Annotated in this window: 53 protein-coding genes (2 of these 53 running past the window's edge); 30 read left to right on the top strand and 23 right to left on the bottom strand. The window is 67.2% G+C overall.

From position 1 onward, the window contains the following. The 5 genes in view from E3O60_RS05895 to E3O60_RS05875 are tightly spaced (at most 56 nt apart) and all read right to left on the bottom strand, a layout consistent with a single transcriptional unit that may run on beyond the window. Positions 1-115: the 5' portion of a DNA cytosine methyltransferase gene (locus E3O60_RS05895; RefSeq protein WP_134497437.1), read on the bottom strand. 983 nt of this gene lie to the left of the window's left edge; 115 of the gene's 1098 nt are visible here — the first part of the coding sequence; it begins with the start codon at positions 113-115; its stop codon lies beyond the left edge, outside the window. Positions 116-171: 56 nt separating this feature from the next. After that, the gene (gene drmB, locus E3O60_RS18755) at positions 172-1986 is read right to left on the bottom strand and encodes a DUF1998 domain-containing protein (protein WP_134497435.1); all 1815 of its coding nucleotides are present in this window, start codon (positions 1984-1986) and stop codon (positions 172-174) included. Continuing rightward, positions 1967-5146: a helicase-related protein gene (locus E3O60_RS05885; RefSeq protein WP_134497433.1), complete on the bottom strand. Its 3180-nt coding sequence runs from the start codon at positions 5144-5146 to the stop codon at positions 1967-1969. Before E3O60_RS05885 ends, drmB begins: the two co-directional genes overlap by 20 nt. Then, on the bottom strand, positions 5143-6660 hold the full coding sequence (locus E3O60_RS05880) for a nuclease-related domain-containing DEAD/DEAH box helicase (protein WP_134497431.1): 1518 nt from the start codon (positions 6658-6660) through the stop codon (positions 5143-5145). The genes E3O60_RS05885 and E3O60_RS05880 overlap by 4 nt, the downstream gene beginning before the upstream one ends. Next, positions 6657-11339, bottom strand: coding sequence for a DEAD/DEAH box helicase (locus E3O60_RS05875; RefSeq protein ID WP_198415691.1), 4683 nt, complete (start codon positions 11337-11339; stop codon positions 6657-6659). The genes E3O60_RS05880 and E3O60_RS05875 overlap by 4 nt, the downstream gene beginning before the upstream one ends. A gap of 100 nt (positions 11340-11439) precedes the next feature. On the opposite strand from E3O60_RS05875, the gene E3O60_RS05870 reads away from it, so the two are divergent. The 4 genes from E3O60_RS05870 to E3O60_RS05855 all read left to right on the top strand — a co-directional run bounded on the left by E3O60_RS05870 (position 11440) and on the right by E3O60_RS05855 (position 14759). Next, positions 11440-11886 (top strand): very short patch repair endonuclease, encoded by a 447-nt coding sequence (locus E3O60_RS05870; protein WP_370448633.1) that lies wholly within the window; start codon positions 11440-11442, stop codon positions 11884-11886. A 352-nt stretch (positions 11887-12238) separates the two neighbouring features. Then, the gene (locus tag E3O60_RS05865) at positions 12239-12586 is read left to right on the top strand and encodes a DUF4234 domain-containing protein (protein ID WP_134497425.1); all 348 of its coding nucleotides are present in this window, start codon (positions 12239-12241) and stop codon (positions 12584-12586) included. Positions 12587-12625: 39 nt separating this feature from the next. Then, positions 12626-13876 (top strand): hypothetical protein, encoded by a 1251-nt coding sequence (locus E3O60_RS05860; protein ID WP_134497423.1) that lies wholly within the window; start codon positions 12626-12628, stop codon positions 13874-13876. Positions 13877-14048: 172 nt separating this feature from the next. Continuing rightward, entirely contained in the window at positions 14049-14759 is a 711-nt protein-coding gene (locus E3O60_RS05855; protein ID WP_134497421.1) for a potassium channel family protein, read from the top strand. 88 nt (positions 14760-14847) lie between these two features. Here the strand turns inward: E3O60_RS05855 and deoC are convergent, their stop codons facing one another. Both deoC and tkt read right to left on the bottom strand, forming a co-directional pair. Then, entirely contained in the window at positions 14848-15543 is a 696-nt protein-coding gene (gene deoC, locus E3O60_RS05850; protein ID WP_134497419.1) for a deoxyribose-phosphate aldolase, read from the bottom strand. 11 nt (positions 15544-15554) lie between these two features. Continuing rightward, the gene (gene tkt, locus E3O60_RS05845; protein ID WP_134497417.1) at positions 15555-17636 is read right to left on the bottom strand and encodes a transketolase; all 2082 of its coding nucleotides are present in this window, start codon (positions 17634-17636) and stop codon (positions 15555-15557) included. Positions 17637-17732: 96 nt separating this feature from the next. On the opposite strand from tkt, the gene E3O60_RS05840 reads away from it, so the two are divergent. The 12 genes from E3O60_RS05840 to E3O60_RS05785 all read left to right on the top strand — a co-directional run bounded on the left by E3O60_RS05840 (position 17733) and on the right by E3O60_RS05785 (position 30395). After that, the gene (locus E3O60_RS05840) at positions 17733-18908 is read left to right on the top strand and encodes an ROK family protein (RefSeq protein ID WP_134497415.1); all 1176 of its coding nucleotides are present in this window, start codon (positions 17733-17735) and stop codon (positions 18906-18908) included. A gap of 139 nt (positions 18909-19047) precedes the next feature. Beyond that, complete coding sequence (locus E3O60_RS05835) at positions 19048-19509, top strand: PTS sugar transporter subunit IIA (protein ID WP_134497413.1); 462 nt, start codon at positions 19048-19050, stop codon at positions 19507-19509. 58 nt (positions 19510-19567) lie between these two features. After that, positions 19568-19840, top strand: coding sequence for a PTS sugar transporter subunit IIB (locus tag E3O60_RS05830; RefSeq protein WP_088456877.1), 273 nt, complete (start codon positions 19568-19570; stop codon positions 19838-19840). 42 nt (positions 19841-19882) lie between these two features. Continuing rightward, on the top strand, positions 19883-21409 hold the full coding sequence (locus E3O60_RS05825) for a PTS ascorbate transporter subunit IIC (protein ID WP_134497411.1): 1527 nt from the start codon (positions 19883-19885) through the stop codon (positions 21407-21409). 505 nt (positions 21410-21914) lie between these two features. Then, positions 21915-22949, top strand: a complete 1035-nt coding sequence (locus E3O60_RS05820; RefSeq protein WP_134497409.1) for an NADPH:quinone reductase — start codon at positions 21915-21917, stop codon at positions 22947-22949. Between the two features lie 38 nt (positions 22950-22987). Next, positions 22988-23389, top strand: a complete 402-nt coding sequence (locus E3O60_RS05815; protein WP_134497407.1) for a DUF2256 and DUF3253 domain-containing protein — start codon at positions 22988-22990, stop codon at positions 23387-23389. A gap of 211 nt (positions 23390-23600) precedes the next feature. Then, a complete protein-coding gene (locus tag E3O60_RS05810; protein ID WP_134497405.1) occupies positions 23601-24392 on the top strand; it encodes a nuclease-related domain-containing protein in 792 nt (263 codons plus the stop codon). A 44-nt stretch (positions 24393-24436) separates the two neighbouring features. Then, positions 24437-25756: a DUF1524 domain-containing protein gene (locus tag E3O60_RS05805; protein WP_134497403.1), complete on the top strand. Its 1320-nt coding sequence runs from the start codon at positions 24437-24439 to the stop codon at positions 25754-25756. 593 nt (positions 25757-26349) lie between these two features. After that, positions 26350-26733, top strand: a complete 384-nt coding sequence (locus tag E3O60_RS05800; RefSeq protein ID WP_088456872.1) for a PH domain-containing protein — start codon at positions 26350-26352, stop codon at positions 26731-26733. A gap of 50 nt (positions 26734-26783) precedes the next feature. Beyond that, entirely contained in the window at positions 26784-28085 is a 1302-nt protein-coding gene (locus E3O60_RS05795) for a glycosyltransferase (RefSeq protein WP_134497401.1), read from the top strand. A gap of 147 nt (positions 28086-28232) precedes the next feature. Beyond that, positions 28233-29744, top strand: coding sequence for a sodium/proline symporter PutP (putP, locus tag E3O60_RS05790; protein ID WP_103430089.1), 1512 nt, complete (start codon positions 28233-28235; stop codon positions 29742-29744). Positions 29745-29819: 75 nt separating this feature from the next. After that, positions 29820-30395: a heme-binding protein gene (locus tag E3O60_RS05785; protein WP_134497399.1), complete on the top strand. Its 576-nt coding sequence runs from the start codon at positions 29820-29822 to the stop codon at positions 30393-30395. Positions 30396-30514: 119 nt separating this feature from the next. Here the strand turns inward: E3O60_RS05785 and E3O60_RS05780 are convergent, their stop codons facing one another. The 3 genes from E3O60_RS05780 to E3O60_RS05770 form a co-directional block, all read right to left on the bottom strand. Further along, a complete protein-coding gene (locus E3O60_RS05780; RefSeq protein WP_134497397.1) occupies positions 30515-30874 on the bottom strand; it encodes a hypothetical protein in 360 nt (119 codons plus the stop codon). 328 nt (positions 30875-31202) lie between these two features. Further along, positions 31203-32492: an MFS transporter gene (locus E3O60_RS05775; RefSeq protein WP_134497395.1), complete on the bottom strand. Its 1290-nt coding sequence runs from the start codon at positions 32490-32492 to the stop codon at positions 31203-31205. Positions 32493-32503: 11 nt separating this feature from the next. Continuing rightward, entirely contained in the window at positions 32504-33091 is a 588-nt protein-coding gene (locus E3O60_RS05770; RefSeq protein ID WP_103461706.1) for a helix-turn-helix domain-containing protein, read from the bottom strand. 485 nt (positions 33092-33576) lie between these two features. Here E3O60_RS05770 and E3O60_RS05765 point away from each other — a divergent pair, with 485 nt between their 5' ends. The 3 genes from E3O60_RS05765 (at position 33577) to E3O60_RS05755 (ending at position 38103) form a co-directional block, all read left to right on the top strand. Then, entirely contained in the window at positions 33577-35748 is a 2172-nt protein-coding gene (locus E3O60_RS05765) for a hypothetical protein (RefSeq protein ID WP_134497393.1), read from the top strand. A gap of 106 nt (positions 35749-35854) precedes the next feature. Continuing rightward, positions 35855-37327 carry a peptide MFS transporter gene (locus E3O60_RS05760; RefSeq protein ID WP_134497391.1) on the top strand — a complete coding sequence of 491 codons (1473 nt, stop codon included), beginning with the start codon at positions 35855-35857 and terminating at the stop codon, positions 37325-37327. A gap of 17 nt (positions 37328-37344) precedes the next feature. After that, a complete protein-coding gene (locus E3O60_RS05755) occupies positions 37345-38103 on the top strand; it encodes an alpha/beta fold hydrolase (RefSeq protein ID WP_134497389.1) in 759 nt (252 codons plus the stop codon). A 16-nt stretch (positions 38104-38119) separates the two neighbouring features. On the opposite strand, the gene E3O60_RS05750 is transcribed toward E3O60_RS05755, so the two are convergent. Together E3O60_RS05750 and E3O60_RS05745 are read right to left on the bottom strand one after the other, a co-directional pair. Beyond that, positions 38120-38767 (bottom strand): cold shock and DUF1294 domain-containing protein, encoded by a 648-nt coding sequence (locus E3O60_RS05750; RefSeq protein ID WP_134480299.1) that lies wholly within the window; start codon positions 38765-38767, stop codon positions 38120-38122. 47 nt (positions 38768-38814) lie between these two features. Further along, a complete protein-coding gene (locus tag E3O60_RS05745) occupies positions 38815-39147 on the bottom strand; it encodes an ATP-dependent DNA ligase (protein ID WP_088456861.1) in 333 nt (110 codons plus the stop codon). Positions 39148-39323: 176 nt separating this feature from the next. Here E3O60_RS05745 and E3O60_RS05740 point away from each other — a divergent pair, with 176 nt between their 5' ends. Together E3O60_RS05740 and E3O60_RS05735 are read left to right on the top strand one after the other, a co-directional pair. Further along, positions 39324-41495 (top strand): elongation factor G-like protein EF-G2, encoded by a 2172-nt coding sequence (locus tag E3O60_RS05740; protein WP_134497387.1) that lies wholly within the window; start codon positions 39324-39326, stop codon positions 41493-41495. Positions 41496-41518: 23 nt separating this feature from the next. Continuing rightward, positions 41519-42109: a dihydrofolate reductase family protein gene (locus E3O60_RS05735; protein WP_134407998.1), complete on the top strand. Its 591-nt coding sequence runs from the start codon at positions 41519-41521 to the stop codon at positions 42107-42109. An 85-nt stretch (positions 42110-42194) separates the two neighbouring features. Here the strand turns inward: E3O60_RS05735 and E3O60_RS05730 are convergent, their stop codons facing one another. Both E3O60_RS05730 and E3O60_RS05725 read right to left on the bottom strand, forming a co-directional pair. Further along, on the bottom strand, positions 42195-42479 hold the full coding sequence (locus E3O60_RS05730; RefSeq protein WP_088456858.1) for a hypothetical protein: 285 nt from the start codon (positions 42477-42479) through the stop codon (positions 42195-42197). An 83-nt stretch (positions 42480-42562) separates the two neighbouring features. Continuing rightward, the gene (locus E3O60_RS05725) at positions 42563-43021 is read right to left on the bottom strand and encodes a VOC family protein (protein ID WP_134407997.1); all 459 of its coding nucleotides are present in this window, start codon (positions 43019-43021) and stop codon (positions 42563-42565) included. A gap of 308 nt (positions 43022-43329) precedes the next feature. Between E3O60_RS05725 and E3O60_RS05720 the strand changes: the two genes are divergently transcribed. After that, positions 43330-43851, top strand: a complete 522-nt coding sequence (locus E3O60_RS05720) for an HD domain-containing protein (protein ID WP_103461697.1) — start codon at positions 43330-43332, stop codon at positions 43849-43851. A 41-nt stretch (positions 43852-43892) separates the two neighbouring features. Here E3O60_RS05720 and E3O60_RS05715 read toward each other — a convergent pair whose 3' ends face one another. Then, positions 43893-44189 (bottom strand): hypothetical protein, encoded by a 297-nt coding sequence (locus E3O60_RS05715; protein ID WP_088456855.1) that lies wholly within the window; start codon positions 44187-44189, stop codon positions 43893-43895. A gap of 27 nt (positions 44190-44216) precedes the next feature. Further along, entirely contained in the window at positions 44217-44423 is a 207-nt protein-coding gene (locus E3O60_RS05710; protein WP_134407996.1) for a hypothetical protein, read from the bottom strand. Between the two features lie 196 nt (positions 44424-44619). Between E3O60_RS05710 and E3O60_RS05705 the strand changes: the two genes are divergently transcribed. Next, on the top strand, positions 44620-45480 hold the full coding sequence (locus E3O60_RS05705; protein ID WP_241993210.1) for a PPK2 family polyphosphate kinase: 861 nt from the start codon (positions 44620-44622) through the stop codon (positions 45478-45480). An 11-nt stretch (positions 45481-45491) separates the two neighbouring features. Then, the gene (locus tag E3O60_RS05700; protein WP_134407994.1) at positions 45492-45977 is read left to right on the top strand and encodes an NUDIX domain-containing protein; all 486 of its coding nucleotides are present in this window, start codon (positions 45492-45494) and stop codon (positions 45975-45977) included. Between the two features lie 442 nt (positions 45978-46419). Here E3O60_RS05700 and E3O60_RS05695 read toward each other — a convergent pair whose 3' ends face one another. Further along, on the bottom strand, positions 46420-46884 hold the full coding sequence (locus E3O60_RS05695; protein ID WP_198415083.1) for a cytidine deaminase: 465 nt from the start codon (positions 46882-46884) through the stop codon (positions 46420-46422). Positions 46885-47062: 178 nt separating this feature from the next. After that, complete coding sequence (locus tag E3O60_RS05690; protein WP_134407993.1) at positions 47063-47494, bottom strand: DUF1801 domain-containing protein; 432 nt, start codon at positions 47492-47494, stop codon at positions 47063-47065. Between the two features lie 273 nt (positions 47495-47767). Here E3O60_RS05690 and E3O60_RS05685 point away from each other — a divergent pair, with 273 nt between their 5' ends. After that, a complete protein-coding gene (locus E3O60_RS05685) occupies positions 47768-48466 on the top strand; it encodes a hemerythrin domain-containing protein (RefSeq protein WP_134407992.1) in 699 nt (232 codons plus the stop codon). 54 nt (positions 48467-48520) lie between these two features. Here the strand turns inward: E3O60_RS05685 and E3O60_RS05680 are convergent, their stop codons facing one another. Beyond that, a complete protein-coding gene (locus tag E3O60_RS05680) occupies positions 48521-48772 on the bottom strand; it encodes a hypothetical protein (RefSeq protein WP_134497383.1) in 252 nt (83 codons plus the stop codon). A gap of 625 nt (positions 48773-49397) precedes the next feature. Here E3O60_RS05680 and E3O60_RS05675 point away from each other — a divergent pair. Beyond that, positions 49398-49880, top strand: coding sequence for a hypothetical protein (locus tag E3O60_RS05675; RefSeq protein ID WP_134497381.1), 483 nt, complete (start codon positions 49398-49400; stop codon positions 49878-49880). A gap of 39 nt (positions 49881-49919) precedes the next feature. On the opposite strand, the gene E3O60_RS05670 is transcribed toward E3O60_RS05675, so the two are convergent. Next, positions 49920-50192, bottom strand: coding sequence for a glutaredoxin domain-containing protein (locus tag E3O60_RS05670; protein WP_088456847.1), 273 nt, complete (start codon positions 50190-50192; stop codon positions 49920-49922). Positions 50193-50338: 146 nt separating this feature from the next. Between E3O60_RS05670 and E3O60_RS05665 the strand changes: the two genes are divergently transcribed. After that, positions 50339-50596 (top strand): hypothetical protein, encoded by a 258-nt coding sequence (locus E3O60_RS05665; RefSeq protein ID WP_103478699.1) that lies wholly within the window; start codon positions 50339-50341, stop codon positions 50594-50596. A 62-nt stretch (positions 50597-50658) separates the two neighbouring features. Here E3O60_RS05665 and E3O60_RS05660 read toward each other — a convergent pair whose 3' ends face one another. Together E3O60_RS05660 and E3O60_RS05655 are read right to left on the bottom strand one after the other, a co-directional pair. Beyond that, the gene (locus tag E3O60_RS05660) at positions 50659-51951 is read right to left on the bottom strand and encodes an MFS transporter (protein ID WP_134497379.1); all 1293 of its coding nucleotides are present in this window, start codon (positions 51949-51951) and stop codon (positions 50659-50661) included. 288 nt (positions 51952-52239) lie between these two features. Beyond that, positions 52240-52794 carry a GNAT family N-acetyltransferase gene (locus tag E3O60_RS05655; protein WP_088456844.1) on the bottom strand — a complete coding sequence of 185 codons (555 nt, stop codon included), beginning with the start codon at positions 52792-52794 and terminating at the stop codon, positions 52240-52242. A 391-nt stretch (positions 52795-53185) separates the two neighbouring features. Between E3O60_RS05655 and E3O60_RS05650 the strand changes: the two genes are divergently transcribed. Next, positions 53186-53785, top strand: coding sequence for a hypothetical protein (locus tag E3O60_RS05650; protein WP_241993209.1), 600 nt, complete (start codon positions 53186-53188; stop codon positions 53783-53785). After that, positions 53782-55458 (top strand): FAD-dependent monooxygenase, encoded by a 1677-nt coding sequence (locus E3O60_RS05645; protein ID WP_134497377.1) that lies wholly within the window; start codon positions 53782-53784, stop codon positions 55456-55458. The genes E3O60_RS05650 and E3O60_RS05645 overlap by 4 nt, the downstream gene beginning before the upstream one ends. A gap of 9 nt (positions 55459-55467) precedes the next feature. On the opposite strand, the gene E3O60_RS18435 is transcribed toward E3O60_RS05645, so the two are convergent. Further along, positions 55468-55896, bottom strand: a complete 429-nt coding sequence (locus tag E3O60_RS18435; RefSeq protein ID WP_103430060.1) for a nitroreductase/quinone reductase family protein — start codon at positions 55894-55896, stop codon at positions 55468-55470. A 280-nt stretch (positions 55897-56176) separates the two neighbouring features. On the opposite strand from E3O60_RS18435, the gene E3O60_RS05635 reads away from it, so the two are divergent. Next, on the top strand, positions 56177-57076 hold the 5' portion of the coding sequence (locus E3O60_RS05635) for a hypothetical protein (RefSeq protein ID WP_166788955.1). It continues 51 nt past the right edge of the window; 900 of the gene's 951 nt are visible here — the first part of the coding sequence; it begins with the start codon at positions 56177-56179; its stop codon lies beyond the right edge, outside the window.

Genomic DNA, 57076 nt, shown 5'->3' with positions numbered 1-57076 from the left:
CTTGGTCCCACTCAACCGCTCCCACGGTGCGAAAGCGATTCGACGCCTCATGGAAACCCGCGGTCAAACCTCCAGCGCCAGCGAATAGATCGAGCACAGGTATGTCACGGGTCATTCCGAAAGCGTACTTCTTTGCGTCGCCTGGCAGCGATTGCCGCGCCGACCAGCCAGTCACAACGCGCTAATTGCACTTCGGACGGCAGGAAGAATTGACTCGAGCAACCCAGGGACCTCGCTTCCACCAAGGACCAGCTGGCGATCAAGCAGACGGTTGCCGGACTCGCAGGACGTCTCGCTGACGAGTGAGCAACCGTGACACGCAGAGAGATTCATTTGCGCCGATCCCTGGCTGTCGCTTTCAATACAGACAGGATCGTTTGAGCAAACGTCCGCGTCGTCGAGCGCGGTAACGACTAACGGGAACAAATGGCGGGGCAGGCCGAGGCGTACTAGACCGCCCAAAGTACCCTGTGCATCGCCCGAGGCCGTGTAGATCAGTATCCCGGCAGTCTTGTCGGCTCTGTCGGAGTTCGCGTAGATTCGCTCCCGCAACGCTGCAGAAGAATATCCGCTGGCGAACGCCAATCGTCGGATTAGAAGGTGCGCCAGCGTGTGAAGCGCGACGAACCTAGGCTCCGGCTCATCGAGACGAGAGGCCCAGGCTGCCTGCGCCCGCCTATCGGCCAGGATTCTCGCACGAGCTTTCACTCCGGGCTGATTCTCCCAAGCGGCGAGTTTGTTCTCATCGAATTGAAGGAAAATACCCTCGCCGAACGTTTCGATTGCAGGGTAAACAGTTCGATGCTTGGGATCCTTGTCCAAGTCAGCGGAGATGAATTCAGATTCAGCACTGTGGCGACGAAACCCTTTGAGCGCCCGCACTTCTCGCACACGACGTACTTGGCCAATGCCTGCGAGGACATTTCGCAATTCAACGGGCCCTTCGGTCAGCGGGCCAACCTTCCAACCATCCACGACGAAATCCCCGCCGGTGTCATCGCGACCGAGATTGATCTTCTTGACGAACGCAGCCCACTCTCCGTCCTTGAGGTCGAGGAGCGGTGAGTCGGTGTCTTCGCCTGCAGATCCGGCTACCGCCATCACTGACTCAACGTCGGTACTCAGCTCCTCTGCAATCCAGGTCGCAATCTGCTCCGACCGTGGTCCGCCGTTGTCAGCAACCAATCGTTCATACAAGTCGTGCGTGCGCACGCTAACGGCGATTTCGAGGGATAGCGGCTGCTCTTCTGGAATATCCAAAGCCGAAACACTATCGGCGAGGTAGTTGCCCGTGGCGCCGCGCTGAACGGCAACAAGTGGCGACTCGCACGGTGAAATAGCGGACCCTTTCGGTTCCCATGGCTGCCGCCCATCGCAACGAATTCCATCCCTTAGTAGAGAATCCGCGCCCACGAGGTCATCGAGTGAACGAGAGCGTTCGCATTTGCCGCAGACAACCCGAAGCGAGGAAAGGCCCTCCCCGTGCTTAGCGGAGCGTTCGAATCGAATTTCCTTGTATGCGCGGCAAAATCTCACTTCCTCGGTCACTCCGGTGTCGTGACCACGATGCGCCCATTTGAACCACGGGACATCCTGAACATGGCTCCCGGTCTTGCAGACTGCGACATACCGCATTGGAACCAGAGCTCCGTGGCAGTCGCACGAGTTCCGCCATTTCCCCTTTTCCGCACGCGTGGACTGCGAGAGTTTGCCACACCGCTCGCAGAACCGCCATGCGGGGAATCGCCAATACGGAAGGCTTGCTGTCTTGGAGCCTGCCTTGCCTGCGTGCGCGGGCGGCTGTCGGAGAATACCGCCGCCGAGTCTTGCCAGCAGACGGTCACAACTGATCTCGGGCGCGGTGCGGCGGTCCCACCAAGATGTGTCAGGAGCGATTAAGGACTCACCCCGTACATCGAGAATCGCTCCAACGCCAAACGGCGAGATCGTCTCCGAGAGTCGGAGATCATGACGGATGTTCTGCACGTTGCACCTCCTGAAACGGCTCCTGTACTTCAACTGCAACGTTTGGCTCAACGGAACGCATCGAGTCGCCGACTAGCCACCCCTGTCCCTTTTGGCCGAAACGCTTGACAAGGGCTTCTTCTACCTTCGGACGACGCTCGTACCGAAGGGTCTCGCCTCCCTCACGCGCCCTCCGTGCCTCACGGTCCCATTCCCGCAGTAGGAGCCAAACGTGGTCAGTGGTTTCTGAGGCTTCATCGGGCTCGGCGGACGCCACCAGAGAGAGAAACCGGCCAATGAGAGGTTCGAGTTGCGCGCGAAAGGTTGAATCGTTCAGGTCGAACACTCCTGCAGCCGTGTCCTCTGCCAGTGACGGGAATGACTGACGAACGAGTGCAACGAGTGCACCGGCAAGCGTTCTGGCACGCGAGGACAGCGACCAAGGCGTTACACTCGTCGGCTCGACGCTTCGATAGAGTGCGTCGTGATAGCTGCGGAACGTTTCGAAGTGAGATCGATCTCGCGCTCGATTCGACCGGAAAAGCGTGACGACGATTCCACTTACAGCACCGCGACCAACCCGACTGGTCGCTTGTATGTACTCAGCGGTTGTTTTCGGCTGACCAACCATGAGCATTAGCGCTAGTCGCTGCACATCGATCCCTACAGAAAGCATGTTCGATGAGAGAACGACGTCGACCGCTGAATCGGTTACATCTACACTCGCGCGGAGCTGGCGTAGGTCGTTCGGCAATTCTTCAGGGCCACGGCGGCTTGTTAGCTCGAGCACTGAGTCAGCTCGGACACGTCTCAAGTTCGTGCTGAGGCGTTCTGCGCGAGTCTCGAGCCGGCCGTTAATGTCATCGAGGACCAGTGCCCCGCTCCGCCCCAGTTCCCGAAGACTGTTGTGATACATGACGAGCGTCCAGTATGGATCGAGCCGGCCCCGAACGAGGTCTGTTCCTGAGACAACATTTGGAATCTCGAGCATCGGCGATGCTGCACCTATCAGCGCAGTGGCTTGGGACACGCTTTGAGGCATCAGCCCGACATAGAGCCGACCTTCGCCATTGTCGACAGGCCGAGCGAAAAAGGTCGAGTCGCCGTCAAGCCCTGCAGGCGGATATAGAGCGACCTTCCTTCCATATAGCCCCTGGATCTGTTCCCCGGAAGCCCTGATGGTGGCTGTTGATGCGATGATCTTGGGGCTGGAACCGGCACGGCTGAGAAGTAGCTTGATGACCGCATCGAACACAGCAACCGTCGTTCCAAGAGGGCCCGACAGCAAGTGCAACTCATCTTGAATAATCAGGGCAGGCTGCTGAAAAGCAGTACCGACGCCAAGTAGGCGGCCAGCACGTTCGTTGAACTGCAGACGTGCAAACTTGTCTACCGTCGCGAGCAAGATCGTGGGCGGATCGTCGTACAGGACTTCGTCGACTACCGCTATCGGTAACTCCCGCTCAAAAAACGGGCACTCGCTGTCGATGCAACGAAAGACAACTTCATTTCCGACTTGCCGCGCACCATATGTCTTGTGGCTGTCGTCCTTTTGGGCGGGCACAAGCTCGGTGAGGCACCATGGACATTCCGTGATTTGGAACTCATTGGCGTCGCGGGGATTCTGGGCCTTGTAGAGCCGTTCGAGTGAGTGACGCGCATCCGCCCGGGTCCCCGGGGTCGCTTCGTTGCCGACCCAGAGCCCGATAGAGAATCGAGCCATTCCTCTGGTGCGTACATCTGTTTCGCGTAGGCGCTCCATCGCGCAGATCAATGATGCTGCGCGCTGAAACTGCTGTGAAGTCAGCAGCCGCAAGGTATAACGCGTAATGACAGCGGTTCCAGCCCCAGACGCGCCGGCAGTCAGTCTTCGGAGAAAGATCAGCACTGCGGCCAATCCGAGGTACGCCTCGGTCTTCCCTCCACCTGTGGGAAACCAAATGAGGTCAACTAGATCGCGCTCAGCATCGGAATCGTCGACTGTCGATGCCAACGCGACCAGGATGAAGCCCAGTTGAAACGGTCGCCATGTGGGGTCGGATTCCTTGTGGCCTTGACTACGAGCTGCCTGTTGCATTTGGAGGCGCATGGCGGCCATGCCGAGCGCGAAGGCTGACCGTAGTGATTTCTGATCCGGGTCGCCGAGCCGCGCAACTCCGTTTCGCATCCTTTCAACCGCTCGGCCAGTGCGAAGGACAATGGCTCCGGCGGCATCTCCCAGCTCAGCAGCATTTCGCTCCTGCTCATGCGCCCAGACCTCAAACTCGTCGACGAAAGCGCGAAGGGATTCGACGACCGGGGAAGTGTCCGTGTCGATTTTTTCCAAAAAAGCAAGGTTGAGCGACGGCGATGCAGGACTGCTCGTTCCAAAATTTGTCTGAGCAATCGCGGGTACGACGAATGCCGGAACCGGGTCCAGAAATACGCTTGAACACTCCTGTGAAGGCCCGGTTTGCCATCCAGCAGCCATTCCGTGCCCGATCGCAAATACCTTCCGGTCGCGATAGCGAAGCCGGAGCTCGCGGGACTCCGGGTCCGCGTCAATCGCGCTTGAGACGTCATACTCGAGGATCCTGCCGCCGATTTCCGGTCGAACCTCCAGGCCGACCTGAAATAGCATCAGTGGAATATCGTCACGGTCGTTACCGGTTGACGGAGAGCGGAGTCGAACGTGAACCGTGACGAGGTACGCATCGCCATAGTTTCGCCATCTCGAACCAATCTCGATAGACACTTCACCGACAATTGCGGTGCGAGTCGTTGAGGAGCGCGCAAGATCCAAGTTGAGGATCTCGTGCCCCTGACGCTGCCAACGTAATGGCCCTTCGTCAGTAATCGGTGAGTAGGTCGCCGTCCTGAAGTCGCAGATGACCGCTTGCGAGTCAGTAACAAAGGAAATCGCGGCCGATGAGGGCCTCCAATCCTCAGCCAGCGGCGCGGTAGCGCCATCCTCCTCCACGTCCCCCTCTTCCACGTCGGCTTCAACGAATTCCTCGGCATCGGTCGGACCCGGGACTGTGGTGCCGGTGCCTGGCAAGCCGCCTCCTGCCGGAAACAGCATTCCGACTGAATACTGCAGCGACGGCCGGTTGAAGATGACCTCAGCATCACCTTGCTCTGGGCCCAGGTACGCTTTGCGCAGGTGGTTCAGGGCAACGGACTGGGCAGATGTCAACTTCATGCTCGAATACCGTCCGGTCGCGTCAGCGTTTGAAGTCGTTTCTTGTCCGCGCTTGACGCGACGATGTGTAACGCTACGCGGGCTCGCGTGGCCGCAACGTAAAAGTTGGCCATTCCCTGACTGTCGTACACACCGGGGAGGTCGCAAACAATGACATGTTCCGCTTCGAGACCCTTGGCCATTCGCGGACTCAGCACTCTTATCCCACCTTCCAGAACGTCTGCGCTAGGGTGCGAGCCAACAGGGATTACCCAGATGTCAGCCGCGGGCACGCCTGCCTCGACCAACCCATTCGCCAGGGCAAGCGCCGCCTCAAGACATGCTTCGTCTCGGATCCAGTGCCAGTGGATCTTCTCACCGTTTACGATCCCTGGATCTCCGATGTCGGCGCCGAGGTACTCCTGGACCATGTGCACCATGCCCCTCGTATTCCTCACATTCAAGCTGAGGTCATAGGAGAATGACTCCAACGCAACAAGCTCGAAGACATCTTCGTCGAACCTACCGTCCACCTGGGCCTGGTTGTTGTGGTCCAGGAAATAGCGCCAGCGCCCAGCGGCCCGACCGCCCGCGGTCACTTTATCGAGCAGGTCCATCGCCTCCGGGAACATGAGATCCTGCGCTTCGTCCACCAATACAACGTCATACTTGCTGTCGACGGTCAGCATGTCGAAAGAGACCACGTCAATTGCTCGACCGACGACTCGCGGCTGGAAGAACTCAAATAGCCCGGGGGAGCGGAATGTGATCAACACCGTTCGTCCCGCAGCGGCTTCTTGTTTAGCCGCCTCAGCGAGTACTAGGGACTTCCCCGTGCCGGCACCGCCGCGGACAAGAATCCGGGGGTTGCGTGCTAGTCCGGCCAGGACTCTGGCCTGCCCGTCAGTGGCGCGATTCTGTTCGTCCACCACGGCGCCTCGCTGTGCATCGACGATTGGCATACGCGTGAACTCGCCAAAGAGCCGGGAACGAAGTGTGTCGATGCGAGCGATGGGCTGTCCTTTCGGCGGAATCGGCGCCCCCCGGGCGATCGTATCGAGAGCCGCTGACAACGCCAGGGGCGTCATGGTGCCGTTCGCAAGCCAGTGGCTTTCCTTCCACTCATTCGATGATGGCGGCGCGGCTATGTCGGGCGTTACGACGAGGGCGTCCTTGGCGAACCAGCCGACGCCGTCTTCACGAAATATGTCTTGAAGAGCAAACATCGCAGACCGCGCCTGTTCCATAGGCGAGGTGGAGAGCCTGTGTGAATCACCGTGCCGATCCACCGTGTACCAGACGCCCTCGAATCGCTTAACGCCGCCCCCCTTGACCTCGACGACAATCACAACGCCCTTCCAGAGAACAACGAAATCTGCCTCGGCCATTTGCTTGTATGCGTGGGAGCGGAGTTTCACAGAATAGAAGGCGACTGCGTCCGCACTTGGGATTTGGTCGAGTAAGTGTGCCAGCCTTCGTTCGGCATCGCTCTGAGCTGTCTTCAAAATATCCTGCAAGTCGGGGCTGAGGATCACGCGCCCTGCTCCTTCCAGAATTCTTCATACTCCCTGAATCCAAGAAGATCATTGAGGTCATTGCTGCCGAAGTTGTCGACTAGGTCAACGATTAGACACTCTTCCTTGCCACCATTCCGCGGCCCGCGTAGGCCGCGCCCCGCCATCTGTATGTATGCATTTGGGCTGAAAGTGGGCCGGGCGATGTAGAGCGCGCGCACTCCTGGGGCGTCAAAGCCCTGAGTCAGGAGGTCGCAGTTCGCCAAGACCTTGGTCTCTCCCCGCTTGAACCTGTCGATCGCGTCACGCCGCTCTTGACGACCGGTTTGGCCGCTAACCGATGCTGCCGCAACGCCACGGTACCTGAGCGTTGCGGCGAGGACTTGCGCGGATAGGACGTTCGGGGTGAACACGAGAACTGGCCAGTCGTCGTCGAGCCCCATGATGCTCTTGACAAGTGTTCCCATCCTTGCGTGGCTCGCAGCGAGTCGATCAAGGACGGTGGCGTCGATCCTATTGAATCTCTTTGCCTGTGCGGCTTCTTCTACCGACAGATCAACGTCGGCACCTTGGAGGGTTTCGTGGCGGACTCGTGCGAGTACCCCGCGCGAGACGAGCTCTCCATAGGCGTTCTCTTCGAACGCTGCAAGCTTTCGTCGCCCGAATCGCGCTGCGAGCGCATCCGTCGCCAGCGTCGATGTTCCCTTGAACGGCGTCGCCGAGAGCCCGACCAGTGGGCGCTCCCACCTGCGGCCATCAATCCCGAGCCAGGCAAGGATCCTTGTGTACCGGGTCGACGTCCCGGCAACGTGACCCTCGTCAATGAGAACTGCACTTGCACTGCTTAGCCACTCGTAATCCGACTCACCCAGTACAACGTCGAGTTTGGCATCGGTGGCGACGACCACACTGAACTTCGTGTCCGGCTTGTGAACGTCGTTGCCCTCCCAAAGGCGTCCAATGGTCAATGATCGTTCGTCCCCGAGCCCGCGCCATACTTCGCTAAAGGTCTGTACGGCCTGCTCGCAGAGCTCCTGCGATTGCGCGATCCAAAGTACTGGGCCTTCAAGACGGTCATCGATGAAGAGCTGGAGTATCGTCTGCGTGGCAACCCTCGTTTTGCCTGCGCCCGTTGGAAGCTCGACCATAACCTTCGCCCGACGCCTATCTTGGCCGACTTCGACGAGAACCTCTCGCAGCTCCTGGCTCAGGCGTCGTTGGTAATCGTGAAGTTCAGGGAGAATCGTCGCACCTGGCACCACGAATTCTGCATCCTGGCGCTGGACCCGCTGTCCTGCGAACTCGGCACCGAAACCCATTTTGCGCAGCCAAGAGATGGTCGCGCCTCCGCCTGCCCACTGCGTTGGCACATCGGGGAAGCCCTCACGTCGGAAGAGCTCCGCGAGCTCCTTGATAGTGTCCTTGCCATAGGCGGACAAACACAACTCCGCTACCGATGTTGACGACGACACGAGCCCCTGCCCTTCGAGCCCCTGCCAAAGCCCTGTGGGTAGTTTCTCGCGCAAATCGTCACGACCGAAATAGGCGTCCAGACGGTCAGCCTCGGTGGCCGCCGCGAGTGCCTCTTGGCGGATTATCTCCAGGTGATGAGTGAGCCCGACCTGGAGAGCCCGTGTGATGTCCGCGTTAGAAAGCGCGAGGCCGAACGCCTCGCTGATAATAGCCATCGTCCTTCGCTCATCTACTCCACCGCGCAGAACCAAAGAAAGCCCATCGCGGTGCCACTCGAGTGACTGCGTCTCCACGCCATCCTCTGTTGTGACCCATTTGGCGATGGCCGCCGAACGCGCCATCGTCGCATTCAACAGGTCCTCGCCGTTCACCACGCTGCGAAGACCGGTGAAAACGTCGAGTATGCGCTCAGCATCCTGTTGGCCGTCGATTCGAACTGAGAATTCGAAGCTGTCCTCGAATCGCAGGCAACCAACCGTCTCGACGAGGGCTCTTGCCTGTTCCTCTGTTGCACGGAGGTGCGGGCGCTGATGCTGTGTGAGGTATTCACGTTGCTCTTCGGTGACCGCAACGTACACGGTTCGTGTGGCACACGACTCGATTGTCCGCCCGACACGTGCGGGAATGCGAGGTGGCTGCCCCGTTCCGTAGGCGATCGCCGTCGCCTCGATGACGAAGTCCGCTAGGAATGCATCGTTGAACATCGGCGGCAGGAGGTCGACGGCTAATGCCTTTTCGAGGATCTCAGCTGACACATCTGTGAACTCATCTGGAAGTCGCAGCGTTTCAACGATGTTTCGAGGGCCTTCAAAAAGGGGTAAGAGATCTCGGTACTGGACGAGGGATGGCGCTACGACACCGGACGGGGCCCTATAGCCGAGAGATGTGCGAAGCAGCCCTGCTTGATCAACGGCCCATCTCACTGGCGAGGTGATGCGATAAGTGATCCCGGTCGCCGTATCCTCGCAGACCCAGGGAGCATCGCCGAACTCTAGGAGACCACGTGTCCAAGCCTCGCGAATTCGATCGGAAGCGCTCGCATCCCGAAGAAGAAGCAAGACCGAGAACGGCCCCTGGGAGAGCCCGCCGCTGGGATACAACGAAACTTTTTCGACCGGACGATCACCAGGGGTCAACCTTGAGTTGACCTCTTGTAATGCCCAATCCTCGTAAGCGCCGCCAGCGACTTCATCTTCAAATGAGAACTCCTCACTAGGGCTCGTCACGACGCCCAGAGAGTGCGCAAGGGCGGGGACGCAACGCTGGCGGTCGAGGCTAACCCGGTTGGCGGCTTCAGGTAGAGACTCATCAAGGTCGACGACTTTCTGTGGCCAGGACCAGCCTCCGTCGCGCGTAGGAACGAGAACCGCCGCATGGGGATGATTCCGAATAACGTCAAGTGCTTCGCGCTGACTTACTCCGATTGCAGCGTCCCAGAATTTGGCCTGGAGATCCACATCGGAGGCGGGCGTTAGCCGGGCGACACGCGCGTTGAGAATCGCGGCTGGATCCAAGTCCCGAAATCCTGCACCACGAAGGAGCTTCTCGGTCCCGGGATAAGCAAGAAAAGCCGGCGTAACGAAGACCGCTCCCTCGATCTCGAGGTCCTCCGCCTGCTTCAGGAATACAAGGTTCTTCTCACTCAGCGAACGGAATCCTTCGCTCGTCGGAACGACCTTCGCCTGGTCGATACCAGGCTTGCCGAGACCATGAACTGCGAACTTGAGGGCGTTCGCCGCGGACTCTACATCGTCACCTTCCGCCCACTCTCGAAGCCATGAAACGATTCCTCGCTTCGGGACCCTCTCCAGGGCACGTTTGAGGTCGCGGCCGTTCTCTTCGAACCGGTCGGGATCTGCGCTCACCGCGAATAGCTGGCGCAACCGCGCAAGACGCTGGTCGGAGCTATAGCAGCGCCAATGGGGTACGTCGTTCTTGGTATTAGGAGACGCAATCCAAGCCTCGTGCGCGATTTCTGGGGCGTTCCAATCGAAATCAAGTGGCCTCATATCAGCCGCGGTGTGTAGCACGCCATCGCCGTCAGGTATCAGGGCCGTATCGACAGCGAGTCTGGGCACGCGTGCGCAGAGGACCTCGTCGCCGAAGTACGTCGCTTCTCGTCCGCGTGCTGGAAGGTAATCCAAGAGCGCCGCGGGGTCGGCCTGCGTGCTGACGCGTGGGAGTAACTCCACGAAGATATCTGCGAGTGTCGCGAGAATCTCGCGGTTGTAATCGTTCCGAAGCAGGGTCGTGCGATCATCATTCACGCTCCAAGGTGCGTTGAACAGTCCAGTCGCGGAAGTCTCATCGTGAAGGGGGAAATACGACCAAAATTTGCCGATCCGTTGCTGCGAGTACCGAGAGGGGATCGCCACGCTGACCTTGATCTCATTCCGGGAGACCGCCTCACCCACCTCGCGCCTGGCATTTGTTGACGGCGCATGCATTTTCTGACCAACCAACCATTCGTCTCCGCTTCCATCCGGGCGCTCGATCTTGTATTTTCCGTTACCGAGGTCGCGTGAGACGTGACTGGTATTCAGCCCGTGATCGCCCACAACACGTAGACGAACTTCTCGGACGGCACCGACAAAAAGCAGAAACTCGGAGGAGAAATTCTCCATTTCGATGCGAAGCTTTTCCATATTGGAAATGTCCGGCAACCTCACGATCGTCGTTGCCCAGTCCGCCAATTCACTGGCGATCGAATCCTCAGCCAGGATGCGTTCTGAATCGAGAAGCGTTGCGGTGCGGAGCACGGGGAGTCTCCGGGCTGCTGACTCAACCGCACGGATCGCTTGGTTTGCCTCGGACGAGTTGAACTCGAATGAGACGGACCGGCTTATGACCTGGGGTGATTCCGTGACGGCGAGCACGGACTTGAATCCGAGACCGAAGCGGCCGATCTCATCACCGCGCTTCCCGCTTAGGTGCGCGTGGGTAATCGCGATCAATCCGTTTCGGGAGAAGGGGCGCCCGGAGTTGGCGCAGTAGAGCGTTCGAGATGAGAGGTCCAGGACAATCTCCACCCGACCGATATTCGGAGTGTCGCCATCGGCCGCTCCGGCCATTGCATCGGCCGCGTTCTGGACCAGTTCGAGGAGTGTCCGATTTGAGTATCCGCCCACACGAATCGACTCTTCGTGATTCGCATGTTCGCTAATGAGGTTCGGATTCGCTTTGTACGAGGCCATTGCTCGAGAGAACTGTTCGTTGACCTCCCGCACGAGAGTAGGATCTTGCGTCCATTTATGGGTCGTGTTCAACATAAGCTCTGTCCCCCGCATCGTTGCCTAAGGCGAGACTATCGATAGCTGCGCCGTGTGCATGACACTGCTGTCGTGTAGATACAATCCAGGTATGTCGTGGGCTTCCTCACCCGGTACGCGCAGGTCGATGCAGTCAAATCGCCGGCGCGATACCTCGCCTGAGGTCGCAGTGCGCAGGATTTTGCACCGTGAAGGGATGCGGTATCGAGTCGACTACGCACCTCTTGGCGGGCGGCGCCGCGCTGACATCGTTTTCACCAGGCAACACATTGCAGTCTTCATCGATGGGTGCTTTTGGCACGGCTGCCCTGCACATGCGACGCTCCCCAGCACAAATATTGGCTACTGGATACCGAAACTCCAGCGCAACATAGTACGCGACCGCGAGACCGATGCGATGCTTCGGGAGGCAGGGTGGATCGCGCTGCGATTTTGGGAGCATGAGGCGGCCGAAGAAGTGGCACGCCGCATTCGCACTGAACTCGAGTGCTCAAGGCGACAATAGCCGCCGCGGTTACTGGACGGCCGCAGAATCAAGCTTGCTGTCTTGAGCCGCGGCGGTGAGAGTCTCAGATCCACTGAGCCACTTGCCACAACCGGGGTCTGGTTGGGCGTCGGCCATCCGGTGCTCCTCGTGAGTCGGTACCGGTGGCGCGCACGCGCCTCCGCTGGTCAGTCTCTCGGTTGGGGTGCGGCCGCGCAACTTGGGTGATGCAGCGAAGTCCGGGCGCGGGCACTGGATCGTGCTCGGCTAGCTGTGGCGGGCGTTGGAGCCCGTACTGGGGGTGCGAATTGGCCATGACGCTCGTTCCCGGGGTGTCACGCTGATTATTGATCGCCAAATCCGGGGAAAGTTCATGAAACGTCGTAGTCCTGCAGCGCCGCTGCTTCTCCCATTCGTAACCTTCGGCATTTATACGTTGGTCTGGTTCGTGAAGACCAAGAACGAAATCAATCTCGTGGCGCACAGCAAAATCCCCACCGCTTGGCTACTCATCCTGCCTATTGCCAGCATCTGGTGGGAGTGGAAGTACGCAGTCGGAGTCGAAGAAGCCACCAACGGTGGGCTCGGCCGGCACGCCGCGTTTTGGATCCTCTTCCTGCTCGGCCCGCTCGGGGCGTTGTTCGTGCAGATCGCGCTCAATACGGCAATTGACTCGCCTGCCTCGCGCACTGGAGCACGTCGGGATCCGGTCCTCGCCTAAGTGGCGTTGATCGAGCCGATTGTTAGAGAGGAACCCCGAATGACCGACATCGTGCCCTTCACACTGGAGGCGGAGATCGTTGAGGAAGATGCCGCGCGTGACATCGCGAAAGCGGTGAGCGCCCGGCATTCAATCGCTCGCAAGTACGTGATGCGGCTTCGGCGCCGGCATCCAGAGGCGACGCCCGCCGAGGTGATCCAGATGCTCGAGCGTCACTATGGCACCTCGATCAGCACCGCGGGTGCCGTCATCGCCGCCGGAGCGATCGCTGCGGATGTCGGCATTGCTCTGATCCCCGTCGTCGGGGCCGCGGCGGCCGGCGCCAAGAGCGCGGGGCAACAGGCCGCCAAGAAGGCCACCAAAGAAGTAACGAAGGTAGCGGCCAAGTCGGCTGCGAAGATGGCCGCCAAGAGCATGGCGCTGGGCGTGGCGAAGACCGGTGCCCAGCGAGCAGCAGCGCTCCTCCCGGCGGGCGATCAACAGCTGCAGTTTGAGATCACCGCGATCTTCGCACTCGCCGTAGCCGACATTCACGGAATGGACCTCGACCAGGACCAGGCGCACGCCCTTGTCTACGGCCTGTCGAACGGTCGTGTCAGCCCGCAGCAGATCGCGACGATGGCGGCGGACCTCGCGGACGTCTCGTCAGAGGGCGTCGCCGGCGTCGGGCGCCAGATCGCAGCTGGCCGCACGGACTGGTCGCACTGGGCGAACACGCTCGCGGACACGCTCCCGGAAGGCGCGGCGCAGAGTCTTGTCCAGACCATCCAAACGGGCCAGCTCGACACCGTGCGAGACACCTTGAGCGGGAAGCAACAGGCCACCATCGAATACGGCGTCGGAGCCTTGGCGGGCGGCGTCACGCGCTTCCTGTTCGGGCGTGAGGTTGTCGAAGCGTCCCGGTCCGCGTTTGCTGCTGCCCCCGACGAGTTCCCTGCGCATCTGAGCATTCCCGCGACGCCTGACGCCGACGACCGCGAGACCGAGCCCAACCGAGCTCTCGCCGCTCTGGATGATGCGGCGAAGGCAACGGGGACCTGGATCGCTGACGCTGCCAACACTGTAGGTGGCGGCGTCGCGACAAGCGCCGTCGTGGTGGGCTCCGGCGTAGCCGCCGCAGCAAGCACGGCGACTCGGGTGTTCCGAAGCGTGGACATCGACGGGGACGGGATACCGGATGAGGCGCAGGCGCTCACTGCAGTGAAGGGCGTCGGCGGCGCCATTGCCGGTGCGGCGGACTCGGTGGGCGGCAGCATCGCGGGTCTCTTCAAGTCGAAGAAGCGCGTGTAACGCTGCTGAGGTGGCACCAAGTCTCGGCGACTCCGCTAGAGCCTGATTTGCTGCGAGCCGCCTGGGCGATCTGCCCCGGCGGTTTCACCCCGATAGGACGGTTCGCTCCGGTCTGGTTCGAGGAAATAGGTCGGTCATGCCGTGGGCGAGATGGAACCCTTAGAGTGCACCTATGACTCAAGAGCGCTGGCAGAAGATCACCGGGATTCCACTCACAATCGCCGCTGTCCTTTTCCTCATCGCATACGCCTGGCAAGTCATCGGTGACTTGTCCGGGCCGGAAAACGCGGTCGCGGAGGCCGTGATCACTGCCACGTGGGCGGCCTTTGTGCTGGACTACGCAGTTAACCTGGCCCTTGCACCGCAGCGCTGGAAATGGTTCCGCGCTCACATCTTCGACCTTCTTGTTGTTGTCCTTCCACTTCTTCGACCGCTACGACTTCTTCGCCTGGTCACCCTGCTGAGTGTGTTGCAGCGCACCGCGGGGGCGGCATTTCGCGAGCGGGTCGTGATGTACGTCGCCGGGGCAGCCGCGCTGCTCGTGTTTGTGGCTTCGCTCGCGGTCTTGGACGCCGAGCGGTCGGTGGAAGGAGGCACGATCACCAACTTCGGGGATGCCCTGTGGTGGGCCTTTGTTACCATCACCACAGTCGGGTACGGCGACTTCGCTCCCGTCACCGCGTTGGGGCGGCTGATCGCGGGAGGCCTGATGCTTGGGGGAGTAGCGCTCCTGGGTGTGGTGACAGCGACCCTTGCTTCGTGGATCATCGAACAAGTCGCCAAGCAGGAGGAGGACGCACAAGTCGCCACCCGCGGCGAGATCCGTTCCTTGGCTCGACAGGTGGAGCAGTTGCAGGCAACCCTCGACCGCAAAGCAGGCTGAGGGATTCGGCTCGCACCACGGCGAGACTACAACGAACGCACCTAAAGTCAGGCGAGCGAGGACACCGTTCGGCTGGCGGGTGGTCTGTCTAATAGCTGCTTGACTCGCCTTCCGAGGTAGCGCCGGAGAGTAGTGCCGCGCTGCCCGAGACGCCTAACCGGGTCGCACCCGCGTCAATCATGGCGGCGGCATCCGCAAAGCTACGCACGCCACCAGACGCCTTGACCTGGGCGCGCTCGGCCACAGTCTGCTTCATCAGGCGCACGGCGTGCACGGTGGCACCGCCGGCGGGGTGGAAGCCCGTAGAGGTCTTGACGAAGTCGGCGCCCGCGGCCACGGCGGCCTGGCAGACGACGACGATCTCGGCATCCGTCAGCGCTGCGGATTCGATGATCACCTTGAGCACTTTCGGGGCGGGGACGCTCGCGCGCACGGCCGCAATATCTGCCCTCACGTCGGCGAAGCGGCCGGCCTTGGCGGCGCCGATGTCGATGACCATGTCGATTTCGTCGGCGCCCTGGTCGATGGCGAGGGCGGCCTCGGTGGCCTTGATCGAGCTGTGGTGCTTGCCGCTGGGGAAGCCGCAGACGACCGCGACCTTGAGGTCGGCGCCGGCGGGAATGGTGAGCGGCAGCATCGAGGGGGAGACGCAGACCGAGTAGGTGCCCAGCTCGATGGCCTCGGCGATGAGGGCGGTCACGTCGGCAGCGGTGGCCTCGGGCTTGAGCAGGGTGTGGTCGATCATACGGGCCACGGTGGCGGCGTCGGGGGAGAGTGAAGTCATGGGGTGCGTCCTTAGTTGGTGACGAGTTCGGGCGTGCCGTGCGGCGTGGCGGGGACGCCGGCTGCGGCGGCGAGGGTGGCGTGCGCGGCGGCGAGGACCACGTCGAGGTGGATGCCGCGCAGGCGGAGCACCTCGGGGCCGCTGCCCGACTCGCCGAACTGCTCGACCGAGACCACCCGGCCGTCCAGGCCCACCCAGCGGTACCAGGCGTCGCCGCGGCCGGCCTCGACGGCGACCCGGGCGCGCAGGGCGGCCGGCAGCACCTGCTCGCGGTAGTCGGCGGTCTGCTCGGCGAACCACTCGACGCAGGGCATCGAGACTACGCGGGCGTTGACGCCCTGCTCGGCGAGCCGGGTGGCGGCATCGATGGCGAGGTGCACCTCGCTGCCGGTGGCGATAATTGCCAGGTCGTGGCCGTCGCCGTGCTGCCAGCGCACGTAGCCGCCGGCGGTCACCCCGACGGGGGTGAGCTCGGTGCTGGCCAGCACGGGCAGGTCTTGCCGGCTGAGGATGAGCGCGACCGGGCGGTCGGGGGAGGCGAGGATGCGGCGCCAGGCGGCGACGACCTCCACGGAGTCGGCGGGGCGCACGACGTCCAGGCCCGGCACGGTGCGGAGTGACGCGATCTGTTCGACTGGCTGGTGGGTGGGGCCGTCTTCGCCGACGGCGACGGAGTCGTGGGTGTACACGTAGACCGCGCCGAGGCCCATCAGGGCGGCCAGGCGGATGCTCGGGCGCATGTAGTCGCTGAACACCAGGTAGGTGGAGGCGAACGGGCGCCACGGACCCTGCAGGGCGATGCCGCTGAGGATGGCGGCCATGGCGTGCTCGCGGATGCCGAACCTGATGAACTCGCCGGCCGGGTTGGCGGCGGAGAACCTGTCGCCGTCGACCTCCACGGTGGTGGAGCCGGCGAGATCGGCCGAGCCGCCCCAGAGTGGGGCCTGGCCCTGCAGGGCGCGGAGCACGGCGCCGTTGGTCTTGCGGGTGGCGATCTTGTCGCCGGGCTCGCCGAGCGTCACGGTGTCGAGGGCGGCGGTGGAGAATTCGCCGCCGCGGAAGGCGCGCCAGCGGGCTGCGGCCTCGGGCTCGCGGGTGGCCCAGGCGGCGAGGTCGGCCTCCCAGGCGGTGTGCATCCGCTCGCCGCGGGCGACGGCGCCGCGGGTGTGCGCGAGGGTCTCGGGGGCCACGAGGTCGCCGAGGGGCGCGTCGGGGGCGAAGCCCAGCGTGGTCTTCACTAGGGCGAGCTCGTCGGCGCCGAAGCCGCCGGAGTGCGCGGCGGAGGTTCCGCCGAACTTGGCCGACGGAGCGCCGATCACGGTGCGGAGGGCCACCAGGGTTGGCTTGCCGGTTCGCTCGGCGGCCTCGCGCAGGGTGGCCTCGAGGGCGTCGAGGTCGTTGGGGGTGTCGATCTCGAGCACCCGCCATCCGTAGGCCCGGTACCGGGCGCGCACGTCTTCGGTGAAGGTCGCGTCGGTGCCGGAGTCGATGGTGATGCCGTTGTCGTCCCAGATCAGCACCAGGTTGTCGAGGCCGAGGGTGCCGGCCAGGCTGGAGGCCTCACCGGAGACGCCCTCCTGCAGGCAGCCGTCGCCGGCGAGCACCCAGGTGGTGTGGTCGAGCAGCGCGGAGCCGGGGGTGAACACGGCGCTCTCGTGCCGGGCAGCCATGGCCATGCCCACGGCGGAGGCGACGCCCTGGCCGAGCGGGCCGGTGCTCATCTCCACGCCCACGGTGTGGTGCACCTCGGGGTGGCCCGGGGTCTTGGAGCCCAGGGTGCGGCTCTTGGCGAGGTCGTCGAGGGTGAGCCCGTAGCCGGTGAGGAACAGCTGGGTGTAGAGCAAAAGACTGGCGTGACCGGCGGAAAGAACGAACCGGTCTCGGGCGGGCCAGTCGGGCTGGGCGGGGGAGTGGCGCAGGACCCGGGAGAACAACACGTGGGACACTGGTGCCAATGCCATGGCGGTGCCGCCGTGTCCGTGACCTTTGGCCTGCACCACGTGGGCGGCCAGGGCTTGGGCGCTCGCCACGGCTCGGGCGTCGAGCTCGGTGTGCGTCGTCGTTGACGGGGATTTCTTCGTTTCGGTAGCCATGCGAGACACTTTGGTATACAAATGTACTTAAGTCAACAAGGGGTTTGGCTGCCGTGTCAGCGCGCAGTCCGGTTCTTCGGAAGGAACGGGAATTCGATGGCGCACACTCTCTCCACCGGTTCGGGTGTGGTGCTGGGCTTGATCCGCTCCGGCCGGGCCACCACCCGCAGCGACCTGATCGATCAGCTCGGCTGGTCGCGCATCACCCTGGCCCGGCGGCTCGACGAGTTGTTGCTCGCCGAGATCGTGGTGAGCGTGGGGCAGCTCGATTCCCGCGGCGGCCGCCCGCCGGAGGAGTTCGCGGTGAACCCGAATGCCGGGCTGCTGCTGGCCGTGGACATCGGTGGCTCGCACACCCGCCTGGCTATCACTGACCTGGTCTCCACCATCCTCAGCGAGGACGAGGCCGACATCGGGCTGAGCGAAGGCCCGGCGGAAATCTTCGAGTGGGCCGGCCAGGTTTTCGACCACATGCTCGACAGGCTCGGCAAGACCCGCGCCGACGTGGTGGGCATCGGCGTGGGCGTGCCCGGCCCAGTCGACTTCGTCACCGGCAAGCTCGCCACCCCGCAGGTCTACGCCCAGTGGGAGGGCGTGCTGGTGAAGGACTACTTCGCCGGCCGGTACGAACACGCCGTCTTTGCGGTGGACCGCGACGTGAACATCATGGCGCTCGCCGAGGTGCGGCGCGCGTGGAGCACCTACCGCGACGTGGCGGTGCTCAAGGCCGGCATCGGCGTGGGGCTCGCGTTTGTGCTCGACGGCTCGATTTACCACGGCTCGCGCGGGGGCGCCGGCGATCTGAGCGCGGTGGGCGCCGGCGGCGCACGGATGCAGCGCCTCGAGACTATCGCCAGCGGCGCGGTGATGCGCCAGGAGCTGCTGGCCCGGGGTCGGAGCGTGCGCACCAGCAATGACATCGTGGGACTCGCGCTGGCCGGCGACGCCGAGGTGCTGCGGCTGCTCGGCGAGACCGGCACCGCCATCGGGCGGAGCCTGGCCCACGTGGTGGGGCTGCTCAACCCGCAAGCCGTGGTGATCGGCGGCAACCTGGCCCAGGCCGGTGAGCCATTCCTCGGGCCCATCCGGGAGGCCATCTTCGCCGGTGCCCGGGACTTCGCTCTGCAGGGCCTGGTGGTGGAGAAGACCCGGCTCGGGCACATTGCCGGGGTCACCGGGGCCTCTCTCATCGCGCAGGACGCCCTCTTCGAAGCCGACCGCATCAGCCGGCTCACCCGCGCCGGCGGCAGCGGCGTGTCGCTGCGCGCGTAGGCGCTGACTCCCGAGGGTCGATGACGGCATCTCAATAAACTTTGGTGCACTTGTAGACAAAAGGTCGCCTAGGCTTATACAGTCATCCCAGTCGCTCTCGCAGGTTGAGACGGCTCGCACCCAACAAAGGAGTTCACCCGTGGCATTCAACCTCGCCGAAGCGCTGTCGTCGATTCAGACCCAGGCGGATGCCTCCGACTGGCGCGACGCGATTCGTCTGGCGGGCGCGGGTCTGGTCTCCGGTGGTGCCACCACGGCTGCCTACACCGACGAGATGATCGACGCCGTCGAGAAGCACGGCCCCTACATCGTCATCGCCCCGGGCATCGCCCTGGCGCACTCCCGGCCGTCGCCCGCGGTGCTCACCGGCGGACTCAGCTGGGTGAACCTGGCCGCCCCGGTGGAATTCGGCAACAAGGCCAACGACCCCGTCACCGTCGTGATCGGCCTGGCCGCCGTTGACCACGACGCTCACCTCCAGGTGATGCGCGCCCTGGCCGGGGTGCTCTCCGACGGGCCGGCCATGGAACGGCTGCGCACCGCCACCTCCTCCGACGAGGTGCGCGCCGTGCTCGGCGAACTCGCCGCCGCTGCTGCGTAACGCGGCCCCCACGCATCCCCTTTTCACTCTCTCGTCTCACCCAATCGAAAGGCACCCCATGAAGATCGTCGCCGTCTGTGGAATGGGCATTGGAACGTCAGTGCTCCTGAAAATGAACGCCGAGAAGGTTCTCGCCAAGCTCGGTATCGATGCGGATGTTGAGGCCGCCGACATGGGTGTGGCTCGCGGCGCCGCGCAGACGGCCGAGATCGTGCTCACCTCGGAGGAGCTGGCCGAGGAGCTCGGCGATGTGCCCGCCGAGGTCATCATCATCAAGAACTTCTTCGATCTCGAGGAGATCACCGAGAAGCTCACCGCCGCCGTCGAGTAATCCCCTTCACCTTCCCTTCTCACAGAATATGGAGCTCCCACAATGGAGTGGCTCGTCGTCGTACTGAACTTCATCGGACAGCAGATCCTCAACGTGCCTGCGTACCTGATCGGCATCATCACCGCCATCGGGCTCATGGCGCTCAAGCGCAACTCCGGGCAGGTGATCGGCGGCGCACTCAAGGCGGCCCTCGGCTTCCTGATCCTCGGTGCCGGCGCCAACGTCGTGGTGGGCTCCCTCGACCCGCTGGGCACCCTGATCCTCGCGGTGACCGGCGCACAGGGCGTCATCCCCACCAACGAGGTCATCACTGCGATCGCGCAGGACGAGTTCGGTGCGCAGAGCGCCTACGTGCTCACCCTCGGGTTCCTGGTGATGCTGGTCCTGGCCCGGTTCACTCCTCTTAAGTACGTGTTCCTCACCGGGCATCACATGGTCTTCATGGCCACCATGCTCACCGTGGTGCTCTCCGTCGGCTTCGGCAACGGGGCCAGCTGGCTCGTCGTTCTCATCGGTGCGCTGCTGCTCGGCGTGATCATGGTGGTCATGCCCGCGTTCGTGCACCCGTGGACCAAGAAGATCACCGGCAACGACACCATCGCCATCGGCCACTTCGGCACCCTCGGCTACATCGCCGCCGGTGCCGCCGGTCAGGCCGTGGGCCGCCGCAGCAAGTCCACCGAAGACATCAAGTTCCCGCAGGGCCTCAAGTTCCTGCGCGACTCGATGGTCGCCACCTCACTGTCGATGGTGCTCATCTACATGGTCTTCGCCATCTGGGGCCTCATCGCCCTGCCGCTGCAGGAAGCCCTGGACATCTTCGGCTCCGCTGACGCGGGTGCGTTCATCATGGCCGCCTTCGCGCAGGCCCTCCAGTTCGGTGTCGGCGTCGCGATCATCCTCTACGGTGTGCGCACCGTCCTGGGCGAACTGGTTCCCGCGTTCCAGGGCATCGCCGAGAAAGTCGTCCCCGGCGCACGTCCGGCGCTCGACATCCCGATCGTGTTCCCGTTCGGCGCCAACGCCGTGCTGATCGGCTTCCTGAGCTCCTTCGCCGGTGGCCTCCTCGCACTCGGCGTGCTGGCGGTATGGCTGAACCCGGTCTTCGGCCTCGCGCTGATCCTGCCCGGCATGGTGCCGCACTTCTTCACCGGTGGTGGAGCCGGTGTCTACGGCAACGCGACCGGCGGACGCCTCGGCGCGATGATCGGTGGTTTCGTCAACGGCGTGATCATCACCATCCTGCCCGCCATTCTGCTGCTGGTGCTCGGCGACTTCGGCTTCGCCAACAGCACCTTCGGTGACGCCGACTTCGGCTGGTTCGGCACCCTCGTGGGCGTCAGCGTCGGCGTGGGCGGCGGTCTCGCAGTGATTCTCGCGATCCTCATCGCCGTAGTGCTGGTCAGCGTCGCGATCGTCTACCAGATCCGCGTTGTGGACAAGGGCTGGGTGCCCGGGGCCAAGCGTGACGTCTGGATCGCGGAGGAGAAGGCGGCCGAGAAGGCCGTGCTCGACGCCGAGAAGGCTCGTCGCAAGGTGGAGAAGGAGGCGGCGGCCGACGCCGTGTAGCTGCTTGAGTTTGTTGTATCGCCAGAGGGCGGCTCCGCGGTGCGGGGTCGCCCTCTGGCGTTGCATCCGTGATGGCCGCCTCAGGCTGGGGCCAGGCGAGCCGGTCGATACCGTGCAGCGCGCACAGGGTAGGGTCGATCTCTTCGGCAGGACCGAAGTCCCGAAACCAGGCCGCATGCGCAACTTCACCGTCACGACAACCTTTGATGGAACATGGTGGTTGTTTCTCATTGAGGAACTCGGCATTCTCGGGCAGATGCCCCATCGGCAAGACGTGCGCCCGGAGGCGCGCCTGCTCGCCGCGCTTTGGCTAGACGTGCAGCCCAACGCGGTGAACATCGGCCGGGTACGGTACGCGCGGATGCACTGGAGCCGGCTTGACCCTCGCGACCGGCAGTCCCCTTCTATCGACGACTGGTGGCCGCGAGGGCGAGGCAGACATTCCGGCGGCGACCTCGACCCGGCGCGAGGGAACCTTTCCGCTCCCGACAGCGTTGCCCCTGATATGAAAGCTATTGTGTACAGCCAGACCGGTGACCCGTCCGTGCTTCAGCTTGTGGATCGGCCGGTGACCGAACCCGGCGCGGGCGAGATGCGGGTGCGAATGGTGGTCAGCGGGGTGAACCCCACCGACTGGAAATCGCGTCGCGGCTCGGCAGCAGGCGAGAAGCTGGCATTCGACGATGTCGTGCCCGGCCAGGACGGTGCCGGCATCGTGGACGCGGTCGGCGCCGGCGTGCAGCATGTCGCGGTGGGCGACCGGGTCTGGCTGGCGCTCGCCGCGTACCAGCGGGCGAACAGCGGCTCGGCCCAGGAATACGCCGTGCTCCCCGCGGAACGCGTCTTCGGGCTGCCGGCGAACGCGAGCTTCGACCAGGGCGCAAGCCTCGGGGTGCCGGCGATCACGGCGCATCGCGCGTTGACGGTGGCCGAAGACGGTCCGCGCCGGCTGCAGCCGGGGGCGCTGGCCGGCGAGGTGGTGCTCGTGGCGGGCGGCGCCGGGGCGGTCGGGCATGCCGCGATCCAGTTGGCCCGGTGGGCCGGGGCATCCGTCATCACCACCGTGAGCTCACCGGAGAAGGCGGCACTGGCCACCGCCGCCGGCGCTCAGCACGTGCTCACCTACACCGACCCGGATGTCGTCGCCCAGATCCGGGCGATCGCACCGGAGGGGGTGGACCTGATCGTGGAGGTCGCACCCGCCCAGAATGCGAAGCTCGACCTGGCGGTCATCCGCAATCGTGGGTCGATCGCGGTCTACGCCAACAACGGCGGCGACCAGATGACCCTCGACGTGCGCCAGCACTTCAGCCTCAACGTGCGCTACCAGTTCGTGCTGCTCTACACGGTGGGGATGGACGTGATTCGGGCCGCTGCCGAGGACATCACCGCCGCCCTCGTCGACGGCGCGCTCGCCGTGGGGGAGGAGGCCGGGCTCCCGCTGCACCGCACCGATCTCGCGCACACGGCGGATGCTCACGCGCTGGTGGAGAGCGACGTGGTGGGGAAGGTGCTGATCGACGTGGCGGCCGGCCAGTAGGCGAGCGCTCAGGGCAGGAATCCCGCAGGATAGAAGGCATGGCCCACCGTCAACGCACCCCCGCCTCTCCCGATGATCGGGCAGACAAGACCTGCGCCTCGTGTGGACGGCGCATCGAGTGGCGCGCCAAGTGGGCTGACAACTGGGATGCGGTGAAATACTGCTCCGCCGCGTGCCGCTCACACGGCGTCAACTCGACCGACCTCCGGCTGGAGGAGACCATCGTGACCCTGCTGAATGCGCGGGCGCAGGAAGCCACGATCTGTCCGTCCGACGCGGCGCGGGCAATCGGCGGCGAGGAGTGGCGCGACCTCATGGAGCCGGCCCGACGAGCCGCCCGGCGGATGGTCGCCCGCGAGGAACTGCAGATCACGCAGGGTGGTTCCGTGGTGGATCCGTCGACCGCGAAGGGGCCGATCCGGTTGCGGCGACCGCGGTGAGGCTCAGTCTCCGGGGCTCCTGAGACACAGGTCCTGATTCCGCCGTCCACACCGCCCCGACACCGTTCAGACACGCAGCCCGGCCCCGGCGGCGCTTGTCTGCCGCGTGAGCGACGGCGGCGACACGCGTGTGAACAGGTAAATGTCCTGTTCTGGGGGCTTTAAGCCGATGCGTACCAGCCGCTAGGTTGGGTTCCGTACTGGGGGATTCATGTCAAATGTGGGAACAACCGTGCGCCATCAGGTGGCCGCGCAATCCGTGATAGAGACGCTGCTGCGGCAGCAAGAGGGCGTGCCGCAGCGCAACTGGCTCGGCCGCCTCCTCGGCGATTCCCCGTTGTCGCCCGACAGCGTCGCTTGGTACCGCGGAGCGCTGGGGGAGATCGCGGTGGGCCGGATGCTGGCCACCCTGCCCAGCGACTGGGCCGTGTTCCACGCCCTGCCGATCGGCAAGAAGGGCGCGGATATCGATCACCTCGTGGTCGGCCCCGGCGGCATCATCACGATCAACACCAAGAACCACTCCGGCAAGAACGTGTGGGTGGGCGGTCAGACCCTGATGGTGTCTGGGCACAAGCAGCCCCACATCCGCAATGCCGACTTCGAAGCCAAACGCGTGACCACCCTGTTGCGACAACGGATGCCGGAGCTGCCGGCCGCGCTGCCCGTGGTGGCGATCCTGGACCCCCGACAGCTGAGGATCAAGACGAAGCCACAACAGACCACGGTGCTCAGCGCCCGGCAGCTGATCCTGTGGCTGCAGAAACGCCCGCCGGTGCTGACCGGGCTGCAGGTGGCCGCGCTCACCGCGATCATCCAGGAACCGGGCACCTGGCCGACGCCGCCGCTGCCGCCGATCGACAACCCGATGGCGAGGTTCACCGAGCTGGACGGCGCCGTTCGGGCGGCGGACCTGCGGCGGCGTCTGATGGCGGGGCTGCGCTGGCTGGCGGGCTCCGCCGTGGTCATCGCCTTCCTCACCGCGATGACGAATCGCACCTGACACCCCCCTCACTCTTGGCCAGATCGGCCACTCGAAAGGACGCCATGCCCGCACCAACACGACCCGCCAAGCCGCCGCGACGGCGCGGCGGGTTAACGCCCACCGTCAGCACCTGGATTGTCGGCGCAGTGGTGCTCCTCGTGGTGGCGTTCGCGGCGACATCGGCCGGAGTCTCCGGTTTCCTCATCTTCCTCGGCCTCGCCGGAATCGTGACCGCGCTGTACGTGATCGTGACCGGACGGCGGTCGTGGGCGTTGATCCCGACACGCAAGATGGGCGCTGTTGCTCTCGCCGCGAGTCTGGTCGCGGTCATGTCCGGTGGAATCGTCGGCGCGGCTGTCGGAGTCCCCGATAACGTCGTCGCAGAATCGCCGACCACGAGCGCGACGCCCAGTGCAAAGCCCAGCAGCACGCCCACGCCGACCCCTGCGGCATCCTTCACCGAGGAATCGCCCGCGGACCCGGCAACCGTCGTCGCGCCCGATGAGGATGCGGCGGTCGTCGTGGCCGACACCGGCGTGACCAACACGACGGCACTGGCGCTGCTGGCCACCGTGCCGGTGAAGGGCAAGGCCGCGAAGACCGGCTACGACCGCACTGGGATGTTCGGTACGGCGTGGCTCGACGTCGACCGCAACGGATGCGACACCCGCAACGACATCCTCGCTCGCGACCTGACCGAGGTCACCAAGGCGGGCACCTGCAAAGTGCTCGCCGGCAGTCTGGTGTCCCCGTTCACCGCCGCCCGCGTCGCGTTCGTGCGCGGACAGGACACCTCCGCGCTGGTGCAGATCGATCACGTCGTCTCGCTGTCGAACGCCTGGCAGACCGGCGCCCAGCAGCTGACGCAGGCGCAGCGCGTCTCGCTGGCCAACGACCCGATCAACCTGCTCGCCGTGGACGGCCGCTCGAACGCCCAGAAGGGCGACGGTGATACCGCGACCTGGCTGCCGTCGAACAAGTCGTTCCGCTGTGGCTACGTCGCACGCCAGGTGTCGGTGAAGGCGACCTATGGGCTGTGGGTGACCCAGGCCGAGCGCAACGCGATCGCCACGGTTCTCAGCTCCTGCAGCGGCGAAATGGCGGTCACCTCGTCATTCGCTCCGTTGCCCGCGCCGCCGGTCGTAGTGGCCCCCGAGCCGGTGGTCGCGCCGGTTGTCGAACCGGCCCCGGAGCCCGAGCCGGAGGCACCGGAACCCGCACCCGTCGCACCCGAACCCGTCGAGCCCGCGCCCGCGGTGGAGGTCTATTACAAGAACTGCGACGCCGTGCGCGCTGCCGGTGCCGCACCGATCTACGCCGGAACCCCAGGCTATGCCAGTCATCTAGACCGGGACAAAGACGGCATCGGCTGCGATACCTAACCTGGAGGGCTACTCGTCTCCTGTATCAGAAGGGCCCGTAGTACTCGTCCCCACCATCGTCGTTTTCGGCCTGGTCGATACGAGTAACCGCGGTTTCGGGGTCCACGACCTGCCCCTCCGGGTCAAGGAGAACCCACCGGTAGCCGTGCTGCCGTAGGCGGTCGTTCCGAGACTTGCGGTCCTTGTCGCTGTACTCGACACGCTGACGAGCCTGACTCCCCCGGGTCGCACCAGCGCAGGTGCGACACCGGCGGGCCCTGCCGTCGCCGGCCGACGGATGCACGGCGAACCGCTCGATAGGGAGGACCTGCTCGCACTGAGCACACGCCTTCGGGTTGTGTGCGTCCCGGTGAGCGGCTTGGTCGACTGCTTGGTTACAGGTTCCACAATTTGTCATGTGCTGAGGGTAGCGACCAGCACTGACACGGCCCTGGGTCGAGATCGCCCGGTATGCCTTCTCCGACGAGCGGGAACCCTCGGAGATCGAAGCCCCGCTATGGGGGTCTGCCGCTGCCCGAGCTCGTGGCCGACGAGCAATAGATTGGCCGTGCCGCATCCGTTTAGACGCGGTGAACCTGACCCAAAGGACTCCCATGGATACCGCTGCAATCACCGCCTGGACTTTTGTCTCCGAGGTTCCGATCCCGGCCGACGTTGAACCCATGCTTGTTCCGGGGGAGAAGGCGGTCGCCGCGTACAAGACGTTCCGGGACAGCGCGGTGTTCACGACCAAGCGTCTTATCGTGCGGGATGCTCAGGGGATCACCGGCAAGAAGGTCGAGATGTACTCGCTGCCGTACTCCAGCGTGAACATGTGGTCGTCGGAGAACGCCGGCTCGCTCGACATGAACGGGGAAATCGAGTTGTGGACGCGCGCCGGTCACATCAAGATCAAGGTGGGCAAGGCCGTCGACGTGCGAGCGCTGGACCGCCTCATCACCCACGCCGTGCTCGGCGCCGAGCTGGCGGTCGTCTAGAAACCGGCGCGGTCGTCGCCGGAACCGGCAATCGGCGTACTATCACCGGCATGACCGGCGTCGCGTCGACCTCCGAGACCACCGTCACACCGCGCACCTACCTGTTCGCCCTCACCGACGGCGGTGGCACCGTTCCTCCCGAGCTCGGTGTCGCACGCCGGCTGGTCGACCGGGGGCACCGGGTCACCGTGCTCGCGGACGAGTCGCTGGCGGACCAGGTGCGCAAAACCGGCGCGATGTTCGTGCCCTGCCTGTGGAGCCCGGCCGAGGCGTTTCGCGACTATGAGTTGCGCTCCCCGACGAGCCTCGCCCGGGGGATCGCCGACTACATGTTCACCGGTCCGGCCCCGGCCCAGGCCCGGGACACGACGGCGGCTCTGGACGCCGTGCGGCCGGACCTGCTGGTCACCTCCTCCTTCGCGCTCGGTGCCATGATCGCCGCCGAGGCCTACGGATGCCCGTTCGATGTGCTGCTCCCCAACTCCTACCCGTTGCCGGCCACGGGCATGCCGCCGTTCGGGTCCGGCCTGTCGCCCGTGCACGGACCGCTCGGGCGGCTGCGAGATGAGACCATGACCGCCGTGGGCGCCCGGATGATCGACCGGTACGCGCTGGAGAAGATCAACGCGGTGCGGGCCGACTACGGTCTCGGCCCGGTCGCGCACATGTGGGACCAGATCCACCACGCCCGACGTCAGCTCGTGCTCACCTCTCGGGCGTTCGACTTCCCGGCGACACTGCCGTACAACGCCCGCTATGTGGGGCCGATTCTGGACGATCCGGCCTGGGCGGCCGAGGAGGAATGGACCGCGCCGGCCGGTGACCATCCGCTGGTCCTGGTCGCGATGTCCTCCACGTTCCAGAATCAGGTGGACTGCCTGCAACGGGTCGTCGACGCGCTCGGCAGCCTGCCCGTGCGGGGGCTGGTGACCACGGGGCCCACGGTTCCCGCCGACGCGCTACGGGCGCCGGCGAATGTCACGGTGGTGGATTCGGCGCCGCACCGCGAGGTGATGCGCCACGCCAGCCTCGTTGTCACCCACGGTGGCCACGGCACCGTCATCAAGGCGCTCGCGGCGGGACTGCCCCTGGTGATACTGCACCACGGCCGCGACCAGGCCGACAACGCCGCCCGGGTCACGGCTCGCGGCGCCGGAGTGGCGGTGTCGCGGCGCGCACCGGCACCGCGCATCGCCCGGGGCGTGACCACGGTGCTCGGCACCGACGACTACCGACAGGCCGCCGAGGCGCTGGGCCAGGCGATCCGGCACGACGCCGCCGGCACTGCCCTGCTCGACGAGCTCGAGACCCTGATTCCGGCGACCGGACGGACCAATCCGTCCACGCGGTAACCGAGCCGGTGAACGACCCCGTGGCGACGCCGTTCGGGCTGTGCGACTTCACAGAAACTCGTTTGTGTGTGAAACTTGACGACTTCTCGTGCCCGCTTGCGGCATCCGAATGCCCGCAGGCCGGGCATCCGAACAAAAGGAACTCCAATGACGGATCAAACTTTTCAGTTGGCGGCGATTGTGCTGTACTTCGCCGGGATGCTCGCGATCGGCTGGTTTGCCTTTCGGCAAACGAAGGATCTGGACGACTACATGCTCGCCGGCCGCGGCCTGAAGCCCGGCACCGCGGCGCTCAGCGCCGGCGCATCCGACATGTCCGGTTGGCTGCTGCTCGGCCTGCCCGGCGCCATTTACGTGTCCGGTCTGGTGGAGGCGTGGATCGCGATCGGCCTCACCATCGGCGCCTGGCTGAACTGGAAGTTCGTGGCCCCGCGGCTGCGCTCGTACACCCACGTGTCCAACAACTCCATCACCATCCCGAGCTTCTTCGAGAACCGGCTCAAGGACACCTCGCGGCTGCTGCGCGTGGTCTCCGGTGTGATCATTCTGGTGTTCTTCACGTTCTACGTGTCCTCCGGCATGGTCGCCGGCGGGGTGTTCTTCGAGAACTCGTTCGGCTCCACCTTCCTGGCCGGGATGCTCATCGTCGCCGGCGTCACCCTGCTCTACACCCTCTTCGGCGGCTTCCTCGGCGCCACCCTCACCGACGTCGCGCAGGGCCTGCTGATGCTCGCCGCACTGATCGTGGTGCCCGTGGTGGCCCTCTCCGCCACCGGCGGCATCGGTGCCACCATCGACTCCATCCGCGAGGTCAACCCCGACCTGCTCTCGCTGACCGCCGGCGGATCCGTGCTCGGCGTCATCTCCGCCGCCGCGTGGGGCCTGGGCTACGTCGGCCAACCGCACATCCTCGTGCGGTTCATGGCGCTGCGAAGCCCGCAGGACGCCAAAGCCGGCCGCCGGATCGGCATCGGCTGGATGATCCTCACCGCCCTCGGCGCCCTGGCCACGGCGCTGATCGGCATCGCCTACTTCCAGCAGAACCCCGACGTCACCCTGGACAACCCGGAAACCGTGTTCCTGCTGCTCTCGCAGATCCTGTTCCACCCGTTCGTCGCCGGTCTGGTGCTCGCGGCGGTGCTGGCCGCGATCATGAGCACCATCTCGTCGCAGCTGATCGTCTGCTCCTCGGCCCTGGTCGAGGACCTGTACAAGATCGTGGGCAAGAAGGATGCGACGCCCAAGCAGCTGGTCATGCTCGGCCGTCTGGGTGTGCTGCTGGTGGCCCTCGTCGCCGGGCTGATCGCGCTGAACCGGGATTCGACCATCCTGGAACTGGTCGGCTTCGCCTGGGCCGGTTTCGGTGCGGCGTTCGGCCCCGTGGTGCTGCTCTCGCTGTACTGGAAGAAGCTCTCCACCTGGGGTGCCCTGGCGGGCATGGTCACCGGTGCTGTGGTCGTGTTCGTCTGGGGCAACTCCGAGCTGAGCGCCACGATGTATGAGATCGTGCCGGGCTTCCTCGCGAGCCTGCTGGTGACTGTGGTGGTCTCGCTGGCCACCTACAAGCCGTCGATGGAGATTGAGGCGGAGTTCGACGAAGCCGTGGCGCAGGCCCACCACAACTACACGAAGCCGGAAGCTGCTCCGGCCGCCGTCTAGTTCTCGCACTGCTTTCGTTCGCACCCCGCCCCGACCGATCATGGTCGCGGGCGGGGTGCGTTGTAGCGTGGGGGTGTGACCGAAAAGCAGCCGTACGACCGTGTGCAGAGTTACGACGACTTCGAGGTGCGCCGCTATCCCGGCCATGTGCTGGCCGAGATCGTGGTCGGTGGGCCGTTCGACGAGGCCGGCAACCGGGCCTTTCGTTCTCTGTTCGCCTACATCAGCGGAGAGAACGTCTCCCGCACCAAGGTGGCGATGACGGCGCCGGTGGTGCAGGATGCCGCCGGATCACGGATTGCTATGACAGCCCCGGTGGTGCAGCAGTCTGTCGCAGCCGAGGATGCCGCGGACGGCGGCTACCGGGTGGCGTTCGTTCTGCCGGCGAGCCTCACCATCGACAGCGCCCCGCGCCCGACCAATCCCGAGGTGCACCTGCGTGCCGTGCCTGAGGCACTTGTGGCCGTCATCCGTTACCGCGGGCGCTGGACCCAGGGCAGCTACACGCGGCACCTCGACGAACTGCGGCAGGCCATCTCGGCCGCCGGGCTCACCCCGGTCGGTCAGCCGCGATTCGCCCGCTACGATCCACCGTTCAAGCCCGCGTTTCTGCGGCGCAACGAGGTGCTGATCAACGTCAACGCATCCTGAGCCGGCCGGCACCTCGAAAAGAGGAAACAGTGACTCTATTAGGACGGAATCGGGCGCAGCATCCTATTTTGCGACCTATCTCCTCTTAATCGTTCGTCCCTCGGTCTCAGCGGCCCCCGTCAGAAGATGACGAGCAGGATGCCGACCACGAGGCAGACGCCCAGAAGGTAGAGCGTGTTGCGCGCGGTCGAGCGGAACACCGGTTGCCGCTGCCGCCGCGCGAGAAGTGCCACTGGAACCGCCGCCGCCACCAGCACGATCAGCAGACCGACCGCTCCGACGATAGTGGCGAAGACCTCTTCACCATCGTTCGAATTGGGATCGCCCGGCCACCAGCCGTTGGCGTCGCCGATCGCCTGGAGCCCCAAGCCGAGAACAAGCACGGGCCAGAAGGCGATGGTGACCGCGATCAGGTCGATCAGGATGACCCCGGTGATGAATAGTCGACGGCTGCGTGTCGCTTGGCTGTCGGCGATCACCAGCTCTGGTCCCGGGGCACGATGACGGCGTTGCTCTGCATGGGCTCAGCCTAAGGTGGCCCACCTGAGGGACTGTCGAGGACGTCGGCACGAACCCTAGCGCGGCGGCCATCGTGCCGGGGGCCAGGTGGGCTGGGCCGATGCAGATCAACGACGTGGTTGGGCCAACGCGCGAGCTCGGGGACGGTCTGGGCTGGCTCGATGTCGTTGTGCGGGCGAGGCGCCGGTATGCGGGTGGCGCGCCACCCGCATAGCGGCGCTGCACCCGCATAGCGCCGCTGGCGCGACATCAGGGCAGCCGCGGGCAGCCACGGGCAGCCGCGGTGGATCAGGTGTCGGTCGTCGGCGCCGGCTGCCGCTCCATCTGGCGCCAGGCGCCACCGGTGAGCGGGCTCAGCGTGACGAGAGTGTAGGCGACGGCGATGATGCCGAAGGATGCCGCGAGGCCGATGGTGTCGGCGGCGATACCGCCGAGCAGGGCACCGAACGGCACCCCCGCCCAGGCGCCGGCGTTGATCATGCCGAACACCCGGCCGCGCATGTGCGGGGGAACACGTTCGAGCTCCACCGTGCCCAGGATCGGGTTGATCGCCCCGGCGGCCAGGCCGGACAGGGCGGTCATGGCGACGAGCACGGGCAGTGGAGCGCCGAGGGCGAAGGCTGCGCTCGAGGGCCCGCCGGCCAGGGCGAAGCACGCCGCAAACGTCAGCCGGCGAGGAACGCGGTGGGCGACGAAACCGAAGACGACGTTGCCGACCAGGGCGCATCCGCCCATGACCGCCACCAGCAGACCCAGCACGGCCGCGCCGCCCAGGCGATCGTTCGCGTAGAGGGGCAGCAGGGTCGCACCGCGGGCCGCGTCGAACAGGTTCGTGATGAGAACCAGGCCCACAATCAGCCGCATCAGCGGGTCGTGCATGACAAACCGGAATCCCTCGGCGAGGTCGGCCCAGTAGCTGGTTCGGGGCGCGTCGGAGCGGTCGACGGCCGCGGGCTTGAGGGAGTCGGCAGGCAGAACGGCCACGAACGCCCAGGTGAGCAGCGCCGAGACCGCGAAGGTGGCGGCGTTGACGAACAGGGCCGCCATCGGCCCCACCAGCGCGACGAGCAGGCCGGCGATGGAGGCGCCGATCAGCCTCGCGAAGCGTTCCGAGCCGTCGAGCAGGCCGACGCTCTGCTCGAGGCGTACTCCTGCCCGGGCGGTCAGGCTCGGCAACATCACCCGCCGGGCGGTCTGCCCGGGGGTGTCCAGCAGGCCGCCGGCGAACACCAATAAGAGGAGTGCCCAGAACGGCAGGCCGACGGTGAGGGCGAGCACCGGGATGGTCAGCACGGTCGCTCCGCTGACCAGGTCGGCGACGATGGCCGCGCGGCGGTGGCCGACCCTGTCGACGACGACCCCTCCGAGCGCGCCGCCGATCACCACTGGGGCGGTGGCGAAGAACGCGGCGACGCCCACCTCGACCCCGGAGCCGCCGAGGCCGAGCACGTAAAAGGGGATGGCGAACGCGGTCACGACGTTGCCCGTTTGGGAGATGGCGTGCGCGGTGAGCAGCGCGGTGAGGGAACCGGTGGCGCGGCGGTCGCGGGGGCGCGCCTCCGTGGTGGGTGTGGTCATCGGTGGGCCGGTCAGGGTCGGCGGTAGGCCTGGTAGACCAGCACCACGGGTTCGGCGCCGTCGCTTCCGGCGGGGTCGTGGGCGGCCCCGGTCTCGACCCAGCGGTCCACGAGCGCCTCGAGTTCGGCGCGCATGGCGGTGAGCTCCTCGACGGTCAGGCGCAGGCTGCGGTCACCGCTGGCGGCGGCGCCGACCCAGTCGCGGGGGAGGTTCGGTGTTGCGTCGATGTAGTCGGTGTACCGGGCGGCGTAGGCCTGGGCAATCGACTTCTGCAGGCTCGCCGAGGCGGCGAGCTGGTCGGGATCGTCGAGCAGATCGGCGGGCTCCCAGCTGGTGAGCGCGGTGGTGGCCTGCCACCAGTGTTCGCGCTGGTCGCTGCTCTGCGCCTCGGCGGGCTCGATCAACGCGATGGAGGCCAGCTTGCCGAGGTGGTAACTGATGGTGCCCGGGGCCTCGTCCACGATGTCGCCGAGCTGCGCCGCGGTCTGCGGTCCGAGTTCGCGCAGCAGTCCCAGCAGACGCAGGCGGGTCGGATGCGCGAGCACCCGCATCGAGGCGGCCGACGTGAGCGTGGTTCGGCGGGTATCGCGGGGAGTCATGCCCCGACGATATAAGAACAACGATCATTGCGCAACACTCGTTGTGCATTCTCGGCAGGGTGAGAGGTATCGGTGGGGGCGCTGCGGTGCCGGACGCGCATCCCGAAGTCTGCGGGTCAAGCGCCGTTATGCGGGTGGCACGCCACCCGCATAACGGCGTATGACCCGCATGCCTTGGCTGGCGCATGACTCTGGCGCGGCCGCGGGGGAGTCGGGCCCAAAAGGACAGCCTGGGGGAGCGTCTAGTGGTGCAGCGCCTTGTCGATCTTCTTCGCGTTGTGTGTGGCCAGCTTCTGCAGGTGGGCGCGACCCTTCTTGGCCTCCGGCCCGTTCCAGACTTTCCGGGCCCACGCTCCACCCGCTCGTATCGACCCCGGCCGGCCTTGGTGCCGAGGCGTAACTGACGAGGTGGAGGGCGGACGGACCTGTGGAGAGAACTGAGGATAACTCTTGACGCGGCAGAACTTAACCGGTTTAGTTGACGAATGACGTACAACGATGTTCGATCAAGCTCCTGTTCATCCGCTCACTCACGGCCGGGCCGTTTCGCCCTGGCCGCCACCCTGTCGGTCGCCCTCGTCGGCACCGGCGCCCTGGCCGCCGTGCCAGCGTCGGCGGCCACCGCCACTAGCGGCACCACCACAAAAAGCACTCCGGCGGCTCTCCCGGCCGCCGAAGCATCCGCCCCGCTCACCAACCTCAGCCACCTCAACTTCCTGCTCGCCGAGGTGCCCCTGCCGGTGATCGCCGGGCACACCACCTACCAGGCCGCGGAGACCCCGGTGGTCGAGGCACCCTGGACCTATGCCGACAAGAACGACGACGGCAGTTACAGCCCGATCGGCGGCGGTGTCCTCGACCCGGCCACCGGCTACTACAGCCAGGGCGCGTTCAACGCCGACGACACCTCCCGCGCTGCCGTGGTGTACCTGCGGCATTGGCAACAGACCGGCGACACGACGAGCCGGGACCACGCCTTCCAGACCCTGCGCTCGCTCACCTACTTGCAGACCACCGAGGGACCCAACGCCGGCAACGTGGTGCTCTGGCAGCAGGTGGACGGCACCCTGAACCCCAGCGCCAAGCCCGTCGAGCTGCCCGACCCGAGCGACTCGGACGAGTCCTACTGGCTGGCCCGCACGGTGTGGGCGCTCGGTGAGGGCTACGCCGCGTTCGCCGACGAGGACCCGGAGTTCGCCGCGTTCCTCGAGGAGCGGCTCAACCTCAGCCTGGCCGCGCTCAACGCCGGGTCGCTCGGCGACTACCCCAGCTACGACGTCGCCGACGGCGACCCGGTGCCGGCCTGGCTGATCGCCGACGGCGCGGATGCGTCGGCCGAGGCCGTGCTCGGCCTCGCCGCCTACCTGCAGGCCGAGCCCGCCGGCCCCACCGTGGCCGTGGCCGAAACCGCGCTCAGCCAGCTGAGCGAGGGCATCGCGGCGATGTCGACGGATGAGGGCGCCAGCGGCGACTGGCCGTTCGGCGCGATCATGCCGTGGACGAAGTCGCCCAGCCTGTGGCACGCCTGGGGCGGGCTGGCCCCGGCGGCCGTGGCGACGGCATCCGGGGTGCTCGACGACCCGACCCTGCTCGCGGCCGCGGTTCAGGACACCGCACAGTTCACCCCGCAGCTGCTCGCCGCGGGCGGACCTGACAACGCCTGGTCGCCGACCCCCGGCGAGGCGCAGATCGCCTACGGCGTCGATTCCCGGCTGCAGAGCCTGGTGGCCACCGCTGAGGCCGCCGATGCCCCCGGGCTGCTGAACCTCGCCGCGATCACCGCCGGCTGGTACTTCGGCGCGAACCCCAGTGGCCTGCCGGCGTACGACCCGGCCACGGGCACCGCCATCGACGGCATCGAGCCGGACGGCGGGGTGAACCCCAACTCCGGCGCCGAGTCGACCATCCACGCGCTGTTCTCGATGCTCACCCTGGACGCCAACCCCGACCTCAAGGCCGCGGCCCTGGGAATCACCGCCACGGTGGCCACCGACGGGCTCAGTGTGGTGGAGGCCGAGTCCGGGACGATCACCGGCGGCACCGTGACCACCCCGGCCTCGGCCTGGACCGGTGAGGCCAACTGGTCCGGCGGCGCCTACGTGGACCTGGCGGCGGGAGGCACCCTGCGCATCACCGTCCCGACCGACGACCAGGCGCGCCGGGTGCACCCGATCGTGAACCAGGTCGTCGACCCCGCTGGCACGACCACGTGGACCGTCGGCAGCAAGCGGCCGGGCAAGGGCAAGGCCCCGCTGTTGGGCAGCACAGCCAACGGCGGCGCCGGCGAGCAAGGCGTCACCGAGGTGCCCGGCCAGCTACTGCCGCTGCCCCTGGCCAACACCCTGCCGGGCAAGGCCAGCGAGGTCGTCGGCACGACGGATGCTTCGGTGCAGCTGGACGCGCTGCTGATCCAGCCGCTGATCTCCACGGTCGCGGTGACCGGGCCGGACGGCTACTCGACGCTGTTCGTGAGCGCCGACGTCGCTGACACGAAGCGCCGCATCGACGTGCCGCGCGGGCAGCAGCTGGTGCAGCAGGCCTTCGACGCCGCCGGCCAGCCGATCCCCGACGCGCACAAGGGCAAGGGCGACAAGCGCGGCGGCACGGTGTTCATCGCCGCCGGCGGGTTCACCCAGGTGTGGTTCGAGGCTCGATGACTCGCGAATTCGACACCACGGATGCCGCGGAGCGCCATAGCCGATGCCGCCCGCGTCAGCCGACCCACGGTATTCGGAGTTCCGCCTCCGTAGTATCGTCGGAACAATGACAAACATTGCGGAGTCAGCTGCAGGCACCCCACAGGACGACCATCGGTTCTTTGGTCAGCCTCGGGCGCTGGCCAGCATTTTCGGTGTCGAGATGTGGGAACGCTTCTCGTTCTACGGGATGCAGGGCATCCTGCTGCTCTATTTGTACTACTCGGCGGCGGAGGGCGGCCTCGATATCCCGCAGGCCACGGCCGCGGGCATCGTCGGGGCGTACGGCGGAGCGGTTTACCTCTCCACCATCCTGGGCGCCTGGATCGCCGACCGGCTGGCCGGCTCCGAACGGGTGCTCTACGTCAGTGCGGTCGTCATCATGGTCGGGCACATCGCCCTGGCCCTGATCCCGGGCGTCGCCGGAGTCATCGTCGGCCTGATCCTGATCGCGCTCGGCAGCGGTGGTCTCAAGGCCAACGCGACCTCCGTGGTCGGCACGCTGTACCGCAAGGACGATCCCCGCCGCGACGCCGGTTTCTCCCTGTTCTACCTCGGCATCAACCTGGGCGCGTTCTTCGGCCCGATCCTTACCGGACTGCTGCAGTCAACCATCGGCTTCCACTACGGATTCGGTCTGGCCGCCGTGGGAATGGCGATCGGTCTGACCCAGTACTCGTTCGGGCGCAAGCGCCTGCCCGACTCCTCCCGCGAGGTGCCCGACCCGTTGCCGCGCAGCAAGTACCTGCCGTACGCGATGATCGCGGCCGCGTTCATCGTGCTCATCGTGGTGCTGGTGCTCATGGGGATCATCACCGCCTCGAACCTGGTGACCATCGTCATCGGCGTGACGATCGTCGCATCCGTGTCGTACTTCGTCGTGATTCTCACCAACCGGAACATCACCACGGTGGAACGGAAGCGCGTGTACGCGTTCATCCCGCTGTTCGTGGCGAGTGTGGCGTTCTGGTCGCTCTACCAGCAGCAGTTCACCGTCGTGACGCTCTACTCGGACCTGCGGCTAGACCGCGTGTTCTTCGGCTGGGAGATGCCGGTGTCGTGGGTGCAGTCGATCAACCCGGTCTTCATCATCGTGCTGTCGGGTGTGTTCGCTGCGCTGTGGACCAAGTGGGGCTCGAAGCAGCCGTCCACGCCGGTGAAATTCGCCTTCGGCACCGCGATCATGGGCGTGGGGTTCCTTTTCTTCCTGCCGTTCGCCGGGGGCGCAGCCAACTCGACCCCGTTGCTGGCAATGGTCGGCATCCTGCTGGTCTTCACCGTCGCGGAACTGCTGCTCTCACCCGTCGGGCTGTCCGTCTCCACGAAGCTCGCGCCCGAACTGTTCAAAACCCAGATGGTCGCGCTGTTCTTCCTGTCGGTCGCCCTCGGCACCGCCATTTCCGGTCTGCTGGCCGAGTGGTACGCGGTGGCCCCCGAACACCTGTACTTCGGGGTGCTCGGTGGCATCGCCATTGGGCTCGGGATTATCCTGGCGCTGTTCGCCCGGCCGATCCTGCGGCTGATGGGCGGGGTGCGCTAACCGACCGAGAGGGTGCCATGGAGCCGTCGCCGACGCCAACCGCGGAGCTGGAGTTCATCGAGCTCGGCTCCGGCCCGGCGTTCACCATGCTGCATCCCGGCGGCACCGACGCGCGCGCGCTCGCCCCGATTATTGAGCGTTTCGCCGAGCGGTATCGAGTGCTGGCGCCGGACCGGCGGGGGCACGGCCGCACACCCGACGCCGACGGCCCACTGACGTTCGAGGGGATGGCGGACGACAGCATCCGCTTTCTGGAGCAGCACACCGCGGGCCCGTCCCCGCTATTGGGCTACAGCGACGGTGCCGTCGTGGCGCTGCTCGTGGCTCTGCGGCGACCCGACCTGGTGTCGCAGCTGGTGTTCGTCTCCGGTGTCTATTCGCTGGCGGGGTGGCCCGCCGGCACCCTGAATGCCGACGTGCCGGAATTCATGGTCGACGCCTACGCCGAGGTCTCACCGGATGGCCGGGAGCATTACGCCGTCGTGGCCGGGAAGCTGGCCCGGATGCACCAACAGGGTCCGACGCTGACGACGGCGGACCTCGCCGCGATACGGATGCCGGTGCTCGTGCTCGTCGGCGACGATGACGACATGGCGCTGGAGCACATCGTGGAGCTCTACCGCGCCTTGCCCGCCGGTGAGCTCGCGGTGGTGCCGCACGCGTCGCACGGTGTGCTGGTGGAGAAGCCGGACCTGTGCCGGGATCTCATCGTCGAATTCCTCCGGCCCGACAAGCCGGACACCTTCGCCGCGGTGCGCCGCGCGCACTCGGCCTGAGCCGGGAGACCCGCCGCTAGAACAGGGGGCGTCGGGTCCACTCGACGAACAGTGCGAAAGCCGGCGTCGCGAACACCAAGAAGACGATCAGGTTGACGATCACGCTGCCCCGAAACGCCGACCGGAAACTGGCCTTCTGGGTCTTGTGCCGCAGCGTCTGCTGGGCGACGATGGCGCCCGGCCAGCCGCCGATGACGCCCCACAGAAGAAGAGTCGTCTCCGACACGCGCCAGCGCCCCGCGGTGGCCGCCGACTTGTCGACCGCGTAAAGGGAGAAGCAGACGATGCTGGCGGCGAGGTAGAGACCGGCGACCCACACGGGGATCGGCCAAAGTGTGTTCACGACGAGGTAGCCGGCCACGAAGAACAGGATCGGGAGGTACCGTGCGGCGCGGGATGTGCGCCGGGCGGGGGTGCGACCCGACGACGACAGCATCCGTTTGCCCGCCGGGTGCACCCGTGCGGCACGGCGTTTGCCGTCTGCCGACTGCTCGATATCGAAGGTGAGCGCCTCGCCGAGTTGCGGCCGCGTGTGGCCGGCCGGGAACGCCTTGATATGCACGAAGGTTTTGCCGGTTCCCTGAGCGGGAGTGATGAAGCCGAATCCGCGGTCGTCGTCCCACGCGGTCAAGGTGCCGTGCACTCGTTCAGTTCGGGAACCCATGGCTCGAGCGTAACGGGCGCCGAGCCACCATGGCCCCGCTCAGCGGTTCACGGTGCGGCGGGCGGATCCGCAGCCGTGGTGAGCGCGTTCGGTTCGGGCAGTGCGGACATACCCTCTGGTGTGTCGGCGGAGCGCACGAGAGCTTCGATCCAGCGGGGATTGAGCGTTGGCTTCAATCGATCGGTGAACCTGTAGAGGATTGAAATGTGGGGGTGGATCCAGATCGAACCTCGACCGCCGTCGCCATCTCTGTCCTGTCGCCAGGAGAACTGGAAACTCTCGTTCGAGTGCAGCTTCACCGCGAAGGCAACCTGAAGATGGGCGAGCATCCGATCGTTGAAGTCGATTCTGAGGCTCGAGTCGTAGACCAGATGTCCCATCAGATGACCTCCCTCACGGTGTGCTTGGCGAGACCCTATGCCTGGCAGGCCGGGATCGCTGGGGGGTTGCGCACAGGGGGTAGCGTGCCGGTCGGCCCTTGCCGTTTGGTGAGGTCTGGGTGTCAATTGGATGCAGCGGTGAGGAAAAGTTGGGACGACGACGTCGGGAGTTGCTCATGTCGGGAAAACAGGATGCGTCGAAGGGGACGGGCCGGGGCGGCGCGGAACAACGCAAGGCCGCGACGTCGTCGGGCCCTCCGGCAGATCGGCCGGAGAAAATCCGCAACGTCGCCCTGGTCGGTCGGTCCGGCGCCGGTAAGACCCTGCTCGCCGAAGCGCTGCTCGCGGCCACCGGTGCCCTCACCCGGATGGGCACGATCGAGGGCGGCAGCACGGTGAGCGACTCGGACCCGTCCGAGATCCACCAGCAACGATCCGTGGCGCTGTCGGTGCTGCCGCTGACGGTCGGCGAGGTGAAGGTGAACCTGCTCGACACCCCGGGCTACGCCGATTTTGTCGGCGACCTGCGTGCCGGGCTGCGGGCAGCGGAGGCGGCGCTGTTCGTGGTCTCGGCCGTTGACGGTGTCGACGCGGCCACCACCGCTCTCTGGGCGGAGTGCGAGCGCATCGGGATGCCCCGGGCGGTGGTGATCAACCGGATCGATCACCCGCGGGCGGCGTACGAGGCGGTGCTCGCGGCGTGCCAGGAGAACTTCGGCGCCGTGTTGCCGCTGGCCGTGCCGATCCGCACCGACGGGAGCATCACCGGGCTGCTGGGGTTGCTCTCCGGCACGGTCTCGGACTCCGGCGCGGGCACCGCCGGGCCCACCCAACGGCCGGCCACCGAGGCCGAACGCGTTGACGCGGAGCCGGCCCGGGCCACCCTGATCGAGGGGATCATCGCCGAGAGCGAAGACGAAACCCTGATGGACCGCTATCTCGGCGGCGCCCAGATCGACCTGCACACCCTCACCGCCGACCTGGAGATCGCCGTGGTGCGCGGCAGCTTCTATCCGGTGCTGGCGACCTCCGCCGAGACCGGGGTAGGCATGACGGAACTGCTGGAGCTGCTGACCGGCGCGTTCCCCTCGCCGATGGAGCGTGCCCTGCCGTCGGTGACGGACCTGGACGGCCGGCCGGTGGGGCCGCTGACCTGCGATCCGGACGGGCCGCTGGTGGGCGAGGTCGTGCGCACCACCATCGATTCGTTTCTGGGCCGGGTCTGCCTGGTCCGCATTTTCTCCGGCACGCTGCGGGAGGACACCATCGTGCACATCGGCGGCATTGGCCTCACCGACCGGGGCCATCACGACCACGACAGTGACGAACGGGTCACCCACCTGCAGTCCCCGCTGGGCGCCATCCTGCGACCGGTGCCGTATTGCGTGGCGGGAGACATCTGCGCGCTGACCCGGCTGACCGACGCGGAGACCGGGGACACCGTGTCCGACCGGGAGGCGCCGTTGCTGGTCGAGGCGTGGGAGATGCCGGAGCCGCTGATGCCGGTGGCGGTGCACGGCGCGGCGCGCAGCGATGACGACGCGCTGGCCAAGAACCTCGGCAAGATCGTGGCCGTCGACCCGACCCTGCGGGTGGAGCGCAACGCCGAGACCCACCAGCTGGTGCTGTGGTGCATGGGCGAGGCGCACGCCGAGGTCGTGCTGGACCGGCTGCGCAGCCAGGGCGTGAAGCTGGAGACCGTCGACGTGATCACGCCGCTGCGGGAGACCTTCGCCACGCCGGCGGGCGCCCGGGGGAGGTACGTGAAGCAGTCCGGCGGCCACGGCCAATACGCCATCTGCGAGATCGAGGTCGAACCACGGGAGCGCGGGGCGGGGTTCGAGTTCGTGAACAAGATCGTCGGCGGCGTGGTCCCCGGGCACTACATCGGGTCGGTGGAGAAGGGCGTTCGCGCGCAGATGGAGAAGGGCGTCTCGGCCGGGTTCCCCGTTGTGGACATCCGGGTGACGCTGGTGGGCGGCAAGACGCACAGCGTCGATTCGTCGGATGCGGCGTTCCAGGCAGCCGGGGCGTTGGCGCTGCGGGAGGCCGCCGCGGAGGCCCGGATCCAGCTGCTCGAACCGGTCTCGGCGGTCACGATCAGGGTGCCCGACGCCTCCGTCGGCGCGGTGATGACCGACCTGTCCACCCGCCGCGGCCACATGACCGGCACCACATCGGTGGGTGATGAGCGCACCGAGATCAGCGCCGAGATCCCGGATGCCGAGCTGTTACGGTATGCCATCGAGCTCCGGGCCTTGACGGCGGGGAGCGGTCTCTTCCGCCGCAGCTACCTGCGGCACGACCCGGTGCCGCACAATGTTGTGCCGGCGACCGTGAGCGCGTGACCGAACGAACGGAGCGATCGACCATGACGCCAGTGACCTGCGATATCACCGTCTCCACCGACGGCTACGCGGCCGGCCCCAACCAGAGCCTGGAGAATCCGCTCGGTGAAGGGGGAATGCGGCTGCACCGCTGGGCGCTCGAGCAGCCTGCCGAGAATGCCGCCCAAATGGAGGCCATCCTGGAGGCGGGTGCATACATCATGGGCCGCAACATGTTCGGTCCCGGCCGAGGGGAGTGGGACGACGAATGGACGGGCTGGTGGGGCGACGAGCCGCCGTACCACGCGCCGGTGTTCGTGTTGACGCACTATCCGCGGGCACCGCTGGTCATGGCGGGAGGCACGACGTTCACGTTTGTCACCGACGGCATCGAATCGGCCTTGGAGCAGGCGCGTGCCGCGGCGGGGGAGTTGAGCGTGGCCATCGCCGGCGGGGCGTCCACCGTGCGGCAGTACCTCGCGGCCGGGCTGATCGACGAATTGCGGCTGCATATCGCGCAGGTGGTGCAGGGCACCGGCGAGCCCTTGCTGGAGGGACTGGATGACGTGAGGTTGGAACAGGTGAGCTCGGTGGAGAACGAGCTGGTCACCCACGTCCTCAGGGTGGTGCACTGAGCCGTGCAACGCCGTGGCGCGCTCGACCCATCCGTTGGTTGCGCCTGTCGAACCCGGCGACCAGTCCCGCTCGAACCGCACTCTCTCAGCGAGGCACCGGCGCCGAGCTGTGCGGGCTGTCGTACTCGCCCAGGGCGTAGCGCAGCTGTTGGTTAAGGTCGTTGAGCGCCTGGCGCACGTTGTAACGAGGGTCGGCGCCCTCGCTCAGTGGCGCGGCGATGCCGTCGCTTGCGAGACGGTGCAGAAGGGTCTGCACCGAATGATCGTCGAGGCCGGCCATCCAGACCAGCCCTTCGAGGTTGGCCAGCACGCCGACGAGAGCGGCAGCATCGCGCTTACTGAGGGGGTGAGGGCAGTTGGTGTCATCCACACGGGCAGTTTCATCCGCAATCGTGATGAGGGCAATCCCCGTCCCTCCCCTGTGAGCGCGGATGCGGCCGGCGTGTGGGGCTCCTAGGCCGGGACGTCGCTGTCGCCGGAGGGGTGTTCCCCGGCGTCGAGCTCCTGGAAGAGGGTGATCTGGAGGCCGGCCGGCGCATCCATTCGCGAGTTGATCGAGCGCCACGGGGTTTCGCGGGGCGTGGCGGTGAGAATCGCGCCGGCGTCAACGAGCCGGTCGGTGGTCGCCGCGGTGTCGTCCACCTCGAACGCGACGCGGAGTCGATGGCTGGGCTGGCCGTCGGCCTCGACCCGATCGATCAGCCGCACCTGGGCGGGATTGGACAGCTCGAGGGTGGCGATCCCGGCGCTGAGGATCACGACCCGGGCGTCGCCCTCGCCCTCGTAGGACTCCGACACTGGCAGCCCGAGCACGTCGCGGTAGAAGGCGAGGGCGGCATCGAAGTCCTCGGTCTCGACGACGAGGCGCAGCTGCCGGACCGGGGCCGGGTTGGGGTTCGTGGGTTCGCTCATGCTGTGGATGGTAGCCGCGCTGGGTGGCGGCCGTGCGTAGGTCGTCGGGCGTAGGGCCTTGGTGCACGGGTGACGCGTGGCCGCGAAGGCGGCGCGCTGTGCGGGGCGGGCGCCGTTATGCGGGTGGCGCGCCACCCGCATAACGGCGCCTGACCCGCATACTTCCACGAGCACAGCGACGGCACGCCGACGGCGCCTCGACGGGGTGCGTACGGTACGTCGAGGAGCACCGCCGACGGCACCGCGGGCCGGCACGGGGTGCGCTACCGTCGAGGTGACTCAGTTTTGATCGCCCTCGAGGAGTTGCCATGACAGACACCACCGCGCCGTCCGGCGCCGGTCCCGAGCAGGACGACACCGCCGGGCAGGGCAGCCCGGCGGCCGGCAGCCTGGCGGCCGCCATCGCGCTGGCACAGGCGGCGCACGCCGGGCAGGTCGACAAGCTCGGGGTGGCCTACATCGAGCATCCACTGGGCGTGATGAGCCTGGTCAACACCGTGCCCGAGAAGACCGTGGCGGTGCTGCACGACGTGGTGGAGGACACCCCCATCACGCTCGACGACCTGCGCGCGCAGGGCTTTGACGAGCCCGTCGTGCGGGCGGTGGATGCGCTGACCAAGCGGGCCGGCGAACCGCTCGCCGAGTCGATGGCCCGGGTGGCCGCCGACCCGCTGGCGCTGGTCGTGAAGCACGCCGACCTCGCCCACAACGCGAACCCGGTCCGTCAGGCCGCGCTGCCGCCCGAGATGAGCCGGCGGCTCACGGCCAAGTACACGGAATCGGCCCGACTGCTCGGCACCACGCTCGCGGCGGTGCTCGACAGGGGATGACGGCTGCGCTCAGGTAGCGCCCGCGCGGGTCGGCTCCGCGACTACCGGCGCTTGGCGAGCAGGGCGCCGAGGCCGGTCACCGCGGCGACGGCGACGGAGCCGAGCGTGAGGACCAGGGTGGGGTTGCGCTTGTAGGCGTCGGTGAGCTTCCCGAACGTGTCGGTCGCGAACTCCCGTGCCGAGGCGATGGCTGCGGTGGTGTCGATGTCGCGCAGGGCCGCGGTGGCGGTGGCGACGGTGTCGTCGACGGCGTGGCGGGCCTGGTCGGCGAGCTCGCCGGCCTTCGCGACGGTGTCCTCGACGAGGTCGTGGGCCTGCTGTGCGGTGTTGTCAGTCATGAGATTCCTTTCGAAGGGGGTGCTGGCTTAGCGGTGAACGGCCTTGGTGATCTTCTTCGTGTTGCGGCGGGCGAGCTTCTTCGTGCCGACGCGGGCCTTCCTCACGGTCGGGTCGTTCCACGCCTTCTTGGCGTTGCGGCGGATCTGCTTGTACCGGCCTCGGCCGGCCTTGGCGCCGATGAGGTAGAACGCGAAGGCCACGGCGGCGGCGAGGAGAAGACGAAGTGCGGTCATGGTGGCCTGCTTTCTGGTTGGGGACTGAGGCGAGGCGTCCGAGCCCGGGCCGGGTACGGCCGAGCTGACCGGCCACGGTGCCGAGCGGATGACTCGCCCTACCTATGAGTGGCGTGAAACCGGCAATTCGTCACGGAATCCACCGTTTTCGGCAGCCGTCGGAGCAGAATGGCAACATCCGACGAAGGGAGCCACTGTGGCCTCGACATCCGCTTCCGCCTGGACGGACGCATCCAGCAACCTGCTCAAGGTCACCCGCGGGTTCGTCCTCGGCACCGTCGATCCCGGCTCAACGCCCGGCTTCAGCGGCAGCAAAACGGATGCCCAGACCGCCGGGGTCGCCGCCGCTGAGGCACTCTCGCACCAGCAGGAGATGCTCTTCGCCAACAGCCGGGAGGGCGACTCGCGCAAGATCCTGCTCATCCTGCAGGGGATGGACACCTCCGGTAAGGGCGGTATCGTGCGCCACGTGGTGGGCGCTGTCGACCCCCAGGGCGTCAGCCACGTGGCGTTCAAGGCACCCACCCCGGTTGAGCTGCGGCACGACTTTCTGTGGCGCATCCGCCGAGAGCTGCCCACCGCCGGCATGATCGGAGTCTTCGACCGGTCGCACTACGAAGACGTGTTGATCGGCCGGGTCAGGCAGCTCGCGTCGCCAGAGGAGATCGAGGAACGCTACGACCTGATCAACGCCTTTGAGCAGGAGCTCGTCGACGATGACACCACCGTGATCAAGGTGATGCTGCACATCAGCGCCGGCGAGCAGAAGAAGCGCCTGCTCGAGCGGCTCGACCGGCCCGACAAATACTGGAAATTCAACCCGGGTGACATCGACGAGCGCATGCTCTGGCCCGGCTACCAAGCGGCGTATCAGACCGCGCTCGAGCGCACCTCCACGGTGTTCGCGCCCTGGTACGTCGTGCCCGCCGACCGCAAATGGTTCGCCCGCCTCGCGGTTCGAGAGCTGCTGCTCAAGGCGTTGAACGACATGGTGCTCACCTGGCCGCCCGCCGACTTCGACGTGGCTGCCGAGCGGGCCAGGCTGGCCGCATCCTGAGGGGTGGGTCCATGGTGGTGTTGAGCGCGGGCATCCTGCTCTATCGGTTGACGGATGCGGCGGAGCCCGAGGTGTGGATCGCGCACATGGGCGGCCCGTTCTGGGCGCGCAAGGATGCCGCGGCCTGGTCGATCCCCAAGGGCGAGTACGGGCTCGGGGAAGACCCGTTCGCGGCTGCGCGGCGGGAGTTCGAGGAGGAGATCGGGGTGCCGGCACCAGCGGTGGAGTATGTCGAGCTGGGTGAGTTTCGGCAGCCGTCGGGCAAGGTGGTGACGGTGTTCGCGGCGGAGGCCGACCTCGCGGTCGACATCGTGGTGAGCAACACGTTTGAGCTGGAGTGGCCGAAGGGGTCCGGCCGGTTGCGGTCGTTCCCCGAGGTGGACGATGCCCGATGGGTGGGTCTGGAGCAGGCCCGGGTGCAGCTGGTGCGCGGGCAGGTGCCGGTTCTCGATGCCCTGGTGGAGCTGCTGAGGAGTCGGGGGCGGCTGGCTCGGTAGCGGTTCGGCCCCTGGGCCTGGTGTCGGCTCGGCCGCGGGAGGGGTGGTTCGGGTGCCGGATGCCTGCTCCGGGGTGCTGCGCGGGCAATGCGCCGTTATGCGGGTGGCGTGCCCCCCGCACAACGGCGCCTACCCCGCATAACGCGAATTCCGGTCGGTCGGGCGCGGAGCATCAGGGACCGCAGGGGTTCAGCGGGCCACCAGCCGGGGCCGCCGGACGGCGACCTCCGCGCGGTCATACCGCAATTCTCTCCCGCCGATCGAGCCATCCGCGGCCACCCACGCGGCCACCCTCGGGGGCACCGGCGGGGGCGGATCGGGTGCCGGTCGCCCGCAACCGGACCAACTGTTGCCCGTGCGGACAATTGTGCCCGGCACACCGGGCGCAATTGTCCGGATCGGCAACAGTTGCCGAACATTGGGCAGCGGGGACTGCCCGGCGTCAGCGGAAGCGGTCGTCGTCGAACGGCTGCACGCCATCCGCCAGGCTCCACGCCGCGGCGAACGGCATCAGGGTCTCGATCCGGGCCACCCGCACCCCCTCGGCGGTGGGCAGCAACACCCGGATGCCGGGGTGGTAGTCGAAGAGCACCTGGCGGTCCCGCCCGCACGGGCCGACCACGCCGCGACCGTGATTGCCCACGGCAACTATCGTCGTGATTTCCCGCGCACCACCGGCGCGGGCGGTGCCCAGGGCGACGAGCTCGGCGCACGGACCGCCGGTGAAGTGGAACAGGTTCACGCCGGCGAACATGCGGCCGTCGGCGGCCCGGACGGCCGCGCCCATGGTGTGGGCGCCGTCCTCGTCGGGGCCTGCATCCGTGTTGGCGTCGATGGTCGCACGAGCGAGCTCGATGAGTTCGCGGTCATCCGCTGACGGGGTTTCGAGTTCGGGGGTTGCAGGCATGGGCTCATCCTACGGAGGGACGGGTCCGGCCGCCGGCGGAGGAGCGGCCGGCGTGGCCTTCGGGGCGTTAGGCGGGTCAGGCGCCGTTATGCGGGTGGCGCGCCACCCGCATAACGGCGCCTTGCCCGCATACCTCGGCGGCCACGCCCGGGCCGAGGCAATGTGGCTGCGCGCTGGCTCAGGTGGCGTCGGGCGTGAGCCGCGCGGCATCCTGGAGCAGGGCCCGGAACTCGTCCAGCTCGAGGGCGTCGATCGACGCGAACGTGATCGCGGCGGAGCTGACCTTGACCTTGCCGAGCCGGCCCTTGTACTGCTGCACGAGGGAACCGTCCTCGTCGGCCGCATTCACGTACACGCTGAGGTGGTTCTTCTGCCTGGCCAGTCCCACCACGAACCACTCCACGGTGGGCTTGCCCGGCCGGGCGATCACGGTGTGGCCGTAGCCGATGATCTGCTGCTCGGTGCCGCCCCAGAAGACGCCCTCCCACAGCTCGCGGGTGACCCCGGCGAAGACCTCGGAGATGATGGCGTCGAGGGCCCGCATCGAGTCGACAAAGGGGCCGTCCAGGGTCGCGAGGAACTCGTCGACGTCTCGACCGGTTAGCTCCATGGTGATCTCCTTCGGTGTGGGGTGGGGCGCTGTCTCGATCGTAGGGGCGGTGCTGTCGCCGCGTCAGCGTGCACCACGGCGGCTGTCGCGAGTGTGGCACCGATCGGCGGATGCGGGGCCGGGCATCCGGCGGATGCGCTAACCCCACGTAGCTCCCGCAAACCCGCGCGGCGCTCCCACATCCACTTGGCGAGTCCGACCGTGGCAACCCCCTTGAAGGGGCACAGCCACGCGGATACGGTTCCAGCGTGCACATCTCACGAAGGAGGCCCCATGCCAGCCACCGCCTTGCCCTCCAGCGGCGACAACCCTGACGACGGCGCCGGTGCCGTCAAGATTTGCGACGGCCGCGGCATGGTCGAGATCCATCGGATGTTCCGGGCCGGGTTCGGTGAGGCCCCGGCGCTGGTCGGTGCGGTGCCCGACAGCGACGCCGAGCAGGCCGACCTCGTCGGCGACTACCTCGCGATGCTCTCCACCGGGCTGCACGCACACCACGAAGGCGAAGACACCATGCTGTGGGGCCGGCTCGAGAGCCGGGCCCCCTCCTGCGCGGCCCACGTGACGCGCATGAAGGAGCAGCACGCGCTGATGCTCGTGCACCTCAACGAACTCGATGCGGCCCTGCCGGCCTGGCGGGCGAGCGGCCGGGCAACGGATGCGGCATCCGTTGCCACAGCCCTGGCCGGCATCAATGCGGCGCTCGCCGTGCACCTGCCCGACGAGGAGACCCACATCGTGCCCGTGATGGAGACCGTCATCACGCCGAGGGAGATCGACGCGCTCTCCGAACACGGTCGGAAGGCCACCCCCAAGGGCAAGATGTTCGTTCAGCTCGGCACGATCCTCGCCGCGCAACCGGACGGCGGCGACGACTGGCAACACGAGCACCTGCCCGCTCCGGTGCGGCTGCTCTGGCGGCTCGTGGGCAGGTCACGGTACGAGCGGTACCGGGCGGCGCTGGTCAAATAGGCGGATGCGCCCGGATGTCGACCGGGTGGGCCCGGGGTCCGGAGTCAGGGGTGGCTACCGGCCCGCCAGCTCCGGGAACAGCATTCCAGGCAGGTACGGCCAGAACAGCGTGAGGGCCAGCACGACCGGGACCAGGATGATCACCAGGACGCCCAGCGCGAAGGAGTAGCTGAGGACCACGGCCATCAGCTGCAATCCCACAAAAGCGACGGGCTCGTCACGCACCTCGTGCACGTCGTCGAAGATCGTCAGCCCGTCGGCCTCCGGCGCGTTCCGCTCTGCGGTGTTGTGCTGTGTCGTGTCCATCTGTACGTACCCCCGGGGGGAAGACTACCGGTGCGTGGAGTGGTGCGGACGTCGTTACGAGTGACCCGGGGCCGGGGATGCGCGGCGGGTTGGCTTTCAGGTTGCGCTGTCGGCTACCGCTCCATGCGGCAACGGAGGTCAGCCGGCCACGGTCGGGGCCGGGTGCGATGTTGCGTTTACGGTACCCCCGGCAGGGGTGGGGTGCAACGGGGCTGATGCGCCGGGCAGGTGAGGGGGTGCGCCGGCGCGTGGGGGCGGATGGGCCGGGTGGTGACGCGGGGCGGGTGCGGGTGTGCGGCGGGGAGATGCGTTACGCGGGTCAGGCGCCGTTATGCGGGTGGCGCGCCACCCGCATAGCGGCGCGCCGCCCGCGCACCTCGGCCGACGGCATCCTGCCCGCACACCTCGGTCGACCGCATCCTGCCCGACAGGCGTAGCGGGCGCCGGCGGCGCAGGCGTAGCGTGGACCGGGAGGCCTGGCACAGCGCTAGCCGGGCCGAAGCGCGGGCGCGGCGCGGCGTGGGCGTAGCGGGACGGTGGGACGAAACAGAGGCGCCTCGGGCCGGGCGCGGTTGGTGCCGCTCGGGCACCTCTCGCGGGGGTCGGCGCTCGAGGAGGAACTGAGATGGCCGTCAGGGAGGCCTTCACCGCCGAGGAATGGCAGGCCGTGGGGGCCGCACCGTTTCTCGTGGGACTGTACATGGTGGGGGCGTCGCCCAGAGCGCCGATGGTGGTCGTAACGGAGATGCTTGCCGCGGAGAAGGCCGTGACGCGCGAGGCGCATCACCCGGACGCGCTGCCCATCGTCAAGGAAATCGACGCAGACCTGGTGGCCGAGGTACTCGCCCGCGACCTCGGCGTGATCGACGGCGCCGCCGATGACCAGGCCCGGGTGCTGGGCGAGCTGGCCCGGGCGTTGGCCTTGGTCGAGGCGCAGGCGCCGACGATGGACTCGGCCTTCCGGGCCTGGCTGTTCCGGGTGGCCGAGCACGTGGCGCGCACCGCCACGGAGGGCGCGCCGCCGGGTGCCAGGGGCAGGCGGGGAAGCGGGGAGGTGGCCGCGGCGCTGAAGACGCTGGCGGGAATGCTCGGGGTGCCTCGACGGTGAGACCCCCGCGTGCTGCCCGAACGCCCTCCGGCCCGGAGGCTAGACGGTGCCGAGCTCGGAGAGCTTGGCGCGCACGTCGGCGTCGCTGGGCTCGACCATGTGGGTGTCGTCGGAGAACACGATCACGGGGATCTGGGTGCGGCCGCTGATGGCCTTGGCCCGGTCGGCGCCGTCGGCCACGGCCTCAAGGTCGACGTAGTCGTAGACCACACCGAGGCCGTCGAGCAGCTTCTTCGAGCGACGGCAGTCGCGGCACCACTCGGCGCCGAACATGGTGATGGTGGCGGCGGCGGATGCGGTAGGTGCGGTCATCCGTCGAGTTTAGGCGGGTGTCGGCTGAGTGGATGCCGGGTGCCGGGGGTCGCGGAGACCCCGCACGAGTCCCCGTGCGAAATAATACGCTGATCAGAGCGAAACTGTGGTTGACTCAGCTTAGGATCCACCCGAAGGAGTACCCCATGAAGCGCCCGAGCGCCGCCGTGATCGGTCTGGTCGTCAGTGCCGGATTTTGTGTCGGGTTCACCGGGTACCTGATCTACGTGGGCCTCCAACCGGATGCGCCGAGCGGTTTCGCCACGCCGGCCGAGATCTACCTGGGCGGCGGCGGACTGCTCGCCGGGGTGCTGGGCCTGGCGGTGTTCCTCGGTTTGGTGCTGCGGCCCGCTGAGCCGATGCGCGACCAGATGCCGGCCGACGACGAGACACCGCGCGTCTAGCCCACCCGCACGCCCAGCTGGGCCGACCGGCCCCGGCGACCCGGCGACCGTTCAGAGTGTGCTCAGGGCGCCGTCGGTGCGGGCGCTGCGGTGAGGTCCGGTTCATCCGCTGCGGCGGCATCCGCGGACCGAGTGCGTACCCGGGTGGCCAGCACCGGTGCGAAGAACACCACGAGCAGGCCCGCCAGCGGCACGAGGAGCAGCCCGTAGCGCAACTGGGAGAGGTCGGCGATGGCGCCGATGATGGGCGGCGAGAACAGGAAACCCAGGCGCAGCAGCCAGGCGACGATGGTGAGTCCGGTGCCGGCGCGGAAGCCGGGCAGCTCGTCTGCGGCGTGCATCGCGGCCGGGATCAGCGTGGCGACGCCGAAGCCGGCCAGGCCGAAGCCCACGACGGTGCCCGGGATCGACGGAAAGGCAAGGGCCGTGCCCATACCCAGGAACACGATCGCGCCGCCGGTGCGGGCCACAGCCCGCTGGCCGAACCTGTCGACGAGGCCGTCGCCGAGCAGCCGGCCGATGAACTGCATGCCCTGCAAAGCGATGAAGCCGAGCCCGGCCACCAGGGCGGATGCGCCGAGAGCGTCGGAGAGATAGATGGCCGACCAGGACGCGCCGGCGTCCTCGACGACGGCGCCGGAGGCGGCGATCACCACGAGCGCGCCGAGCACCAGCCACTTGCCCCAGCGGCCGGCCGAGCGGGTGGGTGCGTCGGCGTGCGGTTCCGGGGCGGTTGCTTCGGGTTCGAGGGGCTCGGGGCCGGCGAGGAGGAACCTGTAGCTGTACAGCGCGAACAGGCTGAAGGTGACGGCGGACACGATGAGGTGCTGGCCGCGCGGAATGTCGAGCTGGGCGGCGGCGGCGCCGAGGAGGCCACCGGTGACCGCGCCGATGCTCCACACGGCGTGGAAGGAGTTGAGGATGGAGCGTTTGTAGAGCCGCTGAACGCGCAGGCCGTGCGAGTTCTGGGCCACGTCGGTGATGGAGTCCATCGCTCCGGCCAGGAAGATACCGGCGGCCAGGGCAGCCCAGCTGGGGGCGATTCCGGCCAGGATCAGGCCCACCGCGGTGAGCATCGTCGAGACCACGGCGACCCGCGACGACCGGAACCGGCGGATCAGCATGCCTGCGGCGAGCCCGGCGATGAGGGCGCCGAGCGGGAACGCCGCGACCGCGAAACCGAATTCGGCGTTGCTGAGCCCGAGCTCGGACTTGATCGCGGGATACCGGGGGATCAGGTTGGCGAACAGGGCGCCGTTCGTGAAGAACAGCATGGCAACGGCGAAGCGAGCGCGGCGCACGGCCACGTCGGGGCGGGCAGCGGTGCGTTCTGCGGAGCGGGCGGGAGGCGTCATTGCGTCAGCGGACTTTCTGGTGGTGGTGAGTGGTCGTGCGGGTCCCGTTGGTGAGCGCGAGGCACGGGTTTCAAGCTTGGCACGGATGCCGGTGGCGCCGCACCCGGGTGGCCGCGGCGGGCATCCGGTGCGGCGGCAGGTGTTGTGCTTCGTGGCAGGTGTTGTTCACGGCGGCACAGGTTAGAGCACGTGCCGCGACAACAAAGGTGTGCCGCGAGAATCAAAGTGTGCCGCAAGAACAAAGGTGTGCCGCGAGAGTGCCTCGCGGCGGTGCCTGGGTGGCCCGACTCAGCCGAGGGGTAGCTCGAAGATGGTTTCGAGGCCGTCCTCGTCGTCCCATTGCTCGCCCACCTCGACGAAGCCGAACTGGGCGATAAGAGCCCGAGACGGCAGGTTGTCGGGACTGATGGTGGCCCGGACCACCGTGACGGCCGGCTCGATGCGGGCGCGTTCCAGCAGCGCGGTGAGTGCGGCGCGGGCATAGCCCTGCCGCCGGTATGCGGCATCCACGGCGTAGCCCACCTCGACCATGCCGGTGTCGTCCGGCGGGCCGTGGTAGCCGGACTGACCGACGGCGAGCCGCCGGGCGGGGTCGAAGATGACTCGGGTGATCCAGCTGGCGTCGCCCGGCGAGGCGGCGAGCTGCCGGCTGCGGTACCGCCAGGTGTTGGCGCTGGCCGCCTGCACGAAGAAGGGACTCAGTTCCACCGCTGCCTGCTCGTTGGCCAGGTCGAGGTCCTCCTCGGCGAGGGCATCGATGGTGACCTGGCTCAACTGCACGAGGTGCACGGTGGGCGCCACGGTGGATGGCCACGGGTCGTCGAGCGAGGAGGTAGAGATCATGGGTCCTTCGGGGCCGTTCCGGGTGGGACTGATGGTGGACGGGCCACCTGGTGGTTCGGGCGGCGAACGCGGTATCGACGGCGGCCGTGGCCGCTCCGAGCGCGCGCACCTGAGGCTACCGCTCAGCGCCCGGGTTTCTCGAGGACTTTTCCGGAGTTCGCTCAATCGTGCACCGACGTCGGCCCCGTGGACGCCTCCGGCCACCCGGACCCACGAAGAGGCGCAACTGTGCAGGCGCATCTGCTTACCCGGCGATTCCCGCGCCACAACCGGTACCCATCCAGGTGCCCCGGCCGGGCCTTCCCCGAAACGGACCGGCTGCCTATGCTGGCACCGTCGGGGGACCGGCCGCCGGCGACGGTGGCCGCCGCTGGTATCGGGAGGAGCGACCATGATGAGCGAGAAACCGCCTCTTCCGCTGGGCCCGGCGGTGCGGGGCCTGGCCGCCTGCGTGGCGCGCACCGGTCTGCTGCTCGTGCAGCGGCGCATCCACTTGCCGCGGGGCAACGCCGGCAAGCGACTGTCGTTCGCCGACGGCAGCCGCGCGGTGGTCTACCGCGAAACAGTGGTGGACCGCGCGGCGGCCCACACCCCCACGGTGTTGGTGGTGGGGTTCCGCCTGCGGCTGCTGCGCGGCCGGGCGCACCGCTGGTTTCGGGTGCAGAGCATCATGAACACCCCGCTGTTCGTCGGCTTTCCCGGCTACGTGTCGAAGCTGTGGCTGACCCACGACATCAACGGGTTGTACCGGGGCATCTACGAGTGGGACGGCCCGGAGCTCGCCGAAACCTACGCCCGCACCCTGTGGCGGGTGCTCGCGCTGGGCAGCGAACCCGGATCGATCCACTACGCGGTGCTGCCCGGGGTGCACCGGGACGAGTTCCTGCGCGATCCGTACCGGTTTTCGGCCGAGGCCGTCGGCGTTGTGGGGGACTGGTGGCGTCCGGCCGAGCCGATGTCGGCCAAGCGCCGGGTGCGCGAACCCGCATGACCGATTTCGACACCGATCTTCTGATTGTGGGTGCCGGCACGACCGGCCTCACCCTTGCGCTGCAGGCCGTCGACCACGGCGCCCGGGTGCGTGTCGTCGAACGCCGGCCGGAGGCGTTCCGGCCGTCGCGGGCGATGGTGATGCATCCGCGCACCCTCGAACTCTTACGTCCGCTGGGGGTGACGGATGCCCTGCTCGCGCTCGGCGACTCCGCGCCGTCGGTGCGGCTGCACCTGCCCTCGCGGGTGGTGTCGGTGTCGATCGAGAAGCTTGATCTGCCCGGCACCGCGTTCCCGCACCCGCTGCTGGTGCGGCAGTCCGACGTGGAGGCCGTGCTGGCCGCCGCGCTCGCCGAACGCGGCGTGCTGGTGCAGCGCGGTGCGGAGGTGGTGCGGCTGGCGCGGCTGCGTCAGGGCGGCGCCCGGGCCGTGCTGCGCACCGCGGACGACGAGCCGGACGAGGACGTGCTGTGCCGCTACCTGGCCGGCTGTGACGGGCCGGCGAGCCTGGTGCGCCGGTCGGTCGGCGGATTCCTCGGCGGCGACTACGACCAGGAGGTGGTGCTCGCGGACGTGGAGCTGGGCCCCGCCGGCGCCGGATCGCGGGCGGTGGCGCCGGTGATGCTCGAGACCGGGGTCGCGCATGTGGTCGTCGGGCGGCAGGGGCTGGTATTCCTGTTCAACATCGGTGAACGGGCCACCTGGCGGATGCTCGCCACCCGACGGGCCGGCGACGACCGGCAGCCGTTCGGCCAGCCGGGTCCGCCCGTACCGCAGGAGCAACTGCAGCGGCTGGTCGACGAGGCCGGGTTGCCGGCGCAGATCATCGAGGTGGCCTGGTCGGCCCAGGTGCGGTTGCAACACCGGATCGCCAGCCGGTTCAGCCGGGGTCCGCTGTTCGTGGCCGGCGATGCCGCCCACGTGCATTCGCCGGCGGGCGCGCAGGGCATGAACGCCGGCATCCACGACGCCGTGAACCTCGGCTGGAAGCTGGCGTTCGCAGCCGCGGCCGTCCGGCGGCTGCCCGAGACGGCGGACACCCCGGGTGACACGCGGCCGGGCGGCTCCCTGGCCGCCCGGCCCGGGTCGGCGCTGCTGGACTCGTACGCGCTGGAGCGTCGCCCCGCCGACCGGGCCGTGCTGCGGCTGACGCACACCATGTATTGGGCCGAGGCGAGTCTGCATCCGCTGGCCCAGCTCGGCCGGGCGGTGCTGGTGCCTGTGGCCGGGCCGGTGCTGCCCTGGCTCGCCCGGCAACGCCGGCTGACCGCGGTGGGCCTCCGCACCCTCTCGCAGTTCCGGCTGCGGTACCCGCACAGCCCGCTGTCGATGGACGTGCGCGCGTCACTCACCCCGGTGCGCGGCGGGCTGGCCCGGCGGGTGCTGCGGCCGGGCTCGCGGGTGCCCGACACCCTGGTGCGCTGCGAGGGCCGTCGGGTGCGCCTGCACGCGTTGCTCGCGCGGCCGGGGGTGCACATCCTGTTGCAGGCGAACGCGCGACCGGTGCCCGACCGGATGCTGAGCCCGCTGGTGCACAGTTACCGGCTCGACGACAGGCCCGGCACCGGCATCCTCGTCGTGCGACCGGACGGCTACGTCGGGCTGCGGGCTCCGGTGCTCGACGAACCGCACCTCGCCGCGTGGCTGCGCCTGGTGGGGCTGCCCGTGCGGTGAGCGGCGGGTCTAGCTGCGCACCGGTGCCTCGCAGAGTTCCAGCCTGAAGATCGGATGGTCGACCAGATCCGGCAGCTCGGCCAGGAACGGCCTGGCCCGACGGCCCAGTTTCTCGAGGTAGTCGGCGGCGACCTGGTCGTGTTCGAGGCCCCGCAGCTCGGTGGCCCGGTACGGGTGTCGGCGCCACCGGATGCGCAGCTCGCAGCGACCGGCGACCCGGAGGTTGCGCACCCACTGGGTCTCGCCGCGGCCGGCGATGACATATCGGTCGCCCTCGAACCGGAACGGTGCCACCGGGGTGCTGATCTCCCGGCCGCTGATGCGACCACGCACGATGAGGGTGGGGGTGCCGCAGGCCCGGGCGACCGGGTTGACGACGTGCCGCATGAAGCGGCTGGGCGGCAGGTAACCGCGGCGGCGGGTGGGCGTGCTGCTCAAGGTAGGCCTCCATTCAGTGTCATCGGCGAGGGGCACATCCGCCTCATGCCCGACACGGTACTGCCGCGGCCGGGACCGGGGAAGGTGCCCGGGAGTTACGCCCACACCCCCAGCGAAACCACCCGATCGGGGGTATAACTCCTGCAGAGCCATGGGACGGCGGCGGGGCGTCCGCTGACATCCGGGGCACCACCGGCCGGCCGGAAGAAATAGCAGGAGTTGTGCATCCCGCGGCTGATCGGGGGAGTGTGTTCTGGCCGGGCAGGTCCTACGGTGAGGTATGGACTGGGTGGGCGACGTGGGGCGCGGCGAGTGGCTGCGCGAGCGGCTGGACGTGCGGTGGCGAAACATGCACTCTGCGGTGCCGCGTGGTTTCGAAGCGTACGCGCGGGTGTTCCACCCCGTCACGATTGACCGGCCCACCGGCACCGGCACCTGGTCGGGCCCCAACCGGGGGTTTGCGTCCGGCATCGACTACCGGAGCGTGCCGTGGGCGCGGGTGGCCGAGGTCGGGGGTGCCACCATGCATCCGCTGGCGCAGTTCGGCCGGCTGAACCGCGGGGTGCCCAACGAGTACAACGAACTGGTGGATGCCGACGGCTGGCGGTACTCCGAATCCGCCGTGGGCACACTCGACGTGGCCGTACTCGCCGCCGTGGCCCTGCACCTGGCCGCCCACACCGGCACCCCGGATGCCGGAATCGCGGCCGTGTGGGAGGGCTGGGGTGGACTCGTCAGCGGTACCGGGGTCTCCGTGATCATGGTGCGCGACGAAGAGGCGGCCGACCGCGCATCCGATCGTGCGGCCGATCGTGAGACTGAGGCCGGCGAGGCGAGGCTCCGGCAGGCGGCGCTCGCCGCGATGGTCGAGCCCGACGATTCGAGGGGCCCCGGCCTGCTGCCCGCCGAGGTGTCGTCCGGTGCTCGGCTGCGACTGCCCGGGCGGGACTATGTCTTGTTCGACGCGGGCATCCGCCGGTTCGTCGACCCGGCCTGGCTGACGGATGCGCCATGGACCCATTCGACGTGGCCGCAGTCGCCGAACCTGATCTGGCCGGACGACCACGCCTGGGTGCTGGTGAGCGAGATCGACTTCGACTCCACGGTGATCGCCGGCACCCGGGCCCTCGTGGACGCGCTGGTCGCCGATCCCACGATCGAGGTCCTGGAGCTGCGGGAG

This window comes from Cryobacterium sp. TMB1-7 (genome assembly GCF_004402435.1).
Lineage (GTDB): Bacteria > Actinomycetota > Actinomycetes > Actinomycetales > Microbacteriaceae > Cryobacterium > Cryobacterium zongtaii.
This window is presented reverse-complemented; position numbering and strand designations above follow the sequence as displayed.

Coding starts and splice junctions, on each gene's coding strand:
- E3O60_RS05885 (WP_134497433.1), bottom strand. CDS start 5,146: ATGAAGTTGACATCTGCCCAGTCCGTTGCCCTGAACCACCTGCGCAAA.
- E3O60_RS05870 (WP_370448633.1), top strand. CDS start 11,440: ATGACACTGCTGTCGTGTAGATACAATCCAGGTATGTCGTGGGCTTCC.
- E3O60_RS05865 (WP_134497425.1), top strand. CDS start 12,239: ATGAAACGTCGTAGTCCTGCAGCGCCGCTGCTTCTCCCATTCGTAACC.
- E3O60_RS05860 (WP_134497423.1), top strand. CDS start 12,626: ATGACCGACATCGTGCCCTTCACACTGGAGGCGGAGATCGTTGAGGAA.
- E3O60_RS05855 (WP_134497421.1), top strand. CDS start 14,049: ATGACTCAAGAGCGCTGGCAGAAGATCACCGGGATTCCACTCACAATC.
- deoC (WP_134497419.1), bottom strand. CDS start 15,543: ATGACTTCACTCTCCCCCGACGCCGCCACCGTGGCCCGTATGATCGAC.
- tkt (WP_134497417.1), bottom strand. CDS start 17,636: ATGGCTACCGAAACGAAGAAATCCCCGTCAACGACGACGCACACCGAG.
- E3O60_RS05840 (WP_134497415.1), top strand. CDS start 17,733: ATGGCGCACACTCTCTCCACCGGTTCGGGTGTGGTGCTGGGCTTGATC.
- E3O60_RS05830 (WP_088456877.1), top strand. CDS start 19,568: ATGAAGATCGTCGCCGTCTGTGGAATGGGCATTGGAACGTCAGTGCTC.
- E3O60_RS05825 (WP_134497411.1), top strand. CDS start 19,883: ATGGAGTGGCTCGTCGTCGTACTGAACTTCATCGGACAGCAGATCCTC.
- E3O60_RS05820 (WP_134497409.1), top strand. CDS start 21,915: ATGAAAGCTATTGTGTACAGCCAGACCGGTGACCCGTCCGTGCTTCAG.
- E3O60_RS05815 (WP_134497407.1), top strand. CDS start 22,988: ATGGCCCACCGTCAACGCACCCCCGCCTCTCCCGATGATCGGGCAGAC.
- E3O60_RS05810 (WP_134497405.1), top strand. CDS start 23,601: ATGTCAAATGTGGGAACAACCGTGCGCCATCAGGTGGCCGCGCAATCC.
- E3O60_RS05805 (WP_134497403.1), top strand. CDS start 24,437: ATGCCCGCACCAACACGACCCGCCAAGCCGCCGCGACGGCGCGGCGGG.
- E3O60_RS05800 (WP_088456872.1), top strand. CDS start 26,350: ATGGATACCGCTGCAATCACCGCCTGGACTTTTGTCTCCGAGGTTCCG.
- E3O60_RS05795 (WP_134497401.1), top strand. CDS start 26,784: ATGACCGGCGTCGCGTCGACCTCCGAGACCACCGTCACACCGCGCACC.
- putP (WP_103430089.1), top strand. CDS start 28,233: ATGACGGATCAAACTTTTCAGTTGGCGGCGATTGTGCTGTACTTCGCC.
- E3O60_RS05775 (WP_134497395.1), bottom strand. CDS start 32,492: ATGACCACACCCACCACGGAGGCGCGCCCCCGCGACCGCCGCGCCACC.
- E3O60_RS05770 (WP_103461706.1), bottom strand. CDS start 33,091: ATGACTCCCCGCGATACCCGCCGAACCACGCTCACGTCGGCCGCCTCG.
- E3O60_RS05765 (WP_134497393.1), top strand. CDS start 33,577: ATGACGTACAACGATGTTCGATCAAGCTCCTGTTCATCCGCTCACTCA.
- E3O60_RS05760 (WP_134497391.1), top strand. CDS start 35,855: ATGACAAACATTGCGGAGTCAGCTGCAGGCACCCCACAGGACGACCAT.
- E3O60_RS05755 (WP_134497389.1), top strand. CDS start 37,345: ATGGAGCCGTCGCCGACGCCAACCGCGGAGCTGGAGTTCATCGAGCTC.
- E3O60_RS05750 (WP_134480299.1), bottom strand. CDS start 38,767: ATGGGTTCCCGAACTGAACGAGTGCACGGCACCTTGACCGCGTGGGAC.
- E3O60_RS05745 (WP_088456861.1), bottom strand. CDS start 39,147: ATGGGACATCTGGTCTACGACTCGAGCCTCAGAATCGACTTCAACGAT.
- E3O60_RS05740 (WP_134497387.1), top strand. CDS start 39,324: ATGTCGGGAAAACAGGATGCGTCGAAGGGGACGGGCCGGGGCGGCGCG.
- E3O60_RS05735 (WP_134407998.1), top strand. CDS start 41,519: ATGACGCCAGTGACCTGCGATATCACCGTCTCCACCGACGGCTACGCG.
- E3O60_RS05725 (WP_134407997.1), bottom strand. CDS start 43,021: ATGAGCGAACCCACGAACCCCAACCCGGCCCCGGTCCGGCAGCTGCGC.
- E3O60_RS05720 (WP_103461697.1), top strand. CDS start 43,330: ATGACAGACACCACCGCGCCGTCCGGCGCCGGTCCCGAGCAGGACGAC.
- E3O60_RS05715 (WP_088456855.1), bottom strand. CDS start 44,189: ATGACTGACAACACCGCACAGCAGGCCCACGACCTCGTCGAGGACACC.
- E3O60_RS05710 (WP_134407996.1), bottom strand. CDS start 44,423: ATGACCGCACTTCGTCTTCTCCTCGCCGCCGCCGTGGCCTTCGCGTTC.
- E3O60_RS05700 (WP_134407994.1), top strand. CDS start 45,492: ATGGTGGTGTTGAGCGCGGGCATCCTGCTCTATCGGTTGACGGATGCG.
- E3O60_RS05695 (WP_198415083.1), bottom strand. CDS start 46,884: ATGCCTGCAACCCCCGAACTCGAAACCCCGTCAGCGGATGACCGCGAA.
- E3O60_RS05690 (WP_134407993.1), bottom strand. CDS start 47,494: ATGGAGCTAACCGGTCGAGACGTCGACGAGTTCCTCGCGACCCTGGAC.
- E3O60_RS05685 (WP_134407992.1), top strand. CDS start 47,768: ATGCCAGCCACCGCCTTGCCCTCCAGCGGCGACAACCCTGACGACGGC.
- E3O60_RS05680 (WP_134497383.1), bottom strand. CDS start 48,772: ATGGACACGACACAGCACAACACCGCAGAGCGGAACGCGCCGGAGGCC.
- E3O60_RS05675 (WP_134497381.1), top strand. CDS start 49,398: ATGGCCGTCAGGGAGGCCTTCACCGCCGAGGAATGGCAGGCCGTGGGG.
- E3O60_RS05670 (WP_088456847.1), bottom strand. CDS start 50,192: ATGACCGCACCTACCGCATCCGCCGCCGCCACCATCACCATGTTCGGC.
- E3O60_RS05665 (WP_103478699.1), top strand. CDS start 50,339: ATGAAGCGCCCGAGCGCCGCCGTGATCGGTCTGGTCGTCAGTGCCGGA.
- E3O60_RS05660 (WP_134497379.1), bottom strand. CDS start 51,951: ATGACGCCTCCCGCCCGCTCCGCAGAACGCACCGCTGCCCGCCCCGAC.
- E3O60_RS05655 (WP_088456844.1), bottom strand. CDS start 52,794: ATGATCTCTACCTCCTCGCTCGACGACCCGTGGCCATCCACCGTGGCG.
- E3O60_RS05650 (WP_241993209.1), top strand. CDS start 53,186: ATGATGAGCGAGAAACCGCCTCTTCCGCTGGGCCCGGCGGTGCGGGGC.
- E3O60_RS05645 (WP_134497377.1), top strand. CDS start 53,782: ATGACCGATTTCGACACCGATCTTCTGATTGTGGGTGCCGGCACGACC.